Raw genomic sequence first — 57671 nt, 5'->3', positions numbered from 1 at the left:
CGCCGAGCCCAGGGTGTCGGTGGCCTTGACCCGGAACAGCAGCACGCCTTCGCGCATCGAGGCCAGGTCGATGCTCTGCGTGGCCGCACCGACCACGGTCAGCCCGGCGCCTGTCTTCAACGTCACCGCCACCGGCACCGCCTGCTTGCCGATGTCGGTGAGGTTGTTGGCCACGCCCACGCTGACCTCGGCCTCGTCGCCCGGCGCCAGCGTGGTCGGCACGTTCGGCGACAACACGAAATCGCCGCGCACGGTGGTCGTGCCCTGCCAGGTGCCGATGCGGTCGGGTGACACCGCCACCGCCATCACCCGCAACGTACCGTTGAAATCGTCCGGCACGTCGTAGTGGAACTCCCTGTCGCCATCGACGTCGACGATGCCGGACCAGTACGCCACCGGCGCCTTCTTCTTGCGGCTGAACGGATTCAGCTGCCGCCCGATCGCCGCATCGGCGTCACCACCGGTCGCCGCCGACAGCGACATCAGCTTCTCGAAGTCGGGCAGGATCAGGTCGAGGATCTGCGCGGTCGACACGCCCAGCATCCGCTTGCGGAAGAAGTATTCCAGCGGGTCGGCCAGCTCGTAACGCGCCACCTGCAGGATGCCCTCGTTCACCGCAAACAGCACCACCTTGGCCGGTTCGGCCGCATGCAATTTGAAGGTCGCGGTAGTACCCGGCTTGATCAGCGCCGGCACCGCCACGTCCAGCTTGTCCTGATGCGCCTCACGGCTCAGACGGAACGGCGCCACGCCATAACTGAGCGGGCTCATGAAGACGGCGTCGGACGACGGATCGCGCACGAATTGCACGTTGACGTACCCATTGCCCTCGAAACCCGCGGGAATGGTGATGCGCTGCACCGAGCTGGTGGTGTCGGTGCGGAACCAGGCATGCGCGTAGACCTTGTCGCGCTCCAGCGTGATCAGGCCGCTGCCCACGTAGGGCGCGTGGATGGCCACCTCGATGGTGTCGCCCGGCTGGTAGACGCGTTTGTCCAGGGTCAGTTGCAGCTCGGCATTGCGCTCCAGCGAACGCGACAGGTTGGCCGCGCCAGCCACCGAATACTCGACCCGGTTGACCTCCTTGCCGTCGCTGGCGCGCAGGATCAGCAAGGCGTAGTTGCCGGGCTTGTCGGTGGGCAGCGTGTAATCCATGCCGCCGGCGGCAATCGTCAGCGGATGTTTCTCCAGCGGGATTTCCTTGAGCCGCGACTCGTACTTGTAGACGCCCGAATACTGCTTGGTCAGCACCGACACGTACTTGCGCTCGACCAGCTGCGCGGTCAGCCCCGGCAGCGCGATCGATTTGGCCTGCGGGTCGATCGCCACCAGACGCACGCGGCGCACCGCGTCGCGGTCGATGTAATCGAGGTTGTCCGTGCTCTTGTAGCCGACCAGCCAGTCGTCGTTGGAGACCATCGATTCGGTCGCCGCGGCCACGGCGCGGCCACCGTCCGCCTCGTAGACCTTGGCCAGCAGATGCAGCTGGTAGGTCGCGTCCTCATAGCGCGAAAGATCCAGCGCGAACGCGGCGTGGCCCTGCGCGTCCGTCTGCTGATCCTGCAACTCCTGCTGGTAGCCCTGCTTGGCGCGGCGGATGTCGTAGAAGTTCCAGCCGGCCCAGCTCTTGAACGCGGGGAACGCTGGCTGCAGGCTCATCGACACCGCCACGCGCCGGTTGGCCGCAGGCGTGCCGAACAGGTTCTGCGCCTCCACCACGCCCTGCAACTGCGCCGGCTTCACCCAGCCTTCGGCGACGGATTGCGACAGGCTGGCGCGCACCTTCATGCGATCGGGCAGGAACTCCTTCACCTGCACCGTGGTGCTGCCGATCTGCGTATCGGCGCGGCCGTTGCGCATGATGTAGAGGTTCACCGTCCATGCGCCGGTGGCCGCGGTGTCCGCCGTGGTGTAGCTCAGCTCGCCGAAACCGGAGTGGTCCAGGGTCAGCGGAAACTGCTTCACCGTATTACCGCGCGGATCGACGATCTCCGCCTGCAGCGGAATGCCGGCGACGCTGCGCGTCCAGCTGGCGGCCCGCACGATCAGGCCGATGTGCATCATCTCGCCGGGGCGATACAGGCCGCGGTCGGAGAACAGATGCGCGGACAGCCGACCCGGGTTCGGCGCGTTGTCCGCGCCGCCCACGTCGAAGCGTGAGTAGTCCAGCTCGCGGCCGCTGGCGCCGATCGGCAGGAACGACATGTCCGTTCCCTGAGTCACCAGATACATCACCGGCCGCCGGTCGTGATCGAAGCCCGACAGGCTGGGGAAACTCGCCATGCCGTCCGCGCCGGTCGTGCGCGACAGCAAGGTCTTGCCGTTCACCGCCACCACCGCCACCGTGGCACCCGCCACCGGCTGGCCGCCGTGGATGGATTGCACGAATACATCCTGGCTGCCGTCATCGGCTTTTTTCACCAGCATGCCCAGATCGGTGACCACGATCAGGCGGCTGTCGGTGGGCGCGTCACCCATGCTGCCAGCGCTTTCATCGACGCTGTCGCAGGCCGGAACGCCCGCTGACGCCGGCGCGGTCGTCGACGTGCCGGCTGCTGGCGCCAGCAGTTGTTTTGCCGCCGTGCAGCGGCGGGCCGCATCGCGCTCGGCACGCTTCTCGACCGCCGGATCGTAACCACCCAGATGTAGCAGGAAGACGCCGCGCTTGCCATCGGCCAGGTACTTGCCCAGATCGACGCCGGTGTAGCTGGCCTTCGCCGGGTCGTCATCCGACAAGGCCTGCTTCACCACGTAGCGCTCGACGATCTGGTCCTCGCTGAAGCCATACATCAGTTCCGGATGGCTGTAGTCGCCCTGATTGAGGCTGACCAGATGCTGCAACTGGTCAGGCAGCACGCGGCCCACCACCAGGCGCATGCCCGGCAGGTTGCGCGATACCACGGAGAGGCGCTTGCTGCCGCTCATCGACAGCAGCGAGCCGGAGCCGACGAAGCGCAGCAACTGCGGATATTTCGGTACGGTGATTACCCGCGCCACCGGCTGGCCCTGCACATAACCGCCGAAGGACTTCAGCCCCTTGTCGATCCGCACGTAGAGGCGCTGGCCCGGTTGCGCGTGAAAGCCAAAGCTCTGCAGCGCCTGGTAGTTCTCTTCCGTCGGCGTGGCGGCAAGCGGCAACACCTGCGATTGCCGCAGCACATCGGCGCCGACTTGCGACACATCCCACGGATACGGGCGGCCCTCACCGTTGTCGGGGCGACCCGGCTTGCTGTTCGGCAACACCCACGCGTGGACCAGCGGAACGACCTCGTCCGTGCGCACCGCGCCGGTGAAATTCAGCACCAGCACCTGCTGCGGTTCGTTCTTGTCATCGTCGACCAGGGTGGGCCTGACGTCATCGACGGTGAGGCTGTAAAGGCCGGGGATGCGCACCCGCGCGTGCAGCGCATCGCGCGCGCCGTCGCCGCCGCGCGAACTGGTGACGCCGTCATCCACATTGACCAGCAGCAGGCCCGGATCATGCGGCAGAGCCAGCTGCTGCGAGTGGATCCACGCATGCAGTTTGTCCTTGCCGTAGGTGACGCTGAACTTGACCGGCGTGGTGGCCTTGCCGTCCGCGTCGGCGTTCGACAGACTGATGCGCTTTTCCAGCTGCGCCGGATCCACCGGATAGTTGAAGTCCAGCTTCTGGATCACCTGCTTGGCGCTGGCGTTCTGCGGATCCTGGTAGAACTCGCCCTCACCCAGCGTGGCGGTGAACGCCTCGGTGCTGAAGTCGAAGCGGTCCTCGGCCAGGTGCACCTGCGGCGCCAGCAGCTTGCGCGCGTCCAGCCGCACCGTGTATTTCTGCCCCACCGGCCAGTCGGCCGCGGGTGTGAACGTGAGCGTGCGGTCGTCCGTCCACTTCCATTGGCCCTTCACCGCGGGACTGCTGGTGATGCCGTCGGTGACGACCTTGTCGACCAGCTCGATCGGTGCGGCCGAACCGGAGAACGCCACCACCAGCGGCTGGATGACCGGCGTGTCCTGGGTGTAATCGGTGATGGCCGGCGCCGTCACCTCGAACGTCATCTGCTGCGGACGCGGCCGATGCTGATACCACTGCCAGCCAAACCAGCCGGCCAGCGCCAGCCCGACGAGGGCCAGAACAACGCCGCCGGAACGGCGCGGATGCCGTCGCACCACATGCATCCAGCCCGGCGCACCCCAGCTGACATCACCCAGCAGCGGCCGCAGGCCGGCGCCAAGCAGGCGGGTGAGCCAGCGCACTACACGCCAGGGCAGCATCAGCAGCCATTTCAGCAAATCCATGGTGTTTCCCCATCATCCAGAAGGCGCCGTCCGGCAGGACGGGCGTGACCACTGCTGGGGATAGTAACCGGCGATTGTGGCCAATGTGGGGACGCGCGCGGCGATCGGCGGGAAGGCGCGAGCCGTTGCGCCAGCACGGCGAGCCATCCGTTTCCGGGCAGCCAGTTGCGCCACGCGTCCGCAAGGCAGGAGGCAATGAACGCGCGCCGTTCGCGCTTGTTGGATAATCGCCCGACGCCACCCCATCGCCGAAGAGCACTGAATGAACATCGAAAGTCCCAGCCCCATCGCGTGGCGTTTTTCCGAGCGTGCCGGGCAACTGCAAAGCTCGTTCATTCGCGAAATCCTGAAGATCACCCAGCAGCCGCAGATCATCTCGTTCGCCGGCGGCCTGCCCTCGCCGGCCACCTTTCCGGTAGACGCGATGAAGGCGGCGTTCGACAAGGTGTTGTCCACGGCCGGCAAGACCGCGTTGCAGTACGGCCCGACGGACGGCTATCCGCCACTACGCCAGTGGATCGCCGAGATGCTCTCCAAGGACGGCGCCACGATCGTGCCAGAACAAGTGTTGATGGTGTCCGGCTCGCAGCAGGCACTGGACCTGCTGGGCAAGGTGCTGATCGACGAGGGCAGCCGCGTGCTGGTCGAAACGCCAAGCTACCTGGGAGCGCTGCAGGCGTTCTCCGTATACCGCCCCGAATTCAAATCCGTGCTGACGGACGATCACGGCCTGGTGCCCTCGTCGATCGCCGCCGTCGCCGAGGGCGCGCGGCTGCTGTACGCGCTGCCCAACTTCCAGAACCCGACCGGCCGCACGCTGTCCACCGCGCGTCGCGTCGAGCTGGTGGAAACCTGCGCCGGCCTCGGCCTGCCGCTGATCGAGGATGATCCGTACGGCGCCCTCTCATACAAAGGTGACCCGCTGCCGAAGATGGTGGCGATGAACCCGGCCGGCGTGATCTACATGGGCTCGTTCTCGAAGGTGCTGACACCCGGCATCCGGCTGGGTTACGTCGTGGCTCCGTTGCCGCTGGCACGCTGCCTGGAACGAGCGAAGCAGGCGGCCGACCTGCACACGGCGCAGCTCACCCAGATGGTCGTGCACGAGGTGATCAAGGACGGTTTTCTCGATCACCACATCCCCACCATCCGCGAGCTGTACGGCAACCAGTGCCAGGTGATGCTGGACGCGATGGCCGAACACTTTCCCGCCAGCGCCACCTGGACCCGGCCCGAAGGCGGCATGTTCATCTGGGCCACGCTGCCGCCGCACATCGACGCGATGGAACTGCTGGACGCCGCCATCAAGGAGAACGTGGCGTTCGTGCCCGGGGCACCGTTCTACGCGAACGCGCCGGAAACCAACACACTGCGGCTGTCGTTCGTCACCGTGCCGCCGGAACGCATACGCCATGGCATCGCGGTTCTTGGAAAGCTGATCGCCGCGCGGATGTAAGAGCGGAAGGCCGCGCAACGCGGCGCCGTGATGCTGTTCCTTCCCCCGCCTGCGGGGGAAGATGCCGAAGGCGGAAGGGGGTGCGCGGCAAAGCCGCGCTGCTGCCGACTTTCCTCGCCGACCGAAAAGCGCCCCCTTCAGCCCTTCGGGCAGCTTCCCCCGCTACGCAGGGGAAGCGAAAGCCTCTCAGCGGCTAACCCTTGGTGCGACGCGCGCCCTTGGCCCTGGCATCGCCGCCGGCTCCCTTCACCAGCAACGATCCGGCGATGACCCCGAACAGATGATCGGCGCGCGACGCCAGTGCGGGCTGGTCGCCGAGCCACGCCAGCGCCGCCACCAGCGCAAACAGGTCGGCGCCATCGATGTCGGTTCGCGCCACGCCCTCTGCCTGCGCATGGGCGAGCAGCTTCGCGCCGGCCGCTTTCATGCTGACGCACGAAGCGTGCAGCGCGGAGTCCTCGTCATCGATGGCGGCCACCATCGAGGCCACCACGTCGCGGTAATCGTTGGCCATCGTGACCACGTCCCGCAGCCACGTCACCAGTGCGTCGCCCGGCGAAGCTGACGTTTCGCGTTCGACCGCCTTCGTCGTCAGCCCATCGAAGCTTTCGCGCAGCAAGGCCTCAAGCAGGGCCTCGCGCGTGGGGAAGTGGCGGTAAAGCGTGCCGAGCCCGACGCCCGCCCGGCGCGCCACGTCGCGCAGCGATGCGCCGGCGCCCTGCTCGACGACAACGGTGCGCGCAACGGTGAGCAAGTCCTCGTAGTTCTTCCTGGCATCGGCTCGCATGGTGGCCTCTTGATAAACGGAGCATCGCTCCACATAATCGGAACACCGCTCCGTTAATTATAGAAGGACAAGGTTGATGTCGACAAACACAATGAAAGCCATCCGGCTGCACGCATTCGGCGGCCCCGACGTATTGCGTTACGAAGACGCGCCACTGCCCGCGCTGAAGGCCGGGGAGGTGCTCATCCGCGTGCACGCAGTGGGCGTCAATCCGCCCGACTGGTACCTGCGCGAGGGGTACGCCAGCTTGCCGCCGGAATGGCGGCCGCCGATGTCCTTGCCCATTATTCCGGGGACGGATGTGTCGGGCGTGGTCGCCGCGGTTGCCGGTGACGTCGCCCATTTCGCCATCGGTGACGAGGTGTATTCGATGGTCCGCTTTCCCGAAGGCCTCGCCGGGGACAGCAAGGCCTATGCCGAGTATGTCGCCGTGCCGGCGGCGGAAGTCGCGCTCAAACCCGCCGGCATCGACCACGTGCAAGCCGCCGGCGCGCCGATGTCCTTGCTCACTGCGTGGCAGTTCATGATCGACCTGGGCCACGACGCGTCCAACCCGCTTCAGCCGCACACGCACACGCCGGTGCCGCTGGCGGGCCAGACCGTGCTGGTCAACGGTGCCGCCGGCGGCGTGGGTCATTTCGCCGTGCAGCTGGCCAAATGGAAGGGCGCGCGGGTGATCGCGGTGGCGTCCGGCAGGCACGAGGCGTTTTTGCGCGACCTTGGCGCGGACGAGTTCATCGATTACACCAGGACGGTGCCCGAGGACGTGGTTCGCGACGTCGATCTGGTCGTTGATGCGGTGGGTGGCCCGGGCGCGGCGCGCTTCCTGCGCACGCTCAAGCGTGGTGGCGCGTTGTTCCCGATCTTTCCGCTGGGCTTCGCCGGTGCGGATGAGGCCGGCAAGTTGGGTGTCACCGTGTCCGCGACGCAAGTCCGCTCAAGTGGCGCCCAGCTGGCGGAACTCGGCAAGCTGCTCGATGCCGGGACGGTGCGCGTGGCGGTCGACAGCACGTTCGCCCTGGCGGACGCGAGCAAGGCGCACGAGAGAGCCGCCCACGGGCACGTCCAGGGAAAGATCGTGCTCACGGTCCGTTGAGGGCGCCCCATCATGACCACCCTCAAGGACGCCATCGAAGACCTTCTCAACAACCGGCAGCTGACGGCCGCCGAGGCGGTCGACCGGCATTTCGGTCCCGACTTCCGCCAGCGCACGAACGGAACATGGGGCGACCGGGCCACCTTCCTCGCCCGCATCAGCGATTTCCGGGACGTAGTCGAGCACGCCACGATCACCGTTCTCGATGAACTTGGTGATGCCGACCGCTACGCCGAACGCCATGTCATCGACTTGCTCAAGCGCGATGGCGGGCGAATCCGGCAAGAGATCTACGTGTTTGCGACGCGGGACCCGGACGGACGTTTCGCGCGCATCGAGGAGACGACGCTGATGCTCGAACAGCAGGAGATGCCCGAAGCGACTTGAAGCGATGGGCTTGCGGGCGCGCCTCGCCGTCCAATGCGCAATAGACTGCCCATTGGACTTCTACTTGACCCACCCATCCGCATGACCTGGCCCGAAAAGCACAACACATCCCAGGTCTCGCGCAGCTCCATGGTCGTGGCGGCATTCTCGACGGTGGTGGAGTGGTACGACTTCACGCTGTACCTGTATTTCGCCACGGTGCTGTCGCGGGTGTTTTTCGGGGGTGGTGAGAACTCGCTGCTGGCGACGCTGGCCGGCTTCGCCATTTCCTATGCCATGCGGCCGTTCGGCGCGATGGTGTTCGGCCATATCGGCGACCGCTTCGGACGGCGGCGCACCTTGTTGCTGTCGATGATGCTGATGACGGTGGCGATGCTGGCGACGGCGCTTTTGCCCGACTACGCCGCGATCGGGCCGGCGGCGGGCGTACTGCTGATCGGGCTGCGTTGCCTCATGGCGTTCTCGGTAGGCGGCGAATACACGGGTGTGGTGGCCTATCTGCTGGAAGGCGCACGGCCGGATCGCCGTGGCCTGATCACCTCGCTGGCGTCCGCCGCCAGCGAGGTGGGTGCGCTGCTGGCGGTGGCGCTGTCCGCGTTGACGGTGGCGCTGATGAGCGCCGCCCATCTCGACGCCTGGGGCTGGCGCATCCCGTTTTTCGTGGGTGCGGCGCTGGCCGGTTGCGTGTGGTTTGCGCGATCCACCATGCAGGAGTCACCGGACTTCCTGCGCCAGCTGCGGCAGCACACCGTGCCGGATTCACCGCTGCGCCACACGCTCGCCCACCACAAGCCCGCGCTGCTGCGCACCTTCGCCATTTCGGCGCTGGGCTCGATCACCTATTACGTGGGCATCACCTATGTGCCGGCGTTCCTGACCTCGTCCGGCATCCTCGCCGAAGGCCGCTCGCTGTGGATGTCGAGTGTCGCCGCCGTGGCGGTCATCCTCGTCACGCCATTGGCCGGCGCGCTGTCCGACCGGGTTGGCCGCAAGCCGGTGCTGATCGCGTTCGCCGTCGCCAGCATGCTGTTGCCGCTGGCGATGTTCGGCCTGATGGGCGGCGGTGGCGACCTTGCGATAGCGGGCGGCGCGATCGCGCTGGCCTGCCTCGCCGGTGGCGTCAGTGCCGTGGGCGCGCCGGCCACCGCCGAGCAGTTTCCGGGCGAAGGCCGGCTCAGCGGCCTGGCCCTGGGTGTCACCATGGCGACAGCCATCTTCGGTGGCCTGACGCCGTTCCTCGCCGAGCTCCTGGTCCGGCAAACCGGCTGGGACGCGGTGCCCGGCGCCATGATCGCGGCGGTGGCGCTGATCGTGCTGCCAGCCTTCCTCACCATGCCGGAGACGCGTCCGCGATGGCATGTAACGAAGACGCAGCGGGCAACGAATAGCTTGATGAGCGACGATGGCGACGCGCGTTAGAGAAATCCGAACAAACCGTCGTCCCAGCGAAGCGCTCTTCAACGGTCGAAAGGCCGGACAAGCTGGCCCAGTGTCTGGATAACCGCGTAAAGGCACTGGATTCCAGCTTTCGCTGGAATGACGAGCAGGGACTTTATCGGGATTCCCTTGGCGCGAAACCACCAGCAAGCTCGCTGCCATCGTGCCTTGGCACGCTATCGTAGTTTTTCGGAGGTGAACCATGAAACGACGCAGTGTCCTGAAATATCTCGGAGCCGCGGCAGCCCTGCCCTGGCTGTCGGCCTGCGCACGCACCGTCGCGCCACCCGCCGGTGCCGGCGCGGCAACAGTAAAAGCGCTGGACGTGCCACCGGAGTTCTGGCGCGACAAGGTCAGCCCGGCCGCGTTCAAGGTGTTGTTCGAGGAAGACACCGAGCGTTCCGGCAGCAGCCCGCTCAACAGTGAGCACCGCGCCGGCACCTTCCTCTGCGCGGCGTGCTGGTCGCCGTTGTTCGCCAGCGAGCACAAGTTTGAAAGCGGTACCGGCTGGCCCAGCTTTACCCAGGCGCTGCCCGGGCGTATGGCGACCAAGCGTGATTTCGTGCTGCTGATTCCGCGCACGGAATACCACTGCGCGCGTTGCGGTGGTCACCAGGGCCATATCTTCAATGACGGCCCGCCACCGCTGGGCACGCGCTGGTGCAACAACGGGCTGGCGTTGCGCTTCGTGCCGGAAGGCCAACCGCTGCCCGCGCTGCGAGGCTGACATGAGCATGCATGCCTTGGCCGCGCCGCGGCATCCTTCCTGGCTGCGGGCGCTGGCTAGCCTGCCGATGCTGATCTTACTGGCCGCCTGTGCGCCCTCCGGCGCCGGCGCCACCAGTCCGTCGTCCGAAACGGCCGGCGCCCCATCACCGGCACGGACATCGGGCGGCACGGCCGTGGCGGTGTTTGCCGGTGGCTGCTTCTGGTGCATGCAGCCGCCCTTCGACAAGCTTCCCGGCGTCATTTCGACGGAGGCCGGCTATACCGGCGGCCACACGTCCCGACCGACTTACCGACAGGTGTCCGCCGGCGGCACCGGTCACGCCGAGGCGGTGCGGATCACCTACGACCCACGCAAGGTCAGCTACCCGAAGCTGCTGGATGTGTTCTGGCACAACATCGACCCGGTAGCGGTGAACCGGCAGTTCTGCGACGTCGGCGACCAATACCGCAGCGCGATTTTCCCGATCGGGCCGCAACAACAAAGCGAGGCCGAGGCAAGCCTGCGCGCGATACAGGCCGACCCACGCTTCAAGCGCCCCATCGCTACCCGCATCGAACCGGCCGCGACGTTCTACCCCGCCGAGGAATACCACCAGGCCTACTACCGGAAAAATCCGCTGCGCTACAAGTACTACCGCTACGGCTGCGGCCGGGACCAGCGCCTGCAACAGATCTGGGGCAGCACGGATTAACTGACGCGCGTGGGCAACGCGGGCCGCACCTCAGGCGCCGGCTCGCCGGGCCTCACGGTCCGGGAACCTTTTTCGCATCTGCCTCATCCGATTCCGTGCCATGGCCCTGCGTGGCCCTGCGCCTCCGCGCGGGGCGCACGATCGTGGCAGCCGGACTCGCCTGCGAGCCTCTCCCGCACCATCCGTGAAGCTCGATGTCGACACCGTTTTTCTCCATCGTCATGCCCACCTGGAACCGCGTCGCATGGCTCGACCGTGCGCTGGCGTCGGTGCTGGCGCAGCAGGAGTCATCGTGGGAGCTGCTGATCGCCGACGATGGCTCGTCCGACGGCACATGGGCGTCGCTGTGCGATTGGACGCGCCGCGACAGCCGCGTGCGCTGCTGGAGACACGCCAACCGCGGGCCGGCGGCAAGTCGCAATGCGCTGCTGCGCCATGCGCGCGGCAACTGGATCGTGTTCCTGGACAGCGATGACGAACTGCTGCCCGATCATCTCGCCCTGCGCCGCGAGGCCATTGCCGCGCAACCGGATACGGAGCTGTGGCTGTCGCCGATGCGCATCGTCGGCAATCCCTTCGTGCGGAGCTGCATGCATCCCGGCGAGATGATCCATGTCGATCGCTGCATCGGCGTGGGCATGCTCACCGTCCGGCGCGAGGCGATCCTGCGTGCCGGCGGCTTTCCCGATATCAGTTACGCCGAAGATGCCGCACTGATGACGCAACTGCGGATCATGGGCACGCGGACCGCCTGGCTGACCCATCGCACCTACGTCTATCACCGCGACCACGCCGACAGCATCACCGGTCATCAGGCGCGGCAAACACGGTCGTTGCCAAGGCCGGTGGAACGCCCGCGTCCTGCGCCGCGTGACACCGGCTTGCTTGCCCGATAGTGCCTACTTTCCCTCGTGCTGCGCCGCCAACGCCAGGAACATGAAGTTGGTGGCACCGCCGCCCAGCACGTATTCGCGCTGCTGCCAGAAATAGGGCCAGATCTTCAGCTCGGGCAGGTCGGGCCGGATCAATGCCGTGCCGGAAATCACGCCACCGGGGATGTAGCTCCAGTCGGCGCGATTGGCGCCGTAGGCCACCGTCGCGGAGATCGCCCCCACGCCCGAGGCGAACGATTCGGGGTTGTCGCCCGGATGCACGCCGAGCACGAAATTGAGCGCCTCCATCTGCAGCGTGTCCGGCGTGAACTGCGGCCACGCCTTGCGGAAGAAATACTGGCTGACGCCGAACTTCTGGATGTCCCAGCCGGCACCCCAGATATACGGCACATACGGCACGCCGTACGGTGTCCTGGTGGCATCCGCGGTCAGCTTGGCCTGATAGGTTTTCACCGCCGCACCGACCTCGTCGATGAAGGCCTGGTCGTGGATCAGCGGCATCGCTTCGGCCAGCATCGCGCCGGTCTTGTCGATGTGCGCGACGATGTCCGGCTTCATCGCGATCAGGCGCTGCACATATGCCGCGTCGCTGGTGGTTTTCGCCAGTTCCGCCAGCGCAAATACCTTGGCACCCAGGTCGTCGGCGCGATCGATGGCGTGGCGGTAGAGGTCGAGCGCAGCATCGAGCGACTGTTTTGCCATCGCCGGGTTGTTCGCCTTCAGCACGCGTGCGGCGGTAGCGAGTTGCGCCGCCGTGGTGAGTTCGCGATCGGGGTTGTCCTCGGTGAACACCCAGCGGTCGTCGGCGATGGATGAGGCGGTCGCGGTCTTCTGGCCCGGCTTGAGCGCGGGGTCGTAATCGAGCCCGTCCGTCTGGGTGGAGACATCGCCCAGCAGCACGTACTGCTCCAGCGTCGGCTCGATGATGCCGCGGTAGGTGCGGCCCAGCGCCTTGTAGCCGCCCAGCACGCTGAGCAGGCCGTGCTCCATCTGCTGGACCGCGTCATTGATGCCATCCGGCCGATGGATGTGCACCTCCTTCTTCGCCTCGTCGATGCTGGTGGCGTCGTAGTCGAGGCCGAACTCCTCCACCATCTTCGCCAGCAACCACACCGTGCCCATCTGGCTTTCGACACGCAGGTCGTAATCGCCGGCATCGTGCCAACCGCCCGAGGTCAGGCCCGGCACGCGGTCGCCGGGCTTGTAGCGGGTCAGCGTATCCGGCCCCTGCGCATAGCCGTCGAAATGCACGCCGACCTGCGCCATGCGCGCATCGTCCTGGTGATCGAGCCCGTGCCAGGTGCGGTAGTTCTCCTTCACCAGCATGTGGCACATCTGCACCGGCAGGAAATACTCGAGCGTGGGCTGCCACACGCCGCGGTCGTAGACATCGTCGGCGATGCGGAATACGTGCGTCTTCTGCCCGCGGTAGGAGAGCTGGTACATGCCGGGGTCGGTCACCGCGGTGAGATCGGCGGTCAGGTAGTTGTAGCGCAGGAAATGGCCCCACGGTTTGGGCGTAAAGCGGGCGACCTGCTGCGGGCCGTTGTCGGTCATCTTGTAGAGGATCAGCGCATCGGCCTTGTCGTCGCGCTTGTCCTGCTCGATCACCACGGTCTTGGCCTGCGCGGGCCGATAACCGACCTGCGACACCTGCACCACCGGCGCGGCGCGCCAGCCCGGGTCGACGTTCGGTGTGATGACCCACGACACCGCATTCTTCGTCGCACCCGGGCGGGTGATTTCGCGCACGATGTACCAGCCGTTGTTCTGGTTGCCGCGTCCGTCGAGCAACGCGAGCCGACCCGTGCGGCTCTCGATCTTCAGGCGTTGCAGCTTGCTTTCCGGTGCCACCACCAGGGTCTTGCCTTCGGCCATCGGGGCGGAAATCAGCTGGCCGTGATCGTCGCTGATGGGGCCATCCGCCTGGCGCGGAAAGATGCCCGATACCTGATCCATCAACCAGCTCTTGCCGAACAGGTCGGTCGGGAACAGCTCGAAATTGAAACCGACCTTGCCCTCCCACGCCGCCGGCAGCGGCTTGTCCAGGTCGACGCTGACCTTGAACGCGTCGCCATCCATCGGCGTCACGCTGACGTGGTAGCTGAAATGCAGGTCGGGGTAGTCGATCGGGTTGAAGCCCTTGCGGTTCTTCGTCTCGTCGGGATAGTGCAGCGTCTGGGTGACGGTCTGGGTCGCCGCATCGACCGCCGGTTCGCCATCGCCCGCCGGCATCGGCGACCACTGCCCCGGCGACGGCTCAAGCCGCAGGTCGCCATTGGCCGCCACGCGCGTGCCGTGCTGGATCACCGTCACGCCAGTCTGGTGCCCGTCGGGATAGATGTCGGCAAACACCGTGACGTTCAATCCCGGCGCCTCGAAGTAACCCTTGTCGTTGAGCTTCAGCTGCGGCCCTGCCGGTGCCGCGCTGGTGCCTGCTGCAGCCAGCGCCACCAGCAGACCGATGGCCATCGAAAGCGTGCGTTTCATTGGATATCCCCTGGGCGCAGGCCGCTTCGGCCGCGCTATGAGCAAGCGCCAGAAACTAGCCCACGCGCCCGGGTTACGGCAAGCAACCGGCCCACATCCATTTTTCGCCGCAGGATTTCCCCACGCCGGAATCGAATATCCACGCGCTACCGCACCTGATCAGGAACCGACGCTTCCGCCACGCTAGACTCATCCCGCGGGGCGCCACGTCACTTTCAGGGAATGCCATGACCCACACCATGCTCGTTCGCAACGCGCTGGCTTTCGCGATGTGGGCTTTCACTGCAGCAAGCCCTGCCCAGACGCCTGGAACCACGCTGGCCGCCTGCCCGTCCAGTACGGCGAAAAATCCGGCCAACGCCGCAGCGATTGCCGAACGCGACCGCGAGTTGAAGGTACTGGGCATCAAGCAGATGAAGCCCGCGGTCGGCGCCTTCGCTATCGGCAAGCCGTGCAACGCCAACTACGACGAGGCGCTCGCCAATCCTTATCCGAAATTGCCGGACCCACTCACCACGCGCGCAGGGGAGCACGTCACCACGGCGTCGCAATGGCAGCGTGACCGGCGCCCGGAAATCGCCGAGCTGCTGCAAAGCCAGGTATACGGTTTCGTACCCGACAACGTGCCGACGGTGACATGGAAAGTCACCCGCACCCTGCAGCACTCCATCGGCGGCATCGCCGTGGTCATCAAGGAACTGACCGGCCACGTCGACAACAGTGCCTACCCATCGATCACGGTGAACATCCGCGCCAATCTGGTGACGCCGGCGGATGCGCAGGGGCGTGCCGTGCCCGTCATGGTGATGAACGGTAGCCGCCTGCAACCGATTCCCGCCAACCCGCCGGCATCGCTTGCGCACAACGTGAGCTATTACAGCCTGCTGGGCGAAAACAACCTGCAGCAGCTTCTGGGTCGCGGCTGGGGCTACGTGGCGATCGACAGCACCAGCGCGCAGCCGGACAGCCTGCCCAACGGCGACGGCATCGGCGGAGGCATCATTGGCTTGGCCAACCGGGGCAAGCCACGCCGCATGGATCAATGGGGTGCGGTGCGCGCCTGGGCCTGGGCCGACAGCCGCCTGCTGGATTACCTGGTCACCGACCCGGACGTGGACGCTCGCCGCATCGGCATCTTCGGCCACTCGCGTTTCGGCAAGGCGGCGCTGGTGGCGATGGCGTTCGACCAGCGCTTCGCCATCGGCTACATCAGCGCCGCGGGCGCGGGCGGCAGCGCCCTCTTCCGGCGCAACTTTGGCGAAACGCTGGCCAACCTCACCGGCCCCGGCGAGTTCTACTGGTTCGCCGGGAACCTGATGAAGTACGCCGCCGTCGGCCACACGCCGGACGAGCTGCCGGTCGACAGCCACGAACTCATCGCCCTGTGCGCGCCGCGGCCGGTCTTCCTCAGCGGCGGCATTTTCATGTCGGAGCCCGGCAAGGTTCCCGGCGATGCCTGGCAGGACACGCGCGGCACCTTCGTGGCCGCCGTCGCCGCCAGCCCGGTCTACGCCCTGCTTGGCGCAAAAGGCCTCGGCACCGACACCATGCCCCCGCCATCGACCCTGATCGACAACGGCAACCTCGCCTTCCGCCAACACACGGAAGGCCACACACCCAGCCCGAACTGGCCGTATTTTCTGCGGTTTGCGGAAAGAGAGTTTGCCGGGCCGTAGCTGGCCGCCTCGAGCTGCAGCTGCCAGCGGCTATTCCATCGGCACCTTGCAGAACGATCTCGGCCAAAGCGGCGGCGTGGCGGCTACCCAATTGATCGACGCTCCAAACCTGGGCGACGCGTGAAAACAAGGATTGGGTATTGGACGAGGCTTCGCGGGCAAGAACGATTGCAGACCTTAGCCGCAATGGTCATCAGATAAGTGATCGCGACCATGGTCGCGATCTGGATGCCGCGGTCAAATCACACGTAAACGCCTTCTTGAGAAGCGACGAGGGCGTGTCATTTGTGCGGACGCGGGCGACGATGGCTTCGAGCCGTATCGGCTGGAACGCTGAACGGCCTGCCTCCGCCCGAATTCCTCAAACAGCACATCGCCTGCGACGCAAGAAACAACACGCGATCGGCTATTGCCCGATACTCAATCTTCTCTTGAAGAGGGCAACGCCTTGCACCCGTCCCCCGAACGTTCCCATGCAACCCGCAGTGAAGGGCTGGCGCGCCGCATGACGTGGGCCCTGCTCACGGTATTCGCCGCCTTGTTCATGGCCTCCCAGGCACGCGCCGGCAACGCTGTCCTGGTGTACGACAAGCCGGCCAGTCAGTGGAATGAAGCGCTGCCACTGGGCAATGGCCTGATGGGGGCCATGGTGTTCGGTGGCGTGCCCGACGAACGCGTCCAGCTCAACCTGGGCACGCTGTGGGGCGGTGCGCCGAACGACTACATCGCACAGGGCGCCGCAAGCCGACTGAAGCCGATACAGAAGCTCATTTTCTCGGGCAAGGTGGCGCAGGCCGAGGCGCTCAGCGCAGGCTTCATGGGTGATCCGAAATTGCTGATGCCGTTCCAGCCGTTCGGCGATCTTCACCTGCATGTCGAGAACAAGGGCAAGGTGAGCGATTACCAAAGGGAGCTGCGGCTGGACGATGCGATCAGCACCGTTTCCTATGCGGTCGATGGCGTGCATTTTCGCCGCGAGACCTTCATGTCTTACCCCGACCGCGTGCTGGTGATGCACCTCAGCGCCGACCAACCGGCCGCGCAGAATTTCACCGTCACGCTGACCTCGCCCCAACCCGGCGCCAAGGTCGCGCTGGTAGGCAAGGACACCATCGCGCTGACCGGGCAGATCGAGCCGCGCACCAACCCGGCATCGTCGTGGACGGGCTCGTGGTCAAAGCCCGGGATGACCTATGCAGGACGGCTTGTCATCAAGACCAAAGGCGGCAGCATCCGCCAGGCCGGCGACCATCTGGAAGTGCGCGGCGCCGACGCCGTCACCCTCGTGTTCAGCGGAGCTACCAGTTTCAAGTCGTATCGCGACATTAGTGGCAATGCCGAGGCGGCGGCTCGCGCGCCCCTGGACAAGGCTGTGCAGCGCAGCTACGAGGCGCTGAAAAACGCCCACCTGGCTGACTATCGCGCGCTCTTCGATCGCGTGCATTTGCGCCTGGGCGACGACGCTTCCAGGGAGAACGTCGCGACGGATAAGCGCATTCGCGACTTCAAGACCCACGACGATCCGTCCCTGGTGGCGCTGTATTACCAGTACGGGCGTTACCTCCTGATTTCGTCATCGCGCGCGGGCGGCCAGCCCGCCAATCTCCAGGGCATCTGGAACCAGGACCTGCTGCCGGCCTGGGGCAGCAAATGGACCACCAACATCAATCTGGAGATGAACTACTGGCCTGCGGAAACGGGCGCTCTCTGGGAAACCCAGACGCCGCTGTGGGACCTGATCGACGACCTGCAGGTGGCCGGCGCGAAGACGGCGCAGCGCTACTACGGTGCGCACGGCTGGGTGCTTCATCACAACAGCGACCTGTGGCGCGCCACCACGCCCGTGGACGGGCCGTGGGGCCTGTGGCCCATGGGCGGTGTCTGGTTGTCCAACCAGATGTGGGACCACTACACCTTCAGCGGCGACGAAACCTTCCTGCGCAACCGTGCTTACCCCGCCATGAAGGGTGCGGCGGAGTTTGTGCTGGATTTCCTGGTGGAAGCGCCGAAAGGTTCGCCGGTCGCCGGGAAGCTGGTGACCAACCCGTCCACATCACCGGAAAACCGCTACCTGCTCGGCGGAAAACCGGTGGGCCTGACCTACGCGCCAACGATGGACATTGAACTGATCAACGATCTCTTCAATCACGTGCGCGCCGCCGCCCGCCATCTCGGCGTCGATGCGGCACTCGTATCGCGCATCGACGCGGCCCAGCCACGCCTGCCCCCGCTGCAGATCGGTCACAAGGGCCAGTTGCAGGAATGGATCGAGGACTATCCGGAAACCGAGCCGGATCATCGCCACGTTTCCCACCTCTACGCGCTCTATCCGGGCGACGCGATTTCGCCGGACAGGACCCCGGCGCTGGCCAAGGCCGCGAGGCGGTCGCTAGAGCTGCGCGGTGATGGCGGCACCGGTTGGGCGAGGGCGTGGAAAACGGCGCTGTGGGCAAGGCTCGGCGACGGCGATCACGCCTACAGGCTGCTGCATGACCTGATCGCCGAAAACACGCTGCCGAACATGTTCGACGACTGTCCGCCGTTCCAGATCGACGGCAACTTCGGCGGCACGGCGGCGATCGCGGAGATGCTGATGCAAAGTCGTATCGGCGAGATCACCGTGCTTCCGGCCCTGCCGAGCCGATGGCAGGACGGCGAGGTCGACGGCCTGCGCGCCCGCGGCGGCTTGCGGGTCGGTATCACCTGGCGCAAAGGCGTGCCTACCGAGGTGCGGTTGCTGAGCACCACCGCCACCTCGGTTCACCTTCGATACCAGCATCAACGCATCGTCGTCGCGCTCGAGCCAGGCAAGGAACTCACCGTGGGCGCTGCAAGGCTGATGCCCTCCACAAACGGGCGGCAACACGCAGCAGCGGACTGACGGCTAGACGTGAGATGGCGCCACCAGGACGGCCCTGGCGCCATCGGGCAACGCACAGGCCATGGCCTGTTCGATCTGATCGAAGCGGAATTCCTCGCCGATCCGGGTGGCGAGCAGGGGATCGTCGATCAGGCTCTCCAGCGTTTTCAGCGCCGCGGCAAGTCGTTCCTGCTCCTTCACTGTACGGCTCTCGAAATTGCTGAACCGCCGCATGGTCAGGTTCTTCATCATGAAAAGCACGGACGGGATGGCGACCGGCACGGCGCCGCCGAGAAAGCCATAGGCATAGATGGTGGAGTTCATCGGCAGGCTCGGCGCAATTTTCCCGAGCAGGTCGCCGCCGACGCCATCGAATACGGCTGTTGTCGCCAGTTCGGCGGAAAGCGCAGCCAGCCTGTCGGTGAAGCCTTCGTCAGTTACCAGGACATGCTCCACGCCCGACTGGACGAGCGCGCGTCGTGCCGCCTCGGTGCGCACCAGAAAAATTGCCGGCAGTTTTCTGCTTCGTGCGAGTGAAGCCATGGCGTAGCCCGTGGCCGAATTGCCGGCCGTGACGATCACGCCCTTGTGGCCGGCCTCGGCGATCTCTTCAAGGAAGGCGTAGGCCGTCATGACGTTGACGAGCGAGCCGCAATAATCCCGCGCGCGGACATGGTCCGGCAGGATCAGGCACGCCGAATAGGGCACCTGTGCCCGTTCACACCAGAGCCCGACACTCTCCGCGCTTCGGCCGAGCGAGCGGTAGACCGCCACCTGCTTGCCCGCATGGACCGCGGGAACGCCGTCGCCCACCGCGATCACCCTGCCCGCTCCCGACGCACCCCATACCTCATGGCGGTCGAGTGCGAGGGGATTGCCGGCCGTGGTGGGCATGCGCAGGAACGTCTTGTCGCCCTGGTTGATCGCCGAGGCATCCATCTCGACAAGTACATGGCCAGCTGCCGGTTCGTTCGGCGCGGGGATGTCGCGAACCTCCAACGTACGGCTTGGCGTCACGCAGATTGCTTTCATCGGTCGGTTCCCGGGTTCGGTGGCGACACGCAGGTTAGGCAATTTCATCCATTGCCGAAATGCGTCTGCGCGACATACCATCCATTCCACTTCGGAATCGATGGTGATGACTTGCATGGATCGAATGCATGCGATTCGGCTGTTCGTGCGCCTCGTCGAATGCGGCAGTTTTTCAGCCGTGGGGCGCGAGGAAGGGATCGGGCAACCCGCCGTCAGCAAGCAGATCGGCGCGTTGGAGCGGTACCTTGGCGAACAACTCGTCCTGCGCACCTCGCGCCAAGTGGTGATCACCGAGGCGGGGCAAGCGTTCTACGAATCGGCCAAGCGACTGATGGACGATTTCGACGCGCTCGAATCCTCGGTCGGTGATCGCCGGCGGTCACCGCGAGGCACCATCCGGATCAACACCGCGCCAGCGCATGGCCGGCTCTGCATCACGCCGCTGCTGCCGGAATTTTTCCGGCGGTATCCGGACGTCACGATCCAGATGTCGGTATCGGAACGACACGTCGACCTGGTCGGCGAAGGCGTCGATCTGGCGATCCGCCACGGGCGACTGGTGGACTCCTCGCTCACCGCGAGGAAACTGTCCGAGGCGGACTCCGTGCTCACGGCGAGCCGGGATTACCTTTCCCGTAACAGCGTACCCACCCGACTCGCGGAGCTGGACCAGCACACCTGCGTCGTCTTTGCGAAGGATCGCGAGCGTTACCCGTGGTCGCTCAAGGTGGGCAAGGAAACCGTTTCCTACATGCCGCACGGCTCGCTGCTGACGGGCGATGCAGAGCATGTCCGCGCGGCGGTGCTGTGTGGCCTCGGCATCGCCCAGGCGCCGCGCTGGCTGCTGGCCGAAGAGATCCGCTCCGGCCAGGTGCAGGTGCTGCTGCCGAAGTTGCAGCCGGCGCGCGTGCCCATCCATCTCGTCTATCCGGCCGGCCGCCGTGTACCGGTGAGGGTCAGGGTATTCATCGACTATCTGGTGGCGGCATTCGCGCGTCCCGTGCGCCGGCCGTAACGTCCCTGATCGTCATGACAGGAATCCTGGTTGCATGTCCTGCTTCGGTTCCGCAGCCGGATGACCGGGTTGCATCGCGGCCATTCGGGAACCTGGTCGCTGCGCTGCCGACGTAACCGGGCGCCATCGACGGGAACCCTCGGTCGAAGAGCCTGTCTACCGGGATCGCCCGCACCACGCGCTGACCACAGGCGCATATCCCGCATGGGGCAGCGGGCTTGAATGAGGCAGTCTCATCGAACGTTCCGGGCAACTCCACCATCCGCAGGAGGGTCGCGCAAGCGGTCTGGCATTGCTCGACAGCGAAACGCGCGAGGCTTTGGGACGCAAGGGCTGGCGACAGCCATCCCCGCTGACCCGCCGGGCGCGGATCCTCATGCTGGCCCTGGTCATGATGCTGCACGCGCTGTTCGCGCTGGCGGTGTGGTACGCGATGCAGTCCAAGCCCGCATCGGTGGCAACGGTCGATAGCGATCAGGTGCTGACCGTGCGTTTGCTGGATCGCTCCGACACGCCGCGCGCCGTGCAACCGCCCGCTCCCCCGATGCCGCCCGAGCTGGTGCCGACACGGCAAGCACGGACTCCGCGCGCGCGCGCTGCCACGCACGAAAGACCACGCCGGGACGCGATGGTCGTGCAGGATCATGAAGCGGCGTCGCGCGATCCGGGCTTGTACGCGAAAGATGGCTCAGTGCGACTTCCGCCCACCACAAACACCTGGGCCGCGGCGGAGGCCAGGCCCAAACCGGCAAAGCCCGCGGACGACCGCCAGATCATGCAGCACGAACGCAACCGGATGCAGTACAAGGCCACCCGCTTCGAAAAATACTTCCCGCCGCCGGGTGAAACGGCAGGCGGCGCGGTGGGCCGCCATATCGGCGACGCACTCAAGCAGCTCGCCGCAAGCGTGTGCGATCCCTCCAGGAGCAGCACGGTGGCCAACCCGCTGTGCGCTCCACCGCCCCTGCCCCCTTCAGCCAAGGAAGGCGATGCGCGCCTGAACCTGCCGCCAGCACCGCTGGCCGACGGCCCGCCCTCGTCGCCAGCGCCGCCTCTGTCGACCTGCATCGACGAGTACAGGAACACCAAGCCACTGTCGTCCGGCTGTCCGGCAAATACGCCCGACCTGGCCTTCAAGGCGGAGATGCGCGTATGCATCGACTTGTTCCGCGCGGGCAAGCGTCTCAAGACATGGTGCCCGCTCGATACGCCCAAGCGCGCCGCCGCCGAAGCATCGACGCCCGCGGTCTCGTCCAGTACGGGTTTGCACTGAGAGGCCACGACATCCACCTGCGCCGCACGGTGCTCCGACGCGAACGAACAGAAAGAAGTGTCGGGCGCGATGCGCACGGATCGGCAACCGCCTCGAGACTGCGGTACGCCGGTTGAAAGGGCTGCCCACCGGTCGCCCATGAAAAACGCCCCGTCATCGGGGCGTTCTTCATCTCGCGCCGGAGCGCTTCAGACCGACTTGCGCGCCTTGAAACGGCAGGCCGAGCCCACCAGGAGCAGACCCAGGCCGAACATGGCCAGGGTTTCCGGCTCCGGCACGCCGACGGGCGCCGTGCTGAACGCAACGTTGTCGAACTCGAAGGCGTAGGAGGTGCTGGTGGCAACCACCTTGTCGAACGACTGCGTCAGGAAATTGATGTTGACGTAGCAGGTGCCCAGCGCGTTCTGCAGGCCGCCGATGCAGTTGCCCGTCCCGGTCGATGCACCCACGTCAGCGCCGGTGAACGTGGCGACCGACGCGCCACCGCTGAAGAACTCCGCGCCCTGCCCGGCGCGGCTGAATACAATGAGCTCCCCTTCAACGCCCTTCCGCTGAAAAACGTCTCGCGCGAATGGCGGTAACAAGGTTCGCATTCGACCCCGGGAAAAGTGGCATCAACCCCGACGTCGTTTGGCCATCACGCCACACCCGATCGATTCCGGAGAGCCTTTTGAAAATCCTGCATTCACGTCTCCCCCTTGTGCTCTTCGTCGCGCTGTCCTCGGTGGCGGCTGTGCCCGCCACCGCGCAGCAACTGGCGATCACCTGGGATGATCTGCCCGCCCATGGGCCGCTTCCTGCTGGCGAAACGCGGGTGGCGATCGCGCAGAAAATCATTACCGCCATGCAGCAGGCGAAGCTGCCGCCGGCGTACGGGTTCGTCAACGGCATCCAGACGCAGAACGAGCCGGCCTCCACGCCCGTATTGCAGCTGTGGCGCGACGCCGGATTGCCGCTGGGCAACCACACCTGGTCGCACATGAACCTCAATACCAATCCGCTCGCGGACTGGGAACAGGATGTGACCAGGAACGAGCCGATGCTGCGGAAGTACATGGGTAGCGCCGATTGGCGCTGGCTGCGCTACCCGTACCTGGCCGAGGGCGACACCGCGCAGAAGCGCTCGGCCGAGCGCCGCTTCCTGGCCGGGCGTGGCTACAAGATCGCCAACGTCACCATGAGCTTCAGCGATTACCTCTACAACGAGCCGTACGCGCGCTGCGTCGCGAAAAAAGACAACGCCGCCATCGCCAGGCTGGAAACCAGCTACCTCGCTGCCGCCGACGCCGCCATCGTCTACAGCCGCTCCATGTCGAAAGCGCTCTACGGCCACGACATTCCCTACGTCCTGCTGATGCACGTGGGCGCGTTCGACGCCCGCATGCTGCCGCGCCTGTTGGCGCTCTACCGCGAACGCGGCTTCAATTTCGTCACGCTGGAGCAAGCCGAAAGCGCGCCCTTCTACAAGAACGATCTCGACCTCAGCCTGCCGTCATCACCCGATTCGCTCGAAGCGGCGATGGCCGCACGCGGGTTGCCCTTGCCACCCGCGCCCAGCCCCGGCCTCGACCTGGACAAGCTCTGCCGCTAACCGCCGCCCGCTCTTCCGATGATGCGCATACAGCGTCGCGCGGCACCCGGTCCATCCAAGTAGCCGCGAGGGATGCTCTAGTATCGAATCCATCACACGGTACGGGGACGAACATGGATCGAAGAGACTTCATCCAGAAAAGCCTGCTGGCATCGGTGGCCGCCGCGGCGGGATCGGCCAGCCTCGCCAAAGCCCAGGAGTTTGTTCCCGCCCACAATTGGGATGGATACAACTTCGGCAGCGGCCCCGCGATCACCGACCGCTTGAATCAGGGGCCCTTCCCCACCTACAAGCCAGAGCAGGTCGTTCCCGGCTCGGACGTCATCATGGCAACGACACCTTCCCGAAAGAGGGTGCCGAATTACGGGATGGGCCTGGCCACGTACCTTTGCGACGAAGCGGGGCCGGCGTACAAGCCAAACGAATCGCTGGAAAAGTCGCTCGAAAAACTCGTCGCGCTGCCGCTCACCGATGTCCTTTATGTGCGCCTCGACTGGCGTGACATGCAGAGCCGACCGGGAAGGCTCGACCCCTGCGAGCACTGGAAAATCGCCTTCGATCTGGCCAGGCAATACGGCAAGCGGATCGGCTTTCGCATCCAGTTGATGAGTCCGGTCATCAAGCCGCAATCCATGCCCGACTTTCTGCTGGACAAGGTTCCCCTCTACGAGCTGGGTACCACCGACGAAGTGGGCAAAAACCTGCCCGGCAAGGTGCACTACGCCCCGCAATACAACCACCCGGCGTTCATGGCGGCCTTGCAGGAAATGGACGGCCTGCTGGCGGACGCCTATGACGGCTCGGCCCAGGTGGAGTTCATGGACACCTACATGTACGGCTTCTGGGGAGAAGGCCACACCTGGCCGTTCGAAGACCGCAATCCCTTTCCCGACTACGCCACGGGCGCGGCCACCTTCAACCGGATTTTCGACATGCAGTCGGCGCATTGGAACAAGACGCCGCTGGCCACGAACACGCAGCCCGACTACAACCGGGTGGGCAACGCCGAGCTGGTCGACAGGACCATCCGGTCGCACAACTGGCTGCGCACCGACACCATCTTCATCGAAAACATGCAGATCGAAAGCCTGAGCAACCGGCCGCCATGGGTTGCAGGGTTTGTCGAGAACGCGCTGTCCGACGGCACCGCGCAAAACCTCGGCGTGTCCGAAGGGGTTACCCGCAACGACAACATCATCGCGCATGCCCGCGATGTCGGTCCGAATTACTTCTCGTTGTGGAACTGGCACAAGATCCAGGCGGAGCGGCTGATGAGCTACTACGACCGGTATCCGGACGCCATCGACGAATTGTCCACGCGCATCGGTTACCGCGTACGCCCCTCGTGGATATGGGCATTCGAAAAGGATGGCTCTCCCGGGCTCGTACTCGGGCTGGCAAACGATGGCGTCGCCGGCGTACCGGGCGCCCTGCGCATTTCGATCAAGAGCGAACGCGGCCAGACCTTGAGCGAGGGAAGCCTGGACCCTGGCTACCCGCTACCGGGAAAAGTGCGCCAGGCCCTGTTCAACCTGCCCAGGGGAACCACGCTCGAAGGATTGAGGATGTATGCGCAGATCGAGGTAAAGGGCGTGCGTCACCCGGTGAACTGGGCCTGCCATCAGAAGACGGAAAAGGACGGGGCGCTGGTCGTGCGCAGGAACATCTAGCGGGCCCGGACGGCAAGCGTGTGCGACGCCCCGGTTCCGCCAACGCCCCTCCAGCGCCGCCCCCTGTCGCCGGAAAATTTCCATCCGTTGAATATGGACGTATAGACGTCCATATCACTCGATGGCCATGGCGCAATAAAAATTCACAATCTGTCGACAAATCAAGCATGTAGCGTGCCATTTTGCGTGAAACATGCGGATGTCTTGTGCGCAAGCATGAATGCTTGAAGTCGTTGCGCAATGGTGAAAAACTTCGGCCGCAACTCCCCCCGCTTGCCTGGGGACGGCAGACCCTGCCGCTTCCACCGAGCGCGTTGCACCCCACCATGAGGACAAGTCGATGAAGCCGAATAAGCTCGCTTTGGCGCTGGCCGGTTTGCTGTTGACGCCTGTTGCCGCCGCCGTGGCACAAACCCCGCCCCCCGCCAGTCCCGACACCACCGGTCAGCAGCCGCCCGATCAGGAGCAAGCCCAGCAATTGCAGGCCGTCACCGTCACCGGCTCGGCGCTGCCGCGGGTCGATGTGGAAACGCCTTCGCCCGTCACCGTGATCACGGCGGCACAGATCGAGCGCAGCGGCCTGAAAACCGTCAACGACGTGGTACGCGCGATTTCCGCGGATAACAGCGGTTCGATTCCCACCGCGTTCACCGCGGGATTCGCCGCCGGCTCCGCCGGTGTCGCGCTGCGCGGCCTCACCGTGAACTCGACCCTGGTGCTGATCGACGGCCGCCGCTCGGCCAATTACCCGCTCGCCGATGACGGCCAGCGCACCTTCGTTGACCTCAACACGATCCCGGTGAACGCGATCGAACGCATCGACGTGCTGAAGGACGGCGCCTCCTCGCTGTACGGCGCCGACGCGATCGCCGGCGTCGTCAACATCATCCTCAAGCACGACTACCACGGCTTGCAGGCCACGGCCGACATCGGCACCTCGCAGCGCGGCGGCGGCACCACCCGCCGCGCCACCCTGCTGTTCGGTGGCGGCGACCTGGCGAAGGATGGCTGGAACGCCTATGGCAGCATCGAAGCGCAGGATGACAACCGCATCTGGGCGCACGACCGCGGTTATCCCTACAACTCCACCGACCTCAGCCGGATCGGCGGCAGCAACACCACCAACGGCCAGCCCGGTTTCAACGCCGGTTCGATCTACGGCATGGTTCGGCCGGCCGTGCCCGGCCCGAACGGACCGGGCGGCATGCAGACCGGCACCGCGGTGGATGGTTCGCTGTGGCAACCGCTGCGCGCCTGCGGCCCGGAGACCACGCCGGTGACCAACGATCTCGGCAGCGGCTGCGAGCAGAACTTCACCAATCAGTACATCGACCTGCAGCCGAAAGAGAAGCGCCTCGGCGCCTACGGTCGCCTGACCGTCAAGGTGGGCGACACCAGCGAGGCCTATGTGAGCGCCAGCGTGTACAGCAACAAGACCGAGGTCGCCGGCGGCCCGCCGCAGATCCGCTCGGGCACGCCGGTCAACACGCGCTCGATCGTGCTGCCGGCGACCCTGCCGGACGGCTCGGACAATCCGAACAACCCCTTCGCCCAGCCGGCGCTGATCACCTATGCGTTCGGCGGCATACGCGGCGGCGCGAAGCAGGACAACAACAACACGCGCCTGGTTGGCGGCATCCACGGCACCATGGGCGAGTGGAACTACGACAGCGCGCTGGTGTTCAACCACAACGAGCTCACCGTCGACAACTACGGCTTCCTCAACTACAACAAGCTGGTGCAGGTGGTGAACGACGGCAGCTACAACTTCATCGACCCGTCGCAGAACTCGCCGCAACTGCTGGCCGAACTGGCGCCGGTGCTGCACAAGAAATCCACCACCGACCTGCAGTCGATCGACTTCCATGTTTCGCGTGCGCTGATGGACCTGCCTGGAGGCTCGCTCGGCTTTGCTACCGGCGTCGACGTGCGCCACGAGGAGCAGAAGGATCCCGACCTCAACCCGGGCCTGCAGGCGCAGGGCCTCGGCGTGGCGCACACCTTCGGCAAACGCACCGTATCGGGCGCCTACGTCGAGCTGGATGCGCCGTTCCTGGAATCGCTGGAAGTCGACGCCTCCGGCCGCTTCGACCACTACTCCGACTTCGGCAACAACTTCTCGCCGAAGATCGGATTCAAGTGGAAGCCGGTCGAATCGCTGGCGGTTCGCGGCACCTGGTCGAAGGGCTTCCGCGCGCCGAGCTTCGCCGAGAACGGCTCCAGCGAATCGGAGGGTTTCGCCACCTACACGGTGCCCGACGACTATGCCGCGGCGCACGGCAACAACGCCTACGTGCGGCCTTATGGCCTCGCCTACGACACCATCGGCAACCCGGACATCAAGCCCGAGCGCTCGAAGAGCTGGACCTTCGGCCTGGTCTACCAGCCGATCGATCAGCTGAGCGCGTCGCTGGACTATTACGACATCAAGAAGACCGGCGTGATCGGCCAGCAGGATACGCAGGCCGTGCTCGATGCGTACTTCGCCGGCCAGCCGCTGCCGGCGAATTCGGCCGTCATCCCCGACGTGCCCGATCCGCAGAATCCCACCCTGCTGCCGAAGCCGGTGGTGGTGATGGCGCCGTACGTCAACCAGAACTCGCTGGAGACCAAAGGCATCGACTTCGACCTGATCGGCAATTTCGATCTGGGCGATAGCGCGAAGCTGCGCAGCGAGTTCAACGCCACCCGCATCTTCGAATGGAACCTGACCCTGCAGGACGGTACCGAGCAACGCTTCGTCGGCACGCATGGGCCCTACGCGCTGTCCTCGGGTGCGGGCACGCCGCGTGATCGCGCGTCCTGGTCGAACAGCTTCAACTTCGGCAAGGCGACCGTCACCGGCACGTTCTACTACACCAGTGCCATCTCGATGACCGCGCCGGACAACGGCGAGGGCTGCATCTCGGTGGACGACAACGGCGACCCGTTCCCGCCCAGCTGCCATGTCGCTTCGTTCACCACGTTCGACCTGACCGGCAGCTACGACTTCACCGACCACTTCGCGCTGACTGCCTCGATCCTGAATGCCTTCAACCGCGACGCGCCGTTCGATCCCAGCAACTACGCCGGCAACAACTACAACCCGACGTGGGCGCAGACCGGCATGGTCGGCCGGTTCTACACGCTGGGTCTGAAATACACGATGTGATCCGCCGAAGCGGAGGCTTCGGCCGTGGTGCAACGCGCCTGGTGACGGCGCGTTGCATCGTGTCGATGTGGTGCGCGATTGTTGCGGCCACACTTCACTCGGGCGGCGAAGGGAATCGTCCGTTGCTTCCCGCGCGAAGCGGTAACCGTGGTGCAGGGTTACGTCGCCGCGTTGAACGGCCTGGGCCTACCCGCGCAGCAGGAAGAACGGCAGCGTCACCAGGCCCAGCGCGAAGAGTATGCCCAGCACGCTCAGCACCACGCGCACCGGATCCGCGCGCAGCAAGGTGATGAACGTCTCTGCGGTGCCCGCACGCTTGGCGGCGGCGTATTCGGCACGGGCACGAGCCGCGCGCTGCTGCTGGTAGTCGTCCATCGCACGCCTGGCGTCCGCGAAGGCCGCGTCTTCAGTGACCCAGATGCCTCCCGCCGAGATGCCCCAGATGCTGGGTCGGGTTTCGTAGAACGCGATCCGTTGCGCGTCGAGCATCGCGCGCACGTCGTCGGCCTCGTCATCGGGCACGTTGCGCAGGTTCATGAGCAGCTTGGACATGGCGCCATGATAGCCGTCCGGGAGCTGCCGGCTGCGTTGCGTCGGCGCGGAATCAAGCGGTCAAGGCGGTTTTATTTCAGCCGGTCAAAGTTCCGGCACCTCCCCCGACTCGAACAGTACCCGCGGCGTGCCGTAGTCGCCGCTCTCTTCGTCCACGTCCATGCTGTAGGCGACGACACCGGCATGCTTGCCGGCCAGCAGCCCTGCCCTGCGCGCAGCCTCGTCCGCGGTTTTGAACTGCAGGACCGGGCTCGGTTTCAAGCCATTGTTCACCCGATCGAAGGGCTGCACGATGTGGATCGTTTCCATACTTGCTCCTGGGTTGAGGCAAGTATGACGGGTTGATACGCCGATACGGCAAAGGCCGGGGCCGACTTTCCCGACCGTCGATGCAAACCCCTCATCCCGCTGCCGCTCAACTGCCCGGCTTGCGCCCGGTGAATGCGTCCATCGACGAGTACACCTTGAATACGCGGCCCGCCAGCCAGTCCCATAGCGGCAACGGCAGCAACCCGCGCAGGGCACCGCTCAGCGCCACCGTCCACGGCATCATCAGCCGCGGCCTGCCGGCCTTCATCGCAGCCCAGGCCCTGTCCACCACATGCGCCGGTTCCAGCAGCGGCGTCATCAACGGGGCGCGGGCACCGGCGAACATGCCGGTCTTGATGTAGCCGGGGATCAGCGTGGTGACTCGCACGTGGCCGTGGCCCGCGCGTTTCAGCTCCAGCCGCAGCGAATCGCTCCAGCCGATCAGTGCCCATTTCGAGCCGGTGTACACGGTCATCCGCGGTACGGAGAGCAACCCGGAGGCCGAGGCCACGTTCAATATTCGCGCCTCGTTGCCGGCGGCGATCATCGCCGGCAGAAAGGCACGGGTGACATGCATCGGCCCCAGCACGTTGACGCGGATGACGAACTCGGTGTCGGTGAGCGGATCGTGCTCCCAAAACGGTTTGCCACGCACCACGCCCGCGTTGTTGATCACGACATCCGGCGTGCCGACCTCGGCCTGCACCCGCAGCGCCGCCTCGGCGACTGCCTGCGCCGACGACACATCGATCACCTGGGCCAGCACTCGAGCACCACGTGCGGAGAGTTCCGCGCGGGTCGCCTCCAATGCCGCCGCGTCCATATCCCACAACACCACCGCGGCCGCGCGCTCGGCCACCGCGCGCTCGGCGTACAGGCGGCCCATGCCCATGGCGGCCCCGGTAATCAGAACGATCCTGCTTTCGACAGTGCGCATGTTTGCCCCCCAGTTTTGTGCCGCGATTATGCGTCACGGTCGTGGAGTTCCACCGGAACTCGTGGCGCTCAACCGAACGTCGCACTCAAAACGATCCACCGGCTCGCCATGCAGCCATCATGGGCGACACCACCACCCACCTCGTATATTCTTTCCTTTCGCCTTGGAATGAGGGGGGAAAAATGGCATTCAAGACGTTTACGGCCGCGGCCATTCTGATGAGCCTGGGCCTGGCACCCGGCGTTGCGGCAAACGAACCTCACGGATCGGCGGCTTGCGCACAGGACGGCCGGGCGGAAGCCGGCGGCTACTGGCTCGACGCCAGGCTGACTCGCAACGCGAACGCGTGGCTCCTGACCCCGCAAACAAACATCCAGTTCGCCCCGAAACAATACGGCGGCGCCGCGGTGCCGGGTACGGGGCACATCCATCTCTATTTGAACGGCACATTGATCGGTCCGATAACGCATGCGGGCCCGGTCAGCCTGCCGCTGCTCGATCGCGAAACCTACGTCGTGAAACTGGCGCTGACCACCAGCGACCACAACGAAGCGAACTTCGGCGTATGCCGCGAAGTGCGCATTGCGGCACCAGTCATCAATAAATAATCAGCGACATACCGGCACCTGTACGGCACGCTATCCACGACTTGAAAAGGCTTGAGCATGAGAATTTTTGCCGCCATTGCGCTGGCGTTCGTCGTTTCACCCGCGATGTCCGCTGACCTGCCCTCGTTCACCCCCCAGAGCCTGGTGCTGAAGAACATCCCGGCGGCAACCGGGCCGGCCGTCGCGTTGTTCAACGGCAAGGATCTGGACCAGTGGGACGCGTGGCTGGGCTACGCCGATCCAGGCCAGACGTATCTGGCCAAGCACGATGCATCCCTCGGCGTGGGCGGCAAGGGAACCATCTTCACCGTGGTGAACGAGGACGGCGAACCGGCGATCCACGTCAACGGGCCGACCTGGGGCAGCCTGGTCCATCGCGGCGATTACGCCAATTACCACCTGCGGCTCGAATACAAATGGGGCAAGGCGCGCTACGCGCCGCGGCAGGCGATGCTGCCGAACAACGGGCTGCTGTATCACACGCACGGCAAGCCGGGCGCGGTGTGGGGCACGTGGGCGACGTCGGTCGAGTTCGAGATCATGTCCGGCAGCGTCGGCATGGTGGTGCCGGTCGGCAACGGCTTGAGCGTGACGGCGACGGCCGCCCACGATGCATCCATCATCGATCCGAAGCTGCGTTTCATGGTCGGCGGCGTGGACGCCAAGGCCATCGGCAACACCGCCACATGGAACGTGGAGAACAACCACAACGCCGACGCCCCCGACGGTGAATGGAACGTGCTCGACCTGTATGTCGTGGGCAACCACGCCGTGCATGTGGTCAACGGCGTACCCGTGATGGAGGTGCGCAACATCTGCGAGCCGGACGCGGCGGGCGTGTGCCAGCCGCTGACGCACGGCCATATCCAGCTGCAGTCCGAAGGCGCGGAAACGTTCTTCCGCCACATCACGCTGGAACCGATCGAACGGTTGCCGGTGATTGGGGTGGTGAAATAACCGCAGCGCCGCCGCCTCCGTCAGTCCATCGTTGACTGACGCCTCCCGTTACGGCCTCACAGCCCGCGCAACAGCAAGAACGGAAGCGTCACCAGGCCCAACGCGAAGAGTGTGCCCCGCACGCTCGGCACGACGCGCGCCAGATCGGCACGAAGCAACGTGATGACCGTCTCTGCGGTGCCGGCGCGCCTGGCGTCGGCGAAGGCCTCGTCTTCAGTGACCCAGATTCCCCCAGCCGAGATCCCCCAGATGCTGAGTCTGGTTTCGTAGAACGCGATCCGCTGCGCGTCGAGCATCGCGCGCACCTCGTCGGCCTCATCGTCGGGCACGTTGCGCAGGTTCATCAGCGGCTTGGACATGACGCCACGCTCATTCAGAGCCTGGTTTCAGTTCAACTTCCTGCGTTCCCGAGATGCAACGCTTCAACACCATCGACGTTCCCCGCATCGACGATAATGCGCGCACATGAATAGCCCATCGACGCCCCGAGACACCTCCACCTCTCTTTCCAGACCGCTCTGGGCCGGCCGCGGCCTGGTGCTGGTCGGCATTGTGCTGTCAGCGTTCAACCTGCGCACGGCGGTTACCTCGTTGACGCCGTTGCTCGACCAACTGGGCCGCATCTTCGGCTTCGGCACGACGATGACCGGCGTGCTCGGAATGATGCCGACCGCGGCGTTCGCGCTGTTTGGTGTCTTGACGCCGCGTATCGCGCACCGCATCGGCCTGGAGCGCACTGCGCTGTTGTCCATGGTGATGGCTACGGCCGGGTTGCTGCTGCGCTCGGCCGCGGGCGGCACCGGTGGTCTCTTGATAGGCTCTGCCGTCGCGCTGGCAGGCATGGGCATCGGCAACATCGTGCTGCCGCCGTTGGTGAAACGCTATTTCTCCGACCGTGTGGGCACGGTCAGCACGTTGTACATCACCGTGCTGCAACTGGGCACCATCCTGCCCGCGCTGGTGGCGGTGCCGCTTGCGGCGGCGGCCAACTGGCAGGTATCGCTGGGTTCGTGGGCCTTGCTTGCGATCGTGGCGACGCTGCCGTGGGTGTCACTGCTGGTCAGCGAGCGCCGTCACGCATCACCGCTGGCGCAGATCCACGACCGTGCGGTGACGCCAGATGACGAAGCGCCGGAGCTGGCCGAGCCGGCTGTCGTCGGTCGCATCTGGCGCTCACCGGTCGCCTGGGGCATGGCCCTGATGTTCGGCATGACCTCGCTGATCACCTATTCGATGTTCACCTGGTTGCCGAAGCTGCTGGTCGAGGCCGGCGGTAGCGCCGCCCTGGGCGGCGCGATGGTGGCGCTGTTTTCGACGCTGGGGCTGATCCCCTCGTTGACCATGCCGGCACTCGCCGTGAGGGTGCGCAACCCGTTCCTGATCGTGCTGGGTTGCTGCGTGTTCTATGCGCTGGCCTTCGCCGGCCTGCTGTTCGCGCCGATGAAATGGCCGGTGCTCTGGGTGGCGCTGCTGGGCATGGGTCCGGGCACGTTCCCACTGGCGCTGACCCTGATCAACCTTCGTACGCGCACGCCGGGCGGTTCGGCCGCGTTGTCCGGTTTCACGCAGGGTGTCGGGTATTCGCTGTCGTGCCTGGGGCCCATCCTGTTCGGCCTGTTGCACGAATACGGCCAAGGCTGGAGCTGGCCCTTCGCCTTCCTCGGCCTGTGCGTGCTGGTGCTGTTGTTCGGCGGCTACCTGGCCAGCAAGCCACGCATGCTGGAAGACACCTGGTAGGCGGGGCCTTGCAAACCAAGAGAGCTCCGATGCGTCGTTTGTTCAATGCGGAAACGCGATGACCTTCTGCCAGCCTGGCCACCAGCCCATCCCCGACAGGCAACACTGCGTCAGCGATGACGGACGAGGGCGAGGGGTCGCTCGGGTGCGCCCTCGCCCGACGATGGGCTGCGTATGGACGCGACAATGCGGCCACCTGGTTTTCGCCGCTGACGCAGATCATCAGGACAACGTCGCCAGCTGAAAAGGCATGGACCTACCAGGCCGGCGACCGCCCGAAGCAGCGCTACGCGCACAGACCACGCGCTGAAGATTGGCGATCGCATCTATCTGTGCACGCCGCACAACATTCTCCTCGCGCTCGACGCACGCAACGGCAAGGAGCTGTGGCGTTACGGCACGAAGGTGCCGGACAACACCGTCCCCAGGGGGCGTATGAGCATCTTGATTAGCTCCGCGCCGTTCCGGGTCGCCGATAAGGCGCGGTTTGGGCCATCGCGGTATCGGTCACGAGTGGCGGAGCAGATCCCACCATCAAGTGTGTCAGCGCTCGATTAGGCCACTACCTGCGTTTCACAAGAGTCCGGATGCATTCGACAGCGCCCGATGGAACGCCCTCTCACCTTTGCCTACGCCGACTCCCGAAAGCGCTCACGTGCGGAAAAGGACCGGTGATAATATCTTGCGCTTGCGAGTGAGCACCGCATGGACAGGAGCTGCACGATGAGATTCAGGACGTTCATCCTCCCTTTTGCCCTGCTTATGGCCCAAGCGGTCACCGCGGCTGCCGTCGACAGCACGAGCCAGGACATCAAGAACCACGTCCCGCCGGACGTCACTGGTGATTTGCCACGGGATGTGCGTGCGTTTGTCGCCGCTGCGGACACGCTGCTTGCCTACAAGCCAGCCAACTCATATGGCGATGGGGTTTCAGGCGCCGTGATCATTGTCCGGCACCAAGTCAGCGAAAAGAGCGACTACGACTTCGACGATAATCCCTGCGAATTGATCGCCTTGCGCCGGGAAAACCACGAGTTGGTCGAAGTCGATCACAGCAAAAAAGCCGTGGATTGCACATACAACGATGTCGCGCGCAACGCCCCTGCGATGTCATTGAACGACAACCTGACCGTGGCGCCGGCCAGCATCGTGTACGTCAACCAGAAAGATAAGGGCGACACCACGTTCTATTTTGCGTGGTCGAAGAAAAAGAGCACCTGGTATTTGCAACGCGCCACCGCGTCGAACCCCGACAGCGGCACAGGCGTCCGCCATGTCAGTGCGATCTACCCGATGGACTTCGCGTGGACGCCGATGTCCTCGGTCGATCCGGAAGCCATCGCTGAGGTGCTGCAAAAGTAGGGGAAGGCAATCGAGTGAAAGGAGTTCGCCATGCCGCATTTCAATCGCAGTTCCGCCCTTCTGTTCAAACGCTGCGTCGAAGCGGGTATTGAATCGCCTGCGGAGCTTGCCAACATCATGGGAAACGCTTCGGTCGAAACCGATGGTTTCCGCACGATGCACGAACGTTTGGGGTATTCCTCAGTCGACAATGTCATCGGAGCGGTGCGGAGCGCCGCCGTGCGATACACACGTGAAGAGATCCAGGCAGCAGTCGACAGCCAAGACCCGAAAGAAGTGGCAAAAGTGCTTTACCAGGGTCGCGCCGACTTGGGCAACAACATGCCCGGAGATGGTTACAAGTTTCACGGTCGCGGCTACTTTCAGTACACCGGCCGGGACAACTACACCGACTTCGGCAACAAGTTTGGCGTCGATCTCGAGAACAATCCAGAGCAGGCTGCCGAGCCGGAGATGGCGGCAAGACTCGCCATTGCATACTGGAAGGACAAAGTCCCCGAGAAGTACCGCGAGGATGCCAAACATGCGGGCGTCATCATCAACGGTGGGCCGAACGGCGCCGATGCGCGAGTGACGCAGTCGAAAAGCTGGAAAAATACGATCACTCAGGAGCTCATCGATAGCGTCAAGAACGGAACGCTAAGCGCAGACCAACTCGCTACTCTGGGCGTCGGTGGAATTACGCGCAAGGGAGACCACGGCGCTGAGGTAAGAAACCTGCAGAGCCATCTCCGCCAGTTGGGTTACGCGGACGATCATGGTAACCCGTTAGGTTCCGATGGCAATTTCGGTCCAGCGACGCTCAACGCCGTCAAAGCGTTCCAGCGCGATCATGGACTGCCCGATGACGGCGTAGTTGGTACCAACACGAGTCGTGCAATTCTGCATGGGACGATCCAGCAGATTAGCCTGCAGCAATCCGCCCTCACCGCGCTCACTCTCGATAACTACCAGCACCCCGGTCACTCGATGTACCAACAAGCGCTTGCGGGCGTTGGCGCGCTCGACCAGGCGCAGGGCCGCACGACGGATTTGCGCAGCTACAACCTCGCTGGCGTGTTGGCGCTGGCAGCACGACGCGAAGGGCTCGAGCGGATCGACCAGGTAGTCCTGAGCGATGACGCCTCCCGCGCCTTTGCCGTGCAAGGCGATATTCGCTCGCCGCTGCGTCGGTTTGCCGATGTGGACGTCGTGAGCGGCATCAACACGCCGCTGCCGCAGAGCAGTACTGGCTGGCCCCAGCTGCAGGCAGCGGGAACGCAACATGTGCAGGCGCCCACGCCGTCGGTGCAGACGGCGGATGGGCCGGTGGCGCAATCATCTATGCAGCGTTAACAAATAGGTCTGGCCTGACCCTGTTACGCTCCACCTGACGGCGCATTCGGACTCGGACCTGTGGCCGCGGGACGATCGCCAGATCGATGTTTTGCGCTGGCTGAGCTGGGCCGGCCAGGAATTCAATCCGGTGGCGAGCCAGCTCTACTTCGAATACATCATCAAGCCGCGTTTCAACATCGGCGAACCCGATACCGCGGCGGTGGCGCGCGCGCAGGATGGATTCCGCCGGCTTGCGGCCATCCTCGAAAGCCATCTGCAAGACCGCCGCTGGGTGGTCGGAAAAACGCTCACGGTGGCGGATTTCTCGCTGGCGATCACCCTGCCCTACGCTGAAGCCGTGCATATTCCGCTCGCCGAATTCCCTGCCGTCCAACGCTGGCACGACACGCTGTGCGAAATCGACGCATGGCGCGAACCGTTTCCCGAAATCGCCGTCGCCGCCTGAGCCGCTGCGATCGACTGCCGTCGCCGGCGGTCGTCATGTCCCTGCCCCGCAAGAGGAAATGCCATGAACCTGGTCAGCTACCTTTTCTTCAAGGACAACGCCGCCAAGGCGTTCGATTTCTACGCCCACGCCCTCGACGGCAAGGTCACGATGAAGGTGACCATGGGCGAAATGCCCGGCACCGAGGCGCTGCCGGCGGAAGCCCGCGATCTTGTCGCCCACATACGACTGGAAGTCGGAGACGCCGTGTTGATGGGTTCCGACTGGTGCGGCCCCACGCCCGAGCCGTATCCCGGCATCCATGGCAACGCGGTGTCGCTGGGCGTCGACGACCCCGGCGAAGCCGAGCGCGTTTTCAAGGCGCTCAGCGATGGCGGCCAGGTGACGGTGCCGATCGCCGAAACGTCGTGGGCCTTGCGCTTCGGCATGCTCATCGACCGGTTTGGCGCGAAGTGGATGGTCAACTGCAACCGCCCCGTGGCGGCAAACAACGCATGAACGCGCCCACCATTGCCACACGCGCCGCGTGGCTGGAAGCCCGCAAGGCGCTGTTCGAAAAAGAACGCGCCATGACCCACCAACTCGAGGCCTTGCATGCCGAGCGGCGCCGGCTGCCCTGGGTGCGGATCGACAAGCGTTACACGTTCCAGGGTCCCGAGGGTGCGCTCGACCTCGACGACCTGTTCGGGCGGCAAAGCCAGCTTGCGATCTACCACTTCATGCTCACTCCCGGCTCGCACCATGTCTGCCCGGGATGCTCCTTTCTGATGGATCACGTCGATGCCGCGCGTCGGCACTTCGAACATGCCGACCTCGCCTTCGCGGCGGTGTCGCGCGCCTCCATCGAACGCATCGAAGAAGTACGGCAACGCATGGGTTGGACCTTCCCCTGGGTGTCCTCCGGGGAAAGCGACTTCAACTACGACTTCGGCGTCTCGTTCACCGAAGCCGATCGCGCCGCGGGCCGCGCCAGCTACAACTACGGTCTTACGAGCATCAGCAGCAGCCCGGACATGTTCGGCGTCAGCATCTTCGCCAAGGATGACGACGGCAACATCTTCCACACCTACTCCACTTATCACCGCGGCGTGGAACTGCTGGCTGGCGCGCTCAACTGGCTGGACCTTGCGCCCAAGGGCCGCAACGAGGGCGACGGCACCATGAGCTGGGTGCGACTGCACGACGAATACGAAGACTGACCGCATCGTCACCAAGCGCAAGCCGCCGGCCATTCGCATCGAAAAGGGGTTCGGTTCAACCGGGCCCCTTTTTCTTTCTGCTTTCGGGTGACGCCGGGCGGTCCATCACGTACCTTTGCCGCATGACAAAGCACAAGATGTCGCTCGCGACACGCATCCTCTGGGGACTGGTCATCGGCATCGTGGCCGCGCTGGCAACGCTGGGCGTCGGCCAGTGGCATGCGCCGACGCTGGCTTTCATGCAACGCGTGTCCTCAGCCGTGTTCGACCCGCTCGGGCAGGTTTTCCTGCGCATGCTGTTTTTCGTGGTCATCCCGCTGGTGTTTTCGTCGCTGGCTTCGGGCATCGTGCAACTGGGGCAGCTGAACCGACTCGGCCCGCTGGCCGGACGCACCTTTGCCTTGTTCGTGGCCAACATGGTGGTCGGCGTGGCCATCGGCCTGGTGCTGATGAACCTGTTGCAGCCGGGCCAGCATATCGATCCGATCACCACGCAAAAACTGATGGCCGAATACGGCGGCTCTGCCCTGCAAAGCGTGCGCACGCATGCCGAACAGCCCAGCCTCAGCCTCGGGCTGCTGGTGGAGATGTTCATGCCGCGCAACCTGTTCGGCGCGGTCGTCGGCAACAATCGTGGCGTCATTGGCGACGTGCTGCCGCTGATCCTGTTCGCCATCCTGGTCGGCGCCGCCGGCACGCAGCTTTCGCCCGACAAGCGCCAACGCCTGCAGGACGGCCTGGATCTGATCACCGAGTTGATGACGAAAATCGTCGACTTTGCCCTGCGCCTGGCGCCGTATGCCGTGCCGGCGATGATTTACAGCGTGATCGTGAAAGTGGGGCTGGACGTGGTGCTGGCGCTGTCCGTGTTCGTGGTCGGCTGCCTGCTGGCCATGACCCTGCACCTGTTCGGCACCATGTCGCTGTGGATCGCGCTGCTGGCGCGAAAATCGCCGTGGACGTTCTTCAAGCAGATCCGTCCGGTGCTGGTCACCGCCTTCACCACCAGCTCCAGCAATGCCACGTTGCCGACCTCGCTGGCCATCGCGCAGGAAGAGCTCAAGCTGCGCCCCACCACCTCGGGCTTCGTGCTGCCACTGGGCGCCACCATGAACATGAGCGGCACGGCGCTGTTCGAGGGCTGCGTGGTGTTGTTCGTTGCCCAGGTGTTCGGCGTCGAGCTGAGTCTCGCGACCCAGGTCATCATGCTGCTGCTGGCCGTGCTCAGCGCCGTGGCCGTATCCGGCATTCCCGGCGGCTCGTTGCCGATGATCGCCGGGCTGCTGGTCACCTTCGGCATACCGCCGGAAGGCATCGGCATCATCATCGGCGTGGATCGCATCCTGGACATGGCGCGCACCGCGGTCAACGTGGGCAGCGACATCGTCACCGCGCAAATCGTCGACGACAGCCTGAAGCGGGCCGAGGCGCGCAACGGGCGCGCATAGGCCGATCGATCAACCGGCGATGCCTGGCCGCGCGGTTGTCGATCACAGGTCGGCCGTGGCGATGTTTGATCCGGTGCCATGATTCGCCTGCGTGGCGAGGGAAAGCCAAAGAAACGGGTTATGGATCGCCCGCTCCGCAAGGGCATCGGGGCGACCATCTATACTCCGTGGCCCATTGATTGCCCCCGGATGGACCGATTCGATGTCCGATATACCTGCCTGCCCGTTGTGTGCAATGGAAAACACCTACCCCGACGGCGACAACTACGTGTGTGCCGATTGCGGCCACGAATGGCCGATCCAGTCGGATACGACCCTGGATGCCGACGCGGTGGTTCGGGACGTGAACGGCAACGTGCTCAACAACGGCGACACCGTGGTGGTGATCAAGGACCTGAAGGTGAAGGGCTCGTCGATCCCGCTGAAGCAGGGCTCGCTGATCAGGAACATCCGCCTGGTCGATGGCGATACCGAGAACATCGAAGGCCACTCGGACAAGATCAAGGGTCTGGTGCTGAAGGTCTGTTTTCTGAAGAAGGCGTGAGGCACGACACGCAAAGGGGCGGAGGGAATCGGGAAGCGTGGTCGTCCATCGCTGATCGCCATCCCATCGCCGACTGCGCCGCCATGGCTCGGTGCAGTCGCTCGTTCTCTGCAAAAATCCGCACGCAGCCCGATCGGGCCAGGCGCTCCTGACAAGCTGAAGTCACTGGATTCCTGCATGACCAGCCCCACGGCCATCGAGAGTCGCAGGAATGGCGGAAGCCGGCGTTGTCCGCTCAAGCAAGCGCCACTCCACCGTGCTCCGTTTTGTTGACTCCGTTTTGTTTCTCCGCGATCTCTTCAGGCATGCTTGGCCGTCGATATCCCACCGGAGGCGCAACGCTCATGACGGATGAATCGAACAGCGGAAAAGAGAAGCCGGACCACGGTCCCTCGGCAACCTCCAACGACACGTCGGCGATCGGCAAGATCACGCGCCGCGAATTCCTCACCGGCTCCGCCATCGCCGCCACCGGCTTGATGATCGTGCCCCGCCATGTTCTGGGCGGGATCGGGTACACGCCGCCCAGCGACCGATTGAACATTGCCGGCATCGGCGTCGGCGGCATGGGCATGCACAACATCCGTGCCCTGGCCGGCGAGAACATCGTCGCCCTGTGCGACGTGGATTGGGGCTACACGGAGAAGAGCTTTCGCGGGATGTTCGACGGCCTGGGGAAAGCGCGTGCGCGCCTCGACAAGGCTCAAACCCCGGCCAGGCGCCACGAGCTGCTGGATGAGATCAGGCAGACCGAGCTGCTCTCGCGCAAATTCGATTCGATCAAGCGTTACACCGACTACCGCCGCATGCTCGAGCAGCAGAAGGACATCGACGCGGTGGTGATCGCCACGCCGGACCACCTGCATGCGGTGATCGCCAGCGCGGCGATGAGCCATGGCAAACATGTCTACGTACAGAAGCCGCTGACCTGGTCGATCGACGAGGCCCGCACGCTGGCCAGGAAGGCCAGGGAAAACCCGAAGGTCGTCACGCAGATGGGCAACCAGGGCCACTCGACCGACGATGCCCGGCTGATCAACGAGTACATCGCGGCCGGGGCGATCGGCAACGTCAGCGAGGTCCACGTCTGGACGAATCGCCCGCTGGCCTACTGGCCGCAGGGCATTCCACGCCCGCAAGCCAGGCCGAAGCCGGACGACGCGAGCTGGGACGAGGAAGCGGTGATGGACCGGCTCGCCAATGCCATGGTCGGCAACTATCCCAAACCCGAAGGGCTGGCGTGGGATCTCTTCCTCGGTCCCGGCCCCGTCGTCGACTACCACCCGGTCTATCACCCGTTCAACTGGCGCGGCTGGGTGGATTGGGGGGTAGGTGCCATCGGCGACATGGGCGCGCACCTGATCGATTCGCCGTTCTGGTCGCTGGACCTGGGCTTTCCCACGGCCGTCGAGACCGTCTCCACGCCTTTCAACAATGCGTCGTATCCCGTGGCGACAATGACGTATTACGAGTTTCCCGCGCGCGGCGGCAGGCCGCCGGTGAAGCTCACCTGGTACGACGGCGCGCTGCTGCCTCCCGGCCTGCAAGCTCTGGGCGCGGGGCAGCTGAGCAAGGACGGAGGTGTCCTCTACATCGGCGACAAGGGCAAGCTGATCCACGAGACCTACGGCGCGAACCCGCGCCTGTTGCCGCAGTCGCTGCATGACGCGGTGGGCACGCCCCCGCAAAAGTACGCGCGCATCAAGACCTCGCACGAGATGAACTGGGTGGATGCCTGCAAGGGGCGCGCGGAAGCGTCGTCGCCGTTCGCGTATGCCGCGCGGCTGACCGAGGTCATGCTGCTGGGCGTCGTGTCGCTACGCGCGGGCGGCAGGATCGAGTACGACGCACAGAACATGCGCATCACCAATGCACCGTCAGCCAACCAGTTCCTGCGTCGCGAGTATCGCGACGGTTGGGCCATCTAGGAACGCGGAGCACCGGGGCCGAATGCACCATGCGCCAAGCTCGCCTGGAGATCCCCGTCATCCCGCTCTACATCACGCAGCGAGCCGCGTTCTTTTTCTTTTCAGCGACCGTCCAGGCCGTCGCGCAAAGCCTCGGCGAAGGCCTGCGGCTGGTCGATCCAGGCGCAGTGGCCGGCATCGTGGATGACGTGCACGCGGACCTTTCCCGCCTTGGCCAGGGCGGACCACAGGTGGGCCGCGGGATCGAGATAGTCGCTGTCGCCCTGGATCACCGTGATCGGCACGGGATGCGCATCGATCGCGGGACGCACGTCCCACGTGGGCATGCTCGCGGCGATCGCCGCGCCTGCCGCGTGGTTGTAGTAGATGCCGCCGCTGGTGAGCTGGTGCCAGCGCTCCACGTGCACGAGGTCCAGTGGCGCGTTGTAGCGGATGCGTAACCGCATCCTCGCCTGCCGCGGCGTGTCGCGATGCTTGTCTGATGGCAGGCCGGCTTCGGCGAGCGCCCGCGCGATGGCGTCTTCGCGCGCCATCATGGCGGTCTCCCGCTGCTCCAGCGCCTTGTTGTACGCATCCGACATGGCCTGGTCCATCACGGGCGGCATGCTGCCGGCCAGCACCATGCGCTCCACGTGCGTGGGGTAGGCGCGGTAATAGGCCATGGCCAGCAGGCTTCCGAACGAGTGGCCGAACAGCACCAGTCGATCGCGGCCCAGCGCGACCCGCAAAGTCTCCAGGTCATCCACCATCTGCCGCATGGTCAGCTCGCCCTCTGTCCCCGCCGGCACCGGCGACAGCACGCTGCCGCGCTGGTCGTACAGGACGAAAGCATGCCGTTCCAGCTGCGGCCGCAAGGCATCGATGATGTAGTGGAAATCGCGCCCCGGCCCGCCATGCAGAAACACCACCGGCGCACCCTGCCCGATCTCGGTCACGAACAACTTCGCGACATGATCCGTCGTCGGCAGATACCAGGCGTTGCGCTGCACCTGGTTGAAGACATCGTGCCTTCCAGGCTGCGCCGTCGCGCCAACGTCACTCGCATCCGCGGCGGAGCACACGAGGCCAGCGGCCAGAAGCAAGGCAAGAAGACGAAGCGCGCGCATGGCTGCCATCCTTCATGAAGACGGAAAGAGGTTATGGCGACACATGGCGGCAATCAAATGCCACGGGTCACCGACGGCAGGCCCCTTCACGCATCGGAGAACGCGGCGCGGTGATGGCTGCGTTTACAGTCATCCTGACGGAAGCGTTTACGACGCCCCTTTTCCCTGCATTACCTCTTCCGAAAAAACGCACACGCCCAATGAATGGCTCTTGGCCTGGTACATGGCGGCGTCGGCGGCGCGCAGGTAGTCGTCGGTTGTGGTGAAGCCGGCCTGGCTGCTGACGACTCCGATGCTGGCGCCGCACGTCACGGTGTGCGTGCCAAGCTGATAGGGGGCAGCGAGGGCAACAGCCATCTGCCGAGCCAGCTCGATCGCCCCGGCGTGGTCGACAGATTCAAGCAGCACGTTGAACTCGTCGCCGCTCATGCGGGCGACAAGGTCAACCGTCCGCACGCAGGACTCAAGCCGACGGGCGACCCGCTGCAACAGCTGGTCGCCCACGTGATGCCCGAGCGTGTCGTTGATGGTCTTGAACTGGTTGAGGTCCAGCAGAAGCACGGCGAACGTGCTGTCGGTGCACGCCGGAGCGTCGGTTGCCCGGGTGGCATTGTCCTGATGCAAGGCAACCGCGTGCTCGAGGCGATCACGGAACAACGGCCGGCCCGGCAAATTGGTCAAGGCGTCGTACGAGCTGCCGCGTTCGGCCAGATCGCTCAGTGACCCGGCCATCCGCACCGCAACGCCACGTTCGAACCGGGCAACCCCGCGCCAGTTGAGCCAGGCCAATCGCCCCGATCCATGACGCGCGCGAAAATCCACCGAAAAGTTCGGGCGGTCGCCAGACAGATGCCTTCGGTACGCCGTCTGCACGCGCTCGTGGTCATCGGGGTCAATGAGCTGTTGCAGGAAATGCCAGCCGTCATCATGCAGATGGCCGGCGCCACTGAGCCCGACAATCTCATGGAAGCGCTGGGACACATGCAGGACGTCCGTCTGCAGGTCCCAATCCCAGATGCCGTCATTGGATCCACGCGTGGCCAGCGCATAGCGGTTGTCGGATTGCACCAGCTCCAGCTCGGTATCTTTCTGCCGGGTCACGTCGATCATCAGACCGATCATGCGATTCGGACGCTCCTTGTCGACATCCACCCGGCACAGATCGCGCACCCACACCACCTTGCCGGATTTGGCGATCAACCGGTAGCTCATCTCGTACGCATAACTGTGCGTTGCGTTGTACGCGGCGTCGTCGATGACCAGCGCTTCCTGCAAGTCATCGGGATGCACATGCGCTCGCCAGAACCCCGGGTCGGCACGCCACTCCTCCACCGAGTAACCGAAAAGGCGCTCGACCTGCGGGCTCAGGAATGTATTGCCCACGCCGCGCTCGGCTTCCCAGACCACGCCATCGATGGTTTCCAGCAGCCGCAGGAAGCGCTGGCGGACCTCTACCAGCACCTGCTCGGTGATCTCCACAATCTCGATCAGCACGCCCTGGCGACTGATCACCCGCTCAGCGTCATCCGTCTTCGGCTGGAGCTTCAGGCGCATCCAGCGATAGTCCGCATTGGCCACGCGCAACCGGAACACCGGCATGCCCGACCTCAAGGTGCCGGTATCGTCAGGGTGCACGAAGTCGAGCAACGACCGGCCCAGCGCCTCCTCCACCGGATAGCCCGTGAGCTTGTGCCAGGCGGGATTCACGTAAGTGATCGTCCACAACGCATCGGTTTGCACCACTGCTTCGGGCAGCAGCTGCAGCAGTTCTGAAGGCGGCGTGGTACGAGCAGGCATCGTCGTTCATGCTCACCGAAGCACCATCATCCGTCCAGCCCCTGAATGTGGAGACCGGGCCAATGGGCTCGAGGCCAGCTATCCGCATCAACAGATCGATGCGCCGGCCTGGCGCGTGCGTAGCGGGCGGCACCGCGCCCTTGCTGCGCAAGGCATCCGGCGACACGCTGCTAATCTCGCGGCATGAACCTGCGACATGCATCGGCAAGCCTGTTGCTATGGCTGTGTGCGGCGGCGTACGCCAGCGCGGCCGAGCCCGCGCTCATCGAGCGCTCGGCCACGCTGGCCGAGATCTTTCCGGCGCAGCAGGTCCGGGCGCTGCGCTCGGTGTTGCCTGCCGATCGGCAGGTGACGTGGACCGTGCGCTTGCCATCCACCCCGCCCCGCAGCGTGCTGGTATTCGTCAGCCCCAACGCAACAGCCGATCCACCACCGGGTTGGGACACAGTGCTGGATCGACACGCCATGGTGTGGATCGCCGCCCGCGATTTCGGCAACCCGGTGCCCAGCAATCAACGCGTGCTGGTCGCGTTGATGGGGCTGACGCTGGCACGGCGCGACTACGTACCAGCCGATGCGCGTCGCTACATCGGCGGCATGTCCGGCGGAGGACGCATCGCCAGCATGGCCATCACGAAGTTCCCGCAGCTGTTCGACGGGGCGCTGTACATCGTGGGAGCCGATGACTTCGGCAAGGCCGAGCCGGCTCGGCTCGCCGCCATCGCCGCGAATCGCTACGTGTTCCTGACCGGCGAAAAGGACTTCAATCGCCGGGAAATGACGCATGTCCACGAACGCTATCGCAAGGCCGGTGTATCGCAGACGCTGTTGCTCGACCTGCCCCGCTTTGCCCACCAGTATCCCGACGCTACCGATTTCGAAAGCGCATTGGTCTTCCTCGACAGCAGCGCGGAGCGATGAAGAAGGCAGCCGAAACCGAACTCCGCCTATTTCGCGGCCGCCGCTTTCAGCGTCGCGAGCGAGTCAAGCGTCCAGTCTCCAGGCTGCCGCACATCATGGATGGCCGTGACCGTGCATTTGGTCCTGGCTTCCTTGCAACGGTTCTCGGCATCCTTCACGTCGGCGCGGCGCTTCATCGAGACACCTGTCTTCCGCAATCGGACAGCCAGCCGCATCCCATGTAACTTCCCCACCAGTTTCTTCCCGGCAAGCAAAACGCCATGACGCACACGCCCAAACCCGCTGCCAAGCGCGCACCGCCACCGCGCGTCCCCTCCGTCTTCATCGCGGGCGTGCGCTATGCCCAGGTTCCCGGCGACGTCGAAGCGGATGGTCAGGTCGGTGGCTTCCTCGCGGCTTACGACGCGTCCCATCGCGAAATCTGGCGCATCAAGGTCTACGACAACCCGCGTAACCCCGGACTGGAAGGCGATGTGCAGGACGTGTGGTTCCGCTCGCTGCGCGCCGAAGGCGGCAAGCTGCTGATCGAGAACGAACGAGGATTGCGGCTTGAAGTCGATCCGGCGACGCGACACGTCTCCGGCCGCCCGGCGCCCACTCCCGAGCCCCTGGCAGACATCGACCCGATCTCGGGCCAGCCACGCCTCCGTCGATCGGCAGCAGAGGACGCAGGGCCGACCAGCGCACCGATCAGCACCGAGTCGAGCACTGCATAGTCGAAGGTGGCGCCAGGCAGCTGCGCCTGCAGTCGCAGCACGATCAAGCTGTAGACGAATGCGATGACGCTCGCCAGGAGCCCACCCAAGAAACACCAGGCCGCCCCGCAGCGGCAATCCAAGAAACGGGGCGGGGGAATACGCGCCGATGGCCGCGATTATCACGAAGAACAGGCTGGCCGGCGGGCCCACGCGGTAGTGGCGACAGGATCCTTCTAGAAAACCAGCGGATGCGAATTGGGGGGACGGGGAGCAAAGGCGACGGAAACTAAAAACGTCGGATTCAACGTCCCTCCCTTTTCGACGCCCGGGACGACTCGGCTATCCTGTGGATGATCTACCGCGAGACGCCCGACATGTTTCGATTTCTGCTGTTGTCATTGATGCTGGCCATCATCCCGCTCGCCGGGCACGCTGCCACGCCGGCCGAGGCCGCACTGGCGGGCTTGCCGAATGTGTCGTTCCCGACGCCGCATCGGGTCGCTTCCGGCAGGTTGCAGGCGGTTGATGTGGCGGCACTGAAACGCGCCGGCATCGAACAGGTCATCGATCTCAGTGCCGACAGCGAGACGCCCGATTTCGACGAGGCTGCCGCGGTGCGGGCCGCCGGCATCGGCTATCACGACTTGCCGATCCATGGCGCCGGCGACCTGACGCGCACCCGCGTCAGGCAGTTCGACCGGTTGCTGCGGGACGCGGGCGAGCAACCGACACTGGTGCATTGCGCCAGCAGCAATCGGGTGGGCGCCATGATCGCGTTGCGTGCCGCCCTGGTGGATGGCCTGTCCACGGAAGCCGCGCTGGCCGAGGGTCGGCGATGGGGCATGAAGAGCCTGGAGCCAGCCGTACGCGAACGCTTGCACGCATGGTCCAGTGAACCCACCGAAAACACTCATTGAACGCCCGCCATTGCCGTTCGTGCAGCGGGCGATGCGCCAACTGAGCCGCCGCCAACGATGCCTGCGAACCGTCTCCCGAGATGACCCCGGAACCGGGCACTGGCGCACCGCCCTGTTCCGCGTCGTTTACCCCTGTGCGTGGCGCTGCCGATGCTGAACAGCAGTCTGTTCGCGTAGATGGCGGTGTCAATCCGGCCGCAAACGGGACTGAGGCAATCACGGCGGCTTGATCCCCTCCAAGATCGCCCGGCATCCTGGTGCTTATCAAACCACGACAGGCCCACTCCCAGCCGGATGCGTCAGCTCCACTCCGCGTGAAAGCTGCCTTTTTCGTCGATGCGCTCAAACGTATGGGCGCCGAAAAAGTCGCGCTGGGCCTGCAGCAGGTTGGCGGGCAGGCGTTCGCTGCGGTAGCCGTCGTAGTAAGCGATGGCCGAGGAGAAGCACGGCACCGGCACGCCGGCGGCGATGGCCACGCTGACCACCTCGCGCAGCGCCACCTGATAGGTCCCGGCGATGTCGCGGAAATACGGTGCGAGCAGCAGGTTGGCCAGGTTGGCGTTTTCGGCGTAGGCGTCGGTGATTTTCTGCAGGAAGCGGGCGCGGATGATGCAGCCGCCGCGCCAGATCTGCGCGATGGTGCCGTAGTCGAGCTGCCACTTGTACTCGTCCGACGCGGCACGCAACTGCGCAAACCCCTGCGCGTAGGAGACGATCTTGCTCAGGTACAAGGCCTTGCCGACGGCGGCGATGAACGCATCGCGATCGCCGCCGAAGGCCTTGTTGGCGGGCCCTTCCAGTTGCCCGCTCGCCGCGACGCGTTCGTCTTTCAGCGAGGACAGCACGCGGGCGAACACCGCTTCGGTGATCAGAGGCAGTGGCACACCAAGATCCAGTGCGCTCTGGCTGGTCCACTTGCCGGTGCCTTTCTGCGCCGCGCGATCAAGTATCACGTCGACCAGGTCCTTGCCTGTCTTCTCGTCTTTCTTGCCGAAGATGGTCGCGGTGATCTCGATCAGGTAGCTGTCCAGCTCGCCTTCGTTCCAGCGGGTGTAGACGTCGGCCAACTCCTGGTTGGACAAACCCAGCACGTGCTTGAGAACCGCATAGCTCTCGGCGATCAGCTGCATGTCACCGTATTCGATGCCGTTGTGCACCATTTTCACGTAGTGCCCGGCGCCGTCGGTGCCCATGTACGCCACGCATGGCTTGCCGTCTTTGGCCCGTGCCGCGATCTCGGTGAGGATCGGCTCGACCAGGTCATACGCATCGCGCGGCCCGCCGGGCATGATCGACGGGCCGTGCAACGCGCCCTCTTCGCCGCCGGATACGCCGGTGCCGATGAAGTGCAAGCCCGCCGCGGCCAGCTCCTTGTTGCGCCGGATGGTGTCGTGGAAATTCGTATTGCCGCCGTCGATCAGGATGTCGCCCTTGTCCAGCAGCGGTCGCAGCTGGGCAATGGTGTCGTCGGTCGCCGCGCCCGCTTTTACCATCAGCAGGATGCGTCGGGGCTTCTCCAGTGAATCGACAAACTCCTGCAGCGTGTAGGTGGCGACGAGCTTCTTGTCGCCGTGCTCGGCGATCACCTCGTCGGTCTTCTCGCGACTACGGTTGTAGATCGACACCGCGTGGCCGCGGCTTTCGATATTCAACGCCAGGTTGCGACCCATCACGGCCATGCCGACGACACCGACTGCCTGCTGACTCATAGCGACCACTCCTCGTGCTTGTTGGCCTCGAAAGCGGGGCCAAGCCAAGAGCGTGCAACGTGAGACGTCAGGCCGTGTGAAGAAATCGTTCACTTGCGCAGATGGATGGTCTTGGCCGCCGCTCACTGCCGGCCTGCACCTTGCCCCTCGTCAGCAGGGGAGAAAGCCCGAAGCCGCCCACGACCATCGTGACCCGTCACCCGACGGCGTCCATCACGGTGAATCCGCGGATGCCTCGCAAGCCCGGGCGCGCGCCAGCAAGACGGCACGCTCGCGTGCGTTGCCGGTGAGCGACGCCGCCAACGCAAATGCCTCGCGCGCCTCGTCCACGCGACCCAGTTGCTGCAGCAAATCGCCGCGCACCGCCGGCAACGGCGCGTAATCGCGAAGCTGCCTTGCGTCCTCCAGCGCATCGACGATGACGAGTCCGGCGGCGGCGCCCTGCGCGCGACTCACCGCCACCGCACGGTTGAGTTCAACCACGGGCGAAGGCATCACCTGCAGGAGTTGTCCGTACAACGCGGCAATGCGTGACCAATCGGTATTCTGCATCTGCACGGCGCGCGCGTGGCAAGCCGCGATGGCGGCCTGCAACGCATAGGCACCGCTTGCTCCACCGAGGCGTTGCGCATGCTCCAACGCAGCCAAGCCACGCTGGATCTGCAGGCGATCCCACCGCGCGCGGTTCTGTTCGGGCAGCAGGATCGGCGTGCCGTCGACCTCGGTGCGCGCCGGTATCCGCGACGCCTGCAATTCCATCAACGCCAGCAGGCCGAACACTTCGGCTTGATTCGGCAGCAGCCCCACCAACACCCGCCCCAGCCGCAACGCTTCCTCGCACAAGGCTGGGCGCATCCAATCTTCACCAGCGGTGGCAGCGTAGCCTTCGTTGAAGACCAGGTAGAGCACTTCGAGCACGGCGTCGAGACGCTCGGGAAGCTCGGCCTTGCGCGGCACCTCGAACGCCACCGCCGCCTTGGACAGCGTGCGCTTGGCGCGCACGATGCGCTGGGCTACGGTCGGTTCGGCCTGCAGGAAGGCACGTGCAATTTCCGGTGTGCTCAGTCCGCCGAGCAGGCGCAGCGTCAATGCCACCCGGGACTCCATCGGCAGCACCGGGTGACAGGCGACGAAGAGCAGGCGCAACAAGTCATCGCCGATGTCATCGTCTGCCTTGTCCGGGGCTTCGTCGCCCTGCATGTCGGCTCCGTGCAGCTCCAGTTCCTTGCCGAATTCATCCTGCTTGCGCGCGTGCAAGGCGCGCTGGCGCAGATGATCGATGGCGCGATGTTTGGCGGCGGTCATCAGCCACGCCGCGGGGTTGTCCGGCAGGCCATCGCGCGGCCAGCGTTCCAGCGCACCCAGCAACACGTCTTGCGCCAGCTCCTCCGCGGTGTCGATGTTGCCGGTCATGCGCGCGATGCGCGCCAGCAGCCGTGGCGATTCCATTCGCCACAGCGTATCGAGCGCGCGATGAATTGCGTCGGGGTGGGTGTGGGCCGTCATCGCATCGATCACATCATTCCCGGCGGCTTGCCGCAAGCGTGCCGATCCCCGTCGCGCTGACTCATCCGTTCGGCATCTGCGCCTCGTCCATCCAGAACACTTCCCACTGGTGACCGTCCGGGTCGGCGAACCCATGCTGATACATGAACCCGTAATCCTTTGACTCGATCGTCGGGGTGGCACCCGCCGCAAGCGCCTTGGCCATGAACGCCTCGACGTCGGCACGACTGTCGAGCGACAGCGCCAGCAAGGTCTCGGTGCTGGCACGCGCATCGGCAATGGGTTTGTTGGTGAAGCCGGCGAAGAAGTTTTCGGCCAGCAGCATCACGCCGGTGCGTTCGTTGATGATCAGGCACGCCGCATTTTCGTCGGTGAATTTCGGATTGAAAGAGAACTCGAGCGCCTCGAAGAAATCGACGGAGCGGGCCAGATCCTTCACCGGCAGGTTGACGTAGAGATTGCGGGGCATGGTGGTCCTTGGTGTGGGTTGAAGGTGCGTGGCTTACGGCGCAGGCGTCACGCAATTGACCATCCACGGCTGGCCATAACGGTCGTCGCACATGCCGAACCGGGGTGACCACGCCGTCTCGGCCATCGGCATCCGAACCAGCCCACCGTCCGACATCATGGCGAACACGCGCTCGGCCTCCTCGATGTTGTCCACCTCGATGTTGACCGAGGTCGTGGCCTGGCCATCGGGGTTTTCCATGGCGTCGGCGCCCATGATCGAAGCGCCGCCCACCACGAGGTGGACGTTGGCGATCAGCGGCCGCATCGGCTCGGGAATGTCCGGCCCCATCTCGCCATAGGTCGCGCTGGAGACAACGTTGCCGCGCAGGACCTGCGCATAGAACGCGAACGCCTCGCGGCATTTTCCTTCGCGAAACATCAGGTACGGGATCAGTTTCATGGTGTCGCTCCTGCTGGCTGTTGTTTCAGTTGCCAAGGCGCTGGCGCAAGCGGTCTTCCTGCTCGCGCAGCTCGGGGGTGAATTCCTCGCCGAAGTCGGCGGCGTCGAAAATCGGGCGGATCTCGATCTCGGAGGGGCCGGGCATGGGATTCGGGCAACGCTTGACCCATTCGATGGCCTCCTCCAGCGAGCGCACCTGCCACAGCCAGAACCCGGCGACCAACTCACGGGTCTCGGTGAACGGACCGTCGATCACCCGTCGCTGCGGGCCATCAAACGCGACGCGTGCACCACGCGAACTCGGATGCAAGCCCTCGCCTGCCAGCATCACGCCGGCGTTGACCAGCTCCTCGTTGAACTTGCCCATCGCTTCGAGCAACTCCCGGCTCGGCATCGCGCCCGCCTCGGACTCGTCGGTGGCTTTCACCATCACCATGACTTTCATTCCAGTCTCCCGTTTCGCGGCGCGATCTGGCCGCTTGCAAGGAGGACGACGAACGGACGCGCCCCGGATCGACATGCCCTGAAAACTATTTTTCCTGGCCCTGTTTGAGCGGATCACCCGTAGCGGGCATGATCGGCATCCCGATGCGCTGCGGAGCCCGCGATGCAGTACCTGACCCTGATCCACATCGACCCCGGCTTGCTGGCCGAGCTCCCGGACGCCGAATACAACCGACTGATGCGTGGCTGCTTCGAGAAAGCCGACGCCCTGCGGCAAGAGGGCTGCCTGCACGGTTCGCAGCAACTGGAAAATCCCGACAGCGCCAGAACCCTGCGCGTACGCGACGGCATCAGCCGCGTCACCGACGGCCCGTTCGCCGAGACGCGCGAATTCCTGGCCGGGTTCAACTTGATTGAAGCGGACTCGATGGATGCGGCGATGGCCATCGCCCGGGAATTCCCGTGGGCGTGTTTCGGCAGCATTGAAGTGCGCCCGGTGCGCGACATGCAGGCCGTGCGGAAGCACGTCGGCGCAAAGTAGGCGGCCGACGGCAACCGGGAGAAACGGTAGTCCGGTCAGCGCGCCAAAGCCCGCCGCCGTGTCGATTTCGCCCGCCGCTGTTCGTCGATACAGCAAGGCCGCCATTCCGGTGGCCGTTGCCGCCGAGGAGACAGCCATGTCCTATGTCGATGGTTTCGTGATCGCCGTACCCGACACCAACCGCGAGTCGTTCATCAAACACGCCAGCACCTTCGACGCCATCTTCCTGGAATTCGGCGCCACGCGCGTGCTGGAGTGCTGGGCTGACGACGTGCCCGAAGGCAAGCTCACCGATTTCCGCCGCGCCGTGCAGGCGAAGGAGGACGAATCCGTGGTGTTCTCCTGGGTGGAATGGCCCGACAAGGCCACCCGCGACGCCGGCATGGAGAAATTCATGAAGGATCCGCGCATGGAGGCTGCCAGCGATTGTCCCTTCGATGGCAAACGCATGATCTTTGGCGGCTTTGTGCCGGTCGTGAGTCTGCCGGCGTAGCCGCGGTTTCCGCAAAAAGGAATCCGGCGAAATGGTGGTCCCCTCACCTGTTAGCGACGAAGTTCAGTTGAGCTCCTGCCCGTTCGCCCTGAGCGTAGGCCCGCAGGGCCGAAGTCGAAGGGTGGCCGCGAGGGGCCGCCCCAACTTCGCTTGCTATCGCAAGCTACGCCCAGCGTGAACGGAATCCGTGGCTGAGTTTCGTCGCGAATCAGGTCCCTTCAAGGCTTCACAAACCGCAACGTCATCCGGTCCGATTCGCCGACCGCTTCAAGTTTCGCGTGCTCGCTATCCGGTCCTGCCAGATTCGGTGGCAGGCGGTGGACGTTGATGTCTTCGGGATCCTTCGGGTTGGCGTTGACCTGGGATACCGCCGCAAGGCGGAAACCCGTTTTGAGACCCAATTCGATCAGGTAGTCCTCGGGAATACGGTGCAGCGCTTTCGCACTTTCCACGGCATCGGCAAACGGTTTGGCACGATGCTCGACCACACCGAAGACACCGCCGGACTTGAGCACCTGAAACGCCGATTTGAATACGACAGCCAGCGTCTCGGGGCTGTGGTTCAGCCAGTCGTGGGTATTGCGGAAGGTGAGCACCATGTCGGCCGAGTCAGGCTGGCCGAGATTCACCTGCAACGGCGGCGCAAACGGCACGACGTTCTCGATGTTGCCAAACATCGCGGGATGGGCCTTGATCGTGTCGGCAAACTTCGGCGAACCCGCTTCAATCAGATGACCGTGATCGCGCAGGAACGGCGCCAGGATCTCGGTGTACCAGCCACCGCCCGGCGCGATCTCGATGACCGTCATGTGCGGCTGGATGCCGAAAAATTGCAGCGTCTCGACCGGGTGACGGAAGCGGTCGCGCGCTCTGTTCTCGGCGGAACGCCCCTGGCCGTTGACGGCCTGTTGCAAGGACGCGGTGGTATCCGTCTTCACCGCGGCGGCGTTGGCGAAGCATGGCCACAACAGGGCGCTGGCAAGCAGCAGGAGCTTTCGCGTGGGCTGGATCATGGTTCGAGCCTCCCTTGGTGGAACGTGCAGCGTACTCCGGAGGTGTCGAAGCTCAATACCGCGGCAGAGGAGAACGTGCGAACCCTGCTCAACCTCTTCCCTTTCAGTTTTCCCGAAAAGTACCGTGAGCCACGCTGTTGCGGAGATGGCGTCGAGAACGGGTAAGGTCGAGAACGGGACAGGTTCACTTGCAACCGTGCCGGTTTCAGGACATACCTTGGAAAGAAGCCGCGAAAGCCCTCGCCATTCTTCCCTCCTCTCACGACAACGACAAAGGACACGCCCATGATCCGCGCCGTTTGCCTCGCCCTCGCCCTTCTCGCCTCCGCTTCAGCTTCCAACGCAGCGGAGATTGTCATTCACGACGCCAAGTCGCAGCCCGAAAGCATGGCCGTCGGGCCAGACGGCACCCTGTACGTCGGCAGCGCCAGTACTCCCTACGTCTATACGGTGAAGAAGGGCGCCACCACGGCAGCACCGTTCATCGATGCCAGCGCCGCCGGTCCCGGCACCTTCTTTTTCGGTGTACTGGCCGATGCGGCAACCCACACCTTGTGGACTTGCCAGCTGACGCCCGTGGCCGGCGCCACCCCGGTGCGCCGCACCACCGCCCTGCGCGGTTTTGATCTGAAGTCCGGCGCGCCGAAGCTGAGCTGGACCCTGCCCGGCGACAACTCCACCTGCAACGATTTCACCGTCGGACCGGACAAGGCGCTCTACATCACCGACACCGCCAACCAGAAAATCTACCGCCTGGCGCCCGGCGCCCAGGTCCCCGAGCTCTATCTCGACCACCGCAGCTTGCTCGGCATCGACGGCATCGCCTTCCTCGACGGAACGCTGTACGTAAACAACGTCTTTTTCAACAAGCTCTACCGCGTGCCGGTGGGCGCCGACGGCAAGCCCGGCACACCCGTCGACATCTGGATGGATGCCCCCGTCCACGGGCCGGATGGCATGCGCGCCGCCAACGGCAAGCTGTTCGTCGCCGCAAACGGCAGCGGTGAAATCAGCAGCCTGACGATCACCGGCGACACCGCCCACGTCACCGTCATCAAGGATGGGCTGAAGACCCCGACAGGCGTCGAACCGGCCGGCGATACCCTGTGGTTCACCGAGCGCGGGACGGGCAAGGTCTGGTCCGTGCCGATGCCGGAATAAAAGGACACTCCTGGCCCTACTTCGAGGCAACCATACCGCCCCGCATCATCCGCTCACTACCGGCAAAGTCGCCCACCTGCGGTGGTTGCCCAGCACGCGCGCATGCCCCGGACTCGGAATACCGTCCTCGACCTGGGGCTCGAAACGGACGTACCTCCGGCACACCGGAGCGCTTCGGGTGGATCCCGGCCGCGGTAGCAATCAATGCGAGGGCTTGCGATGAAAAGGTTGATGAACATTACGTGGGTCGTGACCGCCTTTCTGCTGCCGCTTCCACTCATGGCAGCCAGTGCTTTCGACGGCACCTGGAAGATCGATGTCAGCAAGGTCCATGGCTCGGGAGCGGCGGAGGTGATAACGCTCAAGGACGGCATGTACACCTGCAACTGCGCGCCTCCCATCCGCGTCACGTCTGATGGCACCGATCAGCCGATCAGTGGACGGCGGGACATGGACACCATGGCCGTGAAGATCGTGGACGACCATACCGTCGAGCAGACCGCCAAGAAGGATGGCAAGGTCGTCTACACCCGCACCTACACCGTGTCACCGGACGGCAAGACCGCCGCCTTCGTGGCCGAGTCGGATCGCGGAAAACACGCCACATTCCATGGCACCCTGACGCGCGTCGGCAGCGGCGCACCCGGCTCGAACGCACTGGCCGGTTCGTGGCAAATCGCGGGTTACCAGAGCGTGTCGGAGAGCAAGCTGACCTCCACGTACAAGGTCGATGGCGACACGGTGAGCATGTCCGACGGCGAGGGTGAGTCCTACACGGCCAAGCTCGGCGGCAACCCGGTGGAGATAAAGGGCGACCCCGACCACCACACGATAGCGGTGAAAATGGTCGGCAACACGCTGCAGGAAACCGACTACACGCACGGCAAGGTCAACTCGATATCGAAGATGACGGTCTCGTCGGACGGCAAACAGATGACCACCGTGACCACCTACAAACCCACCAACCGCGGGATCACGCTGGTCGCCTACAAACAATAAAAGAAGCGGCCCAATGATCGCTTGATACCTGAAAGCCCGGCCAGGCGCCGGGCTTTCGCTTGTCCTAAGCGGGCCAGAGCCCCTCTCCCGTTTTTGGATCGCGATCTTCAGGCGTGTCGTGGCGACCCTTGCTCGTTCGAGGGCGGCCCCACCAGCTCCAGCAAACGGCGCATGCCGGTGGATTGCCCGTCACTTCCTTCGACCCAGGGCAACTCTCGCTGCCAGTGCTCGTGAGCAAGTCGTTGCAGCGCGCTTGCCGGCGCCTGACGAAAGCCCATGAAGCATCGATTGAGGCGGCGCTACGTAATGGGTTGGAATTCGAGCTCCGTGACGTTGTCATGCCGCGACGATCGGCGGATTCTTGCGTAGACGTCATACACCCCTTCGCGCGCGAGGAATCCTGCAAGGTCAAAATCTCACGCGGGAACGAAATTGAACGATGCCAGGGAAAGTCGTCGAGCCGATGTCGATCGAGCCTCACCACGATGGCAGTCTCGACGTCACCGTGCAGCAGGTCGTGCGCGACCTATCAGGCAAGCTCATGGCCGATTCGGTGGTGCACCACATTTACCGGTTCGACGCCGGATGCGTGGCACGCATGGATCTTGCGGGCGACGAATGATTTGCGGCGTCGTGACGACGCGTGCCCACCATGTCGCATGATCGGTCAACACAAGGCCAGACTCTGGCCGAACTCCATTCGCCTCCGGGTAGCCCCGGACTCAACCAACAGGATCTTGTGGTCTCATGAAATCATTCCAGGACAAAGTTGTTCTCATCACGGGCGGCACCTCGGGCATTGGCCGGGCGACCGCCCTCGCCTTTGCCGGGGAAGGCGCCAAGGTCGTGGTGGTAGGCCGACGGGAAAATGAAGGCGCCGAAGCCGTCTCGCTTATTGAGCGCACCGGTGGTCAGGGGCTTTTCGTGCGGGCTGATGTTTCCGTCGAAGAAGACGTCGCGTCGATGGTCGTGCAGACTGTCGAGGCATTCGGTCGCCTGGATTTCGCGTTCAACAACGCGGGCGTCTTTCCCGAACCCGGTCCCATGACTGAGGTCACCACCGACACCATCGACCGCGTATTGGCCGTCAACGTGCGTGGCGTAGCGCTCTGCATGAAGCACGAAATCCCCGCCATCCTGAACAGTGGCGGCGGTGGCATTGTCAACACCGCCTCGTTCCTGGGCATCCGGCCTTTTCCAGGCACGGCGATATACAACGCGAGCAAGTCTGCAGTGATCGGGCTGACCAGATCCGCAGCCGTGGAGTTCGCCTCGCAAGGCGTACGGATCAACGTAGTGTGTCCCGGTGTTATCGAAACACCCATGAACGAGGCTATTCGCGCGGAAGAAAGTGGCCGCGATTTCCTGAATGGGCTTCAGCCGATGCAGCGGATAGGCCTACCCGAGGAAGTGGCTGGCGCCGTGCTCTACTTGTGCACCCCGAGTGCGAGATTCGTCACGGGTACAACGCTGAGCGTGGACGGGGGAATAGCAATTTGAAGCAGCGAACGGGGTCAGACTGAGATGGCCCGGGTTTGACGGACACCTTTGAACGGGGACAATCCCCTGGGAGGTGTCACATGGT

The 57671-nt window shown here is 64.8% G+C and carries 53 protein-coding genes (1 of these 53 running past the window's edge); 35 read left to right on the top strand and 18 right to left on the bottom strand.

The annotated features are described in order from the left end of the window. Window positions 1–4272: the 5' portion of an MG2 domain-containing protein gene (locus UU9_RS00260; protein WP_007079694.1), read on the bottom strand. The gene continues 1734 nt to the left of window position 1, outside the view; 4272 of the gene's 6006 nt are visible here — the first part of the coding sequence; its start codon is at window positions 4270–4272; the stop codon falls past the left edge of the window. Between the two features lie 262 nt (window positions 4273–4534). Between UU9_RS00260 and UU9_RS00255 the strand changes: the two genes are divergently transcribed. Further along, entirely contained in the window at window positions 4535–5728 is a 1194-nt protein-coding gene (locus tag UU9_RS00255) for an aminotransferase-like domain-containing protein (protein WP_007079693.1), read from the top strand. A 193-nt stretch (window positions 5729–5921) separates the two neighbouring features. On the opposite strand, the gene UU9_RS00250 is transcribed toward UU9_RS00255, so the two are convergent. Next, a complete protein-coding gene (locus tag UU9_RS00250) occupies window positions 5922–6515 on the bottom strand; it encodes a TetR/AcrR family transcriptional regulator (RefSeq protein WP_007079692.1) in 594 nt (197 codons plus the stop codon). Window positions 6516–6591: 76 nt separating this feature from the next. Here UU9_RS00250 and UU9_RS00245 point away from each other — a divergent pair, with 76 nt between their 5' ends. The 6 genes from UU9_RS00245 (at window position 6592) to UU9_RS00220 (ending at window position 11752) form a co-directional block, all read left to right on the top strand. Next, window positions 6592–7611: an NADP-dependent oxidoreductase gene (locus UU9_RS00245; RefSeq protein WP_007079691.1), complete on the top strand. Its 1020-nt coding sequence runs from the start codon at window positions 6592–6594 to the stop codon at window positions 7609–7611. Between the two features lie 12 nt (window positions 7612–7623). Then, on the top strand, window positions 7624–7998 hold the full coding sequence (locus UU9_RS00240; RefSeq protein ID WP_007079690.1) for a hypothetical protein: 375 nt from the start codon (window positions 7624–7626) through the stop codon (window positions 7996–7998). Window positions 7999–8079: 81 nt separating this feature from the next. Then, window positions 8080–9417: an MFS transporter gene (locus UU9_RS00235; RefSeq protein ID WP_007079689.1), complete on the top strand. Its 1338-nt coding sequence runs from the start codon at window positions 8080–8082 to the stop codon at window positions 9415–9417. 220 nt (window positions 9418–9637) lie between these two features. Beyond that, window positions 9638–10162 carry a peptide-methionine (R)-S-oxide reductase MsrB gene (gene msrB / locus UU9_RS00230; protein WP_007079688.1) on the top strand — a complete coding sequence of 175 codons (525 nt, stop codon included), beginning with the start codon at window positions 9638–9640 and terminating at the stop codon, window positions 10160–10162. Between the two features lies 1 nt (window position 10163). Further along, the gene (gene msrA, locus UU9_RS00225) at window positions 10164–10856 is read left to right on the top strand and encodes a peptide-methionine (S)-S-oxide reductase MsrA (protein ID WP_007079687.1); all 693 of its coding nucleotides are present in this window, start codon (window positions 10164–10166) and stop codon (window positions 10854–10856) included. A 194-nt stretch (window positions 10857–11050) separates the two neighbouring features. Further along, entirely contained in the window at window positions 11051–11752 is a 702-nt protein-coding gene (locus UU9_RS00220) for a glycosyltransferase family 2 protein (protein WP_007079686.1), read from the top strand. Window positions 11753–11755: 3 nt separating this feature from the next. Here the strand turns inward: UU9_RS00220 and UU9_RS00215 are convergent, their stop codons facing one another. Further along, window positions 11756–14239 carry a glycoside hydrolase family 9 protein gene (locus UU9_RS00215; RefSeq protein ID WP_007079685.1) on the bottom strand — a complete coding sequence of 828 codons (2484 nt, stop codon included), beginning with the start codon at window positions 14237–14239 and terminating at the stop codon, window positions 11756–11758. A gap of 227 nt (window positions 14240–14466) precedes the next feature. Between UU9_RS00215 and UU9_RS00210 the strand changes: the two genes are divergently transcribed. Then, window positions 14467–15915: an alpha/beta hydrolase family protein gene (locus UU9_RS00210; protein WP_007079684.1), complete on the top strand. Its 1449-nt coding sequence runs from the start codon at window positions 14467–14469 to the stop codon at window positions 15913–15915. Window positions 15916–16420: 505 nt separating this feature from the next. Then, window positions 16421–18796 carry a glycoside hydrolase family 95 protein gene (locus tag UU9_RS00205; RefSeq protein WP_007079683.1) on the top strand — a complete coding sequence of 792 codons (2376 nt, stop codon included), beginning with the start codon at window positions 16421–16423 and terminating at the stop codon, window positions 18794–18796. Between the two features lie 3 nt (window positions 18797–18799). On the opposite strand, the gene UU9_RS00200 is transcribed toward UU9_RS00205, so the two are convergent. After that, window positions 18800–19924 (bottom strand): alcohol dehydrogenase catalytic domain-containing protein, encoded by a 1125-nt coding sequence (locus tag UU9_RS00200; protein ID WP_007079682.1) that lies wholly within the window; start codon window positions 19922–19924, stop codon window positions 18800–18802. Between the two features lie 7 nt (window positions 19925–19931). On the opposite strand from UU9_RS00200, the gene UU9_RS00195 reads away from it, so the two are divergent. After that, window positions 19932–20822, top strand: coding sequence for a LysR family transcriptional regulator (locus tag UU9_RS00195; RefSeq protein ID WP_237710185.1), 891 nt, complete (start codon window positions 19932–19934; stop codon window positions 20820–20822). A gap of 376 nt (window positions 20823–21198) precedes the next feature. Continuing rightward, complete coding sequence (locus UU9_RS00190) at window positions 21199–22095, top strand: hypothetical protein (RefSeq protein ID WP_007079680.1); 897 nt, start codon at window positions 21199–21201, stop codon at window positions 22093–22095. Window positions 22096–22283: 188 nt separating this feature from the next. On the opposite strand, the gene UU9_RS18610 is transcribed toward UU9_RS00190, so the two are convergent. Further along, window positions 22284–22688, bottom strand: coding sequence for an Npun_F0296 family exosortase-dependent surface protein (locus UU9_RS18610; RefSeq protein WP_040669767.1), 405 nt, complete (start codon window positions 22686–22688; stop codon window positions 22284–22286). A gap of 77 nt (window positions 22689–22765) precedes the next feature. Here UU9_RS18610 and UU9_RS00180 point away from each other — a divergent pair, with 77 nt between their 5' ends. The 3 genes from UU9_RS00180 to UU9_RS00170 all read left to right on the top strand — a co-directional run bounded on the left by UU9_RS00180 (window position 22766) and on the right by UU9_RS00170 (window position 28507). Beyond that, window positions 22766–23686 carry a polysaccharide deacetylase family protein gene (locus UU9_RS00180; RefSeq protein ID WP_040669766.1) on the top strand — a complete coding sequence of 307 codons (921 nt, stop codon included), beginning with the start codon at window positions 22766–22768 and terminating at the stop codon, window positions 23684–23686. 113 nt (window positions 23687–23799) lie between these two features. Continuing rightward, window positions 23800–25356: a hypothetical protein gene (locus UU9_RS00175; protein ID WP_040669764.1), complete on the top strand. Its 1557-nt coding sequence runs from the start codon at window positions 23800–23802 to the stop codon at window positions 25354–25356. Between the two features lie 340 nt (window positions 25357–25696). Beyond that, on the top strand, window positions 25697–28507 hold the full coding sequence (locus UU9_RS00170; protein ID WP_007079676.1) for a TonB-dependent receptor plug domain-containing protein: 2811 nt from the start codon (window positions 25697–25699) through the stop codon (window positions 28505–28507). A gap of 186 nt (window positions 28508–28693) precedes the next feature. On the opposite strand, the gene UU9_RS00165 is transcribed toward UU9_RS00170, so the two are convergent. From UU9_RS00165 to UU9_RS00155, 3 genes are all read right to left on the bottom strand, one after another. Next, a complete protein-coding gene (locus UU9_RS00165) occupies window positions 28694–29059 on the bottom strand; it encodes a DUF6164 family protein (RefSeq protein ID WP_007079675.1) in 366 nt (121 codons plus the stop codon). 84 nt (window positions 29060–29143) lie between these two features. Next, the gene (locus UU9_RS00160) at window positions 29144–29368 is read right to left on the bottom strand and encodes a hypothetical protein (RefSeq protein WP_007079674.1); all 225 of its coding nucleotides are present in this window, start codon (window positions 29366–29368) and stop codon (window positions 29144–29146) included. Window positions 29369–29474: 106 nt separating this feature from the next. Then, complete coding sequence (locus tag UU9_RS00155; RefSeq protein ID WP_040669762.1) at window positions 29475–30305, bottom strand: SDR family NAD(P)-dependent oxidoreductase; 831 nt, start codon at window positions 30303–30305, stop codon at window positions 29475–29477. 119 nt (window positions 30306–30424) lie between these two features. Between UU9_RS00155 and UU9_RS00150 the strand changes: the two genes are divergently transcribed. Together UU9_RS00150 and UU9_RS00145 are read left to right on the top strand one after the other, a co-directional pair. Further along, window positions 30425–30913, top strand: coding sequence for a hypothetical protein (locus tag UU9_RS00150; protein WP_156804131.1), 489 nt, complete (start codon window positions 30425–30427; stop codon window positions 30911–30913). A 57-nt stretch (window positions 30914–30970) separates the two neighbouring features. Then, window positions 30971–31870: a 3-keto-disaccharide hydrolase gene (locus UU9_RS00145; protein WP_007079671.1), complete on the top strand. Its 900-nt coding sequence runs from the start codon at window positions 30971–30973 to the stop codon at window positions 31868–31870. Between the two features lie 56 nt (window positions 31871–31926). Here UU9_RS00145 and UU9_RS00140 read toward each other — a convergent pair whose 3' ends face one another. Further along, window positions 31927–32229, bottom strand: a complete 303-nt coding sequence (locus tag UU9_RS00140; protein WP_007079670.1) for a DUF6164 family protein — start codon at window positions 32227–32229, stop codon at window positions 31927–31929. A gap of 106 nt (window positions 32230–32335) precedes the next feature. Between UU9_RS00140 and UU9_RS00135 the strand changes: the two genes are divergently transcribed. From UU9_RS00135 to UU9_RS00095, 10 genes are all read left to right on the top strand, one after another. Then, on the top strand, window positions 32336–33607 hold the full coding sequence (locus UU9_RS00135; protein ID WP_040669760.1) for a CynX/NimT family MFS transporter: 1272 nt from the start codon (window positions 32336–32338) through the stop codon (window positions 33605–33607). Between the two features lie 240 nt (window positions 33608–33847). After that, a complete protein-coding gene (locus UU9_RS18570) occupies window positions 33848–34165 on the top strand; it encodes a PQQ-binding-like beta-propeller repeat protein (RefSeq protein ID WP_083838867.1) in 318 nt (105 codons plus the stop codon). A 165-nt stretch (window positions 34166–34330) separates the two neighbouring features. Then, window positions 34331–34969 carry a hypothetical protein gene (locus UU9_RS00130; RefSeq protein ID WP_156804130.1) on the top strand — a complete coding sequence of 213 codons (639 nt, stop codon included), beginning with the start codon at window positions 34331–34333 and terminating at the stop codon, window positions 34967–34969. A gap of 30 nt (window positions 34970–34999) precedes the next feature. Continuing rightward, window positions 35000–36304 carry an XVIPCD domain-containing protein gene (locus UU9_RS00125; RefSeq protein WP_007079667.1) on the top strand — a complete coding sequence of 435 codons (1305 nt, stop codon included), beginning with the start codon at window positions 35000–35002 and terminating at the stop codon, window positions 36302–36304. 91 nt (window positions 36305–36395) lie between these two features. Continuing rightward, a complete protein-coding gene (locus tag UU9_RS00120) occupies window positions 36396–36752 on the top strand; it encodes a glutathione S-transferase family protein (protein WP_007079666.1) in 357 nt (118 codons plus the stop codon). A 63-nt stretch (window positions 36753–36815) separates the two neighbouring features. Further along, window positions 36816–37250, top strand: coding sequence for a VOC family protein (locus UU9_RS00115; RefSeq protein WP_007079665.1), 435 nt, complete (start codon window positions 36816–36818; stop codon window positions 37248–37250). After that, window positions 37247–37951 carry a DUF899 domain-containing protein gene (locus UU9_RS00110; RefSeq protein ID WP_007079664.1) on the top strand — a complete coding sequence of 235 codons (705 nt, stop codon included), beginning with the start codon at window positions 37247–37249 and terminating at the stop codon, window positions 37949–37951. The genes UU9_RS00115 and UU9_RS00110 overlap by 4 nt, the downstream gene beginning before the upstream one ends. A 137-nt stretch (window positions 37952–38088) precedes the next feature. Beyond that, window positions 38089–39399, top strand: a complete 1311-nt coding sequence (locus tag UU9_RS00105) for a dicarboxylate/amino acid:cation symporter (RefSeq protein WP_007079663.1) — start codon at window positions 38089–38091, stop codon at window positions 39397–39399. 202 nt (window positions 39400–39601) lie between these two features. Next, the gene (locus UU9_RS00100; RefSeq protein WP_007079662.1) at window positions 39602–39943 is read left to right on the top strand and encodes a zinc ribbon domain-containing protein YjdM; all 342 of its coding nucleotides are present in this window, start codon (window positions 39602–39604) and stop codon (window positions 39941–39943) included. 344 nt (window positions 39944–40287) lie between these two features. Beyond that, window positions 40288–41871, top strand: coding sequence for a Gfo/Idh/MocA family protein (locus UU9_RS00095; protein WP_007079661.1), 1584 nt, complete (start codon window positions 40288–40290; stop codon window positions 41869–41871). Window positions 41872–41972: 101 nt separating this feature from the next. Here UU9_RS00095 and UU9_RS00090 read toward each other — a convergent pair whose 3' ends face one another. Next, window positions 41973–42977 carry an alpha/beta fold hydrolase gene (locus UU9_RS00090; RefSeq protein ID WP_007079660.1) on the bottom strand — a complete coding sequence of 335 codons (1005 nt, stop codon included), beginning with the start codon at window positions 42975–42977 and terminating at the stop codon, window positions 41973–41975. A gap of 147 nt (window positions 42978–43124) precedes the next feature. Continuing rightward, window positions 43125–44774, bottom strand: coding sequence for a sensor domain-containing diguanylate cyclase (locus tag UU9_RS00085; protein ID WP_007079659.1), 1650 nt, complete (start codon window positions 44772–44774; stop codon window positions 43125–43127). Between the two features lie 183 nt (window positions 44775–44957). Between UU9_RS00085 and UU9_RS00080 the strand changes: the two genes are divergently transcribed. Continuing rightward, complete coding sequence (locus UU9_RS00080) at window positions 44958–45695, top strand: tannase/feruloyl esterase family alpha/beta hydrolase (RefSeq protein ID WP_007079658.1); 738 nt, start codon at window positions 44958–44960, stop codon at window positions 45693–45695. A 26-nt stretch (window positions 45696–45721) separates the two neighbouring features. On the opposite strand, the gene UU9_RS17810 is transcribed toward UU9_RS00080, so the two are convergent. After that, on the bottom strand, window positions 45722–45871 hold the full coding sequence (locus UU9_RS17810; protein WP_156804129.1) for a hypothetical protein: 150 nt from the start codon (window positions 45869–45871) through the stop codon (window positions 45722–45724). Window positions 45872–45955: 84 nt separating this feature from the next. Between UU9_RS17810 and UU9_RS17805 the strand changes: the two genes are divergently transcribed. After that, window positions 45956–46411: a hypothetical protein gene (locus UU9_RS17805; protein WP_007079656.1), complete on the top strand. Its 456-nt coding sequence runs from the start codon at window positions 45956–45958 to the stop codon at window positions 46409–46411. Window positions 46412–46767: 356 nt separating this feature from the next. After that, window positions 46768–47310 carry a protein tyrosine phosphatase family protein gene (locus tag UU9_RS00065; RefSeq protein WP_040669795.1) on the top strand — a complete coding sequence of 181 codons (543 nt, stop codon included), beginning with the start codon at window positions 46768–46770 and terminating at the stop codon, window positions 47308–47310. 299 nt (window positions 47311–47609) lie between these two features. Here the strand turns inward: UU9_RS00065 and gndA are convergent, their stop codons facing one another. The 5 genes from gndA to UU9_RS00040 form a co-directional block, all read right to left on the bottom strand. Continuing rightward, window positions 47610–49019, bottom strand: coding sequence for an NADP-dependent phosphogluconate dehydrogenase (gene gndA / locus UU9_RS00060; protein WP_007079654.1), 1410 nt, complete (start codon window positions 49017–49019; stop codon window positions 47610–47612). Between the two features lie 213 nt (window positions 49020–49232). Next, window positions 49233–50525 (bottom strand): RNA polymerase sigma factor, encoded by a 1293-nt coding sequence (locus UU9_RS00055; RefSeq protein ID WP_040669793.1) that lies wholly within the window; start codon window positions 50523–50525, stop codon window positions 49233–49235. Window positions 50526–50586: 61 nt separating this feature from the next. Next, window positions 50587–50994 carry a VOC family protein gene (locus UU9_RS00050; protein WP_007079652.1) on the bottom strand — a complete coding sequence of 136 codons (408 nt, stop codon included), beginning with the start codon at window positions 50992–50994 and terminating at the stop codon, window positions 50587–50589. Between the two features lie 33 nt (window positions 50995–51027). Next, window positions 51028–51435, bottom strand: coding sequence for a VOC family protein (locus UU9_RS00045; protein ID WP_007079651.1), 408 nt, complete (start codon window positions 51433–51435; stop codon window positions 51028–51030). Between the two features lie 25 nt (window positions 51436–51460). Next, complete coding sequence (locus UU9_RS00040; RefSeq protein WP_007079650.1) at window positions 51461–51880, bottom strand: YciI family protein; 420 nt, start codon at window positions 51878–51880, stop codon at window positions 51461–51463. A gap of 162 nt (window positions 51881–52042) precedes the next feature. Here UU9_RS00040 and UU9_RS00035 point away from each other — a divergent pair, with 162 nt between their 5' ends. Then, window positions 52043–52420, top strand: a complete 378-nt coding sequence (locus UU9_RS00035; protein WP_007079649.1) for a YciI family protein — start codon at window positions 52043–52045, stop codon at window positions 52418–52420. A 136-nt stretch (window positions 52421–52556) separates the two neighbouring features. Beyond that, window positions 52557–52913, top strand: coding sequence for a DUF1428 domain-containing protein (locus tag UU9_RS00030; protein WP_007079648.1), 357 nt, complete (start codon window positions 52557–52559; stop codon window positions 52911–52913). A 218-nt stretch (window positions 52914–53131) separates the two neighbouring features. Here the strand turns inward: UU9_RS00030 and UU9_RS00025 are convergent, their stop codons facing one another. Continuing rightward, window positions 53132–53926, bottom strand: coding sequence for a class I SAM-dependent methyltransferase (locus UU9_RS00025; protein WP_007079647.1), 795 nt, complete (start codon window positions 53924–53926; stop codon window positions 53132–53134). Window positions 53927–54211: 285 nt separating this feature from the next. Between UU9_RS00025 and UU9_RS00020 the strand changes: the two genes are divergently transcribed. From UU9_RS00020 to UU9_RS00005, 4 genes are all read left to right on the top strand, one after another. After that, window positions 54212–55087: an SMP-30/gluconolactonase/LRE family protein gene (locus UU9_RS00020; RefSeq protein ID WP_040669755.1), complete on the top strand. Its 876-nt coding sequence runs from the start codon at window positions 54212–54214 to the stop codon at window positions 55085–55087. A gap of 231 nt (window positions 55088–55318) precedes the next feature. After that, window positions 55319–56086, top strand: coding sequence for a hypothetical protein (locus UU9_RS00015; protein WP_007079645.1), 768 nt, complete (start codon window positions 55319–55321; stop codon window positions 56084–56086). A 439-nt stretch (window positions 56087–56525) separates the two neighbouring features. After that, entirely contained in the window at window positions 56526–56708 is a 183-nt protein-coding gene (locus UU9_RS17800; protein WP_156804128.1) for a hypothetical protein, read from the top strand. Window positions 56709–56833: 125 nt separating this feature from the next. Then, entirely contained in the window at window positions 56834–57586 is a 753-nt protein-coding gene (locus UU9_RS00005) for a glucose 1-dehydrogenase (protein WP_007079644.1), read from the top strand. Window positions 57587–57671 lie beyond the last annotated feature (85 nt).

Source organism: Rhodanobacter fulvus Jip2 (assembly GCF_000264315.1).
Taxonomy (GTDB): Bacteria; Pseudomonadota; Gammaproteobacteria; order Xanthomonadales; family Rhodanobacteraceae; genus Rhodanobacter; species Rhodanobacter fulvus.
This window is presented reverse-complemented; position numbering and strand designations above follow the sequence as displayed.

Coding starts and splice junctions, on each gene's coding strand:
- UU9_RS00045 (WP_007079651.1), bottom strand. CDS start 51,435: ATGAAACTGATCCCGTACCTGATGTTTCGCGAAGGAAAATGCCGCGAG.
- UU9_RS00215 (WP_007079685.1), bottom strand. CDS start 14,239: ATGAAACGCACGCTTTCGATGGCCATCGGTCTGCTGGTGGCGCTGGCT.
- UU9_RS00240 (WP_007079690.1), top strand. CDS start 7,624: ATGACCACCCTCAAGGACGCCATCGAAGACCTTCTCAACAACCGGCAG.
- msrA (WP_007079687.1), top strand. CDS start 10,164: ATGAGCATGCATGCCTTGGCCGCGCCGCGGCATCCTTCCTGGCTGCGG.
- UU9_RS00005 (WP_007079644.1), top strand. CDS start 56,834: ATGAAATCATTCCAGGACAAAGTTGTTCTCATCACGGGCGGCACCTCG.
- UU9_RS00220 (WP_007079686.1), top strand. CDS start 11,051: ATGTCGACACCGTTTTTCTCCATCGTCATGCCCACCTGGAACCGCGTC.
- UU9_RS00115 (WP_007079665.1), top strand. CDS start 36,816: ATGAACCTGGTCAGCTACCTTTTCTTCAAGGACAACGCCGCCAAGGCG.
- UU9_RS00205 (WP_007079683.1), top strand. CDS start 16,421: ATGACGTGGGCCCTGCTCACGGTATTCGCCGCCTTGTTCATGGCCTCC.
- UU9_RS00160 (WP_007079674.1), bottom strand. CDS start 29,368: ATGGAAACGATCCACATCGTGCAGCCCTTCGATCGGGTGAACAATGGC.
- UU9_RS00140 (WP_007079670.1), bottom strand. CDS start 32,229: ATGTCCAAGCCGCTGATGAACCTGCGCAACGTGCCCGACGATGAGGCC.
- UU9_RS00195 (WP_237710185.1), top strand. CDS start 19,932: ATGCATGCGATTCGGCTGTTCGTGCGCCTCGTCGAATGCGGCAGTTTT.
- UU9_RS00170 (WP_007079676.1), top strand. CDS start 25,697: ATGAAGCCGAATAAGCTCGCTTTGGCGCTGGCCGGTTTGCTGTTGACG.
- UU9_RS00250 (WP_007079692.1), bottom strand. CDS start 6,515: ATGCGAGCCGATGCCAGGAAGAACTACGAGGACTTGCTCACCGTTGCG.
- gndA (WP_007079654.1), bottom strand. CDS start 49,019: ATGAGTCAGCAGGCAGTCGGTGTCGTCGGCATGGCCGTGATGGGTCGC.
- UU9_RS00040 (WP_007079650.1), bottom strand. CDS start 51,880: ATGAAAGTCATGGTGATGGTGAAAGCCACCGACGAGTCCGAGGCGGGC.
- UU9_RS00235 (WP_007079689.1), top strand. CDS start 8,080: ATGACCTGGCCCGAAAAGCACAACACATCCCAGGTCTCGCGCAGCTCC.
- UU9_RS00165 (WP_007079675.1), bottom strand. CDS start 29,059: ATGTCCAAGCTGCTCATGAACCTGCGCAACGTGCCCGATGACGAGGCC.
- UU9_RS00175 (WP_040669764.1), top strand. CDS start 23,800: ATGGATCGAAGAGACTTCATCCAGAAAAGCCTGCTGGCATCGGTGGCC.
- UU9_RS00065 (WP_040669795.1), top strand. CDS start 46,768: ATGTTTCGATTTCTGCTGTTGTCATTGATGCTGGCCATCATCCCGCTC.
- msrB (WP_007079688.1), top strand. CDS start 9,638: ATGAAACGACGCAGTGTCCTGAAATATCTCGGAGCCGCGGCAGCCCTG.
- UU9_RS00155 (WP_040669762.1), bottom strand. CDS start 30,305: ATGCGCACTGTCGAAAGCAGGATCGTTCTGATTACCGGGGCCGCCATG.
- UU9_RS00095 (WP_007079661.1), top strand. CDS start 40,288: ATGACGGATGAATCGAACAGCGGAAAAGAGAAGCCGGACCACGGTCCC.
- UU9_RS17810 (WP_156804129.1), bottom strand. CDS start 45,871: ATGAAGCGCCGCGCCGACGTGAAGGATGCCGAGAACCGTTGCAAGGAA.
- UU9_RS00190 (WP_007079680.1), top strand. CDS start 21,199: ATGCTGGCCCTGGTCATGATGCTGCACGCGCTGTTCGCGCTGGCGGTG.
- UU9_RS00050 (WP_007079652.1), bottom strand. CDS start 50,994: ATGCCCCGCAATCTCTACGTCAACCTGCCGGTGAAGGATCTGGCCCGC.
- UU9_RS18610 (WP_040669767.1), bottom strand. CDS start 22,688: ATGCGAACCTTGTTACCGCCATTCGCGCGAGACGTTTTTCAGCGGAAG.
- UU9_RS00130 (WP_156804130.1), top strand. CDS start 34,331: ATGAGATTCAGGACGTTCATCCTCCCTTTTGCCCTGCTTATGGCCCAA.
- UU9_RS00055 (WP_040669793.1), bottom strand. CDS start 50,525: ATGACGGCCCACACCCACCCCGACGCAATTCATCGCGCGCTCGATACG.
- UU9_RS00110 (WP_007079664.1), top strand. CDS start 37,247: ATGAACGCGCCCACCATTGCCACACGCGCCGCGTGGCTGGAAGCCCGC.
- UU9_RS00145 (WP_007079671.1), top strand. CDS start 30,971: ATGAGAATTTTTGCCGCCATTGCGCTGGCGTTCGTCGTTTCACCCGCG.
- UU9_RS00150 (WP_156804131.1), top strand. CDS start 30,425: ATGGGCGACACCACCACCCACCTCGTATATTCTTTCCTTTCGCCTTGG.
- UU9_RS00025 (WP_007079647.1), bottom strand. CDS start 53,926: ATGATCCAGCCCACGCGAAAGCTCCTGCTGCTTGCCAGCGCCCTGTTG.
- UU9_RS00105 (WP_007079663.1), top strand. CDS start 38,089: ATGTCGCTCGCGACACGCATCCTCTGGGGACTGGTCATCGGCATCGTG.
- UU9_RS00030 (WP_007079648.1), top strand. CDS start 52,557: ATGTCCTATGTCGATGGTTTCGTGATCGCCGTACCCGACACCAACCGC.
- UU9_RS00200 (WP_007079682.1), bottom strand. CDS start 19,924: ATGCAAGTCATCACCATCGATTCCGAAGTGGAATGGATGGTATGTCGC.
- UU9_RS00020 (WP_040669755.1), top strand. CDS start 54,212: ATGATCCGCGCCGTTTGCCTCGCCCTCGCCCTTCTCGCCTCCGCTTCA.
- UU9_RS00080 (WP_007079658.1), top strand. CDS start 44,958: ATGAACCTGCGACATGCATCGGCAAGCCTGTTGCTATGGCTGTGTGCG.
- UU9_RS00210 (WP_007079684.1), top strand. CDS start 14,467: ATGACCCACACCATGCTCGTTCGCAACGCGCTGGCTTTCGCGATGTGG.
- UU9_RS17805 (WP_007079656.1), top strand. CDS start 45,956: ATGACGCACACGCCCAAACCCGCTGCCAAGCGCGCACCGCCACCGCGC.
- UU9_RS00035 (WP_007079649.1), top strand. CDS start 52,043: ATGCAGTACCTGACCCTGATCCACATCGACCCCGGCTTGCTGGCCGAG.
- UU9_RS00135 (WP_040669760.1), top strand. CDS start 32,336: ATGAATAGCCCATCGACGCCCCGAGACACCTCCACCTCTCTTTCCAGA.
- UU9_RS00125 (WP_007079667.1), top strand. CDS start 35,000: ATGCCGCATTTCAATCGCAGTTCCGCCCTTCTGTTCAAACGCTGCGTC.
- UU9_RS00255 (WP_007079693.1), top strand. CDS start 4,535: ATGAACATCGAAAGTCCCAGCCCCATCGCGTGGCGTTTTTCCGAGCGT.
- UU9_RS00015 (WP_007079645.1), top strand. CDS start 55,319: ATGAACATTACGTGGGTCGTGACCGCCTTTCTGCTGCCGCTTCCACTC.
- UU9_RS00085 (WP_007079659.1), bottom strand. CDS start 44,774: ATGCCTGCTCGTACCACGCCGCCTTCAGAACTGCTGCAGCTGCTGCCC.
- UU9_RS00090 (WP_007079660.1), bottom strand. CDS start 42,977: ATGCGCGCGCTTCGTCTTCTTGCCTTGCTTCTGGCCGCTGGCCTCGTG.
- UU9_RS00100 (WP_007079662.1), top strand. CDS start 39,602: ATGTCCGATATACCTGCCTGCCCGTTGTGTGCAATGGAAAACACCTAC.
- UU9_RS00245 (WP_007079691.1), top strand. CDS start 6,592: ATGTCGACAAACACAATGAAAGCCATCCGGCTGCACGCATTCGGCGGC.
- UU9_RS17800 (WP_156804128.1), top strand. CDS start 56,526: ATGCCAGGGAAAGTCGTCGAGCCGATGTCGATCGAGCCTCACCACGAT.